The organism is Chryseobacterium balustinum (assembly GCF_900168205.1).
GTDB classification, from domain to species: Bacteria; Bacteroidota; Bacteroidia; order Flavobacteriales; family Weeksellaceae; genus Chryseobacterium; species Chryseobacterium balustinum.
The window spans coordinates 1-57,671 of sequence record NZ_FUZE01000013.1; the positions used below are offsets into that span (position 1 = coordinate 1).

Consider the following 57,671-nt stretch of genomic DNA (forward strand, 5'->3'; position numbering starts at 1 on the left):
CTTTTTCGGTGCTGCCATAATTAAAATTACTCTTTTTATGAAAACACTCCTTAACTTTTTAATATCTAATGTCTACTTTTTGCTGACGATTTACAAGAGTAAAAGATTACATCAATTCGCAATACCTAAAACCTGAAGATCTAAAGATCATTGAGCCAGCCGAAAGAAAATTTAATCTGTATCAGATTGATTTGAATAATGATGGTAAAAAAGAGGTTTTAGTCAATTTCTTCACCCCCTATTTCTGCGGTTCGGGTGGATGTACTTTGGCTCTTTTGGATAGCAATCTAAAATTGATCAACAGATTCACCGTCACACGAACTCCGATCACCATCGACTCCAAAACTGAAAATGGCTGGAAGGTTCTGTGGCTTCAGGACAGGAATACCTGGAAAAAATTAATCAATAAAAATGGAAAATATCCATCAAACCCTTCTGTAATTGAAAATACTAAAGAAGCTCCAGAGACCAATACCATAAAAATTTTTGATACAAATACCTCAAAATCATACTCTTTCTAAAATTATTCCATTGAAAAAATCATCATGCTTAACACACTTATTTCTGCTTATTTCTGCAATAACATTTTATAGTCAGAAGATTAACGACAGTACAAAAGTAGATGTCAGCGTTTTGGCATTGAATTTAAATCATCTGATCCCAGAGAATCATGCTACCATATTAATTGACAGCGTTGTTGAAAAGCTAGAAATTTCCGATATTATATCACAGTTTAAAGGCGGGGAAGATCAAGCTATCATCCTAGGATGTTATTGAAAATATTTTTTTACGGATATCTCAATAATACGTATGCCAGCAGAAAGCTGGCCAGGGCTGTAAAGGAAAATATTTATTTTATGTGGCTCTCAGCGAGACTTCATCCAGATTTTAGAACTCTCAATGATTTTAGAGAAAGTCTTGTGGAACAATATTTATTTCTTCATCATTGTTGCTTTCAAAAAATTCATAAAGCAATTCTATGATTTTAGATTCGAGTTTATTATTGTTTTTGAAAACTGATTTTTGAAGTGCTTATGTTCTGATCTCATCGGCAGAAAACCACATTCTTGTTTTCCTTTCCGTTGAAAACGGTCTTTCAATTAAAAACCGAAAAAAATAGGGGATTTCGGAAATGAGGTTATTCAAAAACTCAGTATTTTCCGTTTTGATCGGATTGATTTTAAGAATCCAAAATCGAATTTCGTTTTCATCGATTTGAATAAAATTCTCTTCGTTATTGGAACAAAGAATAAACTTGGCGAAAAAATCGATTTCTTCTCTGTCTTTTCCTTTGGCTTCCAACTTATCTTTATTAGTTGTCGAAAGATATTTGAGTCTTTCTGTAATTTCTTTTTTGTCGAAAAAAACTTCATCGATTGCCACCAACAACATTGCTGCCCAATCGATGTTGAATTGACTGCCGAATGAATCGCCTTTTATGTAAGTTATATTCAACCCGAAAATCTCTCTCAACCATTTGATAAATGTTGATTTTCCAGTAGACCGTTCTTTGGACACCAAACATAAAATAGGTAGAATTTGTGTTGGAAATTGCAGGAGAATTTTCAAATAATCCAAATCCATTTCAAATTGCTCTCCGAAAATATGTTTTACAAAATTCAAAGAAAATGGAATGTTATTTTTTAAATTTTCATTTTCTGATGAAGGATGAAATGGAATTTCGTTGTAAATATTATAGAAAACTTGAATGATTTGTTGATAATTTAGATGTTCCGGAATACAACAGAAACCATCAAATTTGGGCAGCGAACCAAAACTGAAGTTTTATCGCCAGAAATTAATGGCTTTTGTATTAATTTATAATAGGTGGTTCCAACTCGGATGTAGGGAGTCTTTTGGCTCATCTTTGTAGATTTTGATTAGAATCCACATTTGCCTTTTTTGAATTTTTTCTGAAACTGGCTTCCGCTTCAGATTGGATTTCCTGTAAGGTTTTCTTCCTTCCCTTAGAAATCCAATCCAATAATTCATCTTCAAAAAAGTAGAGTTTCTTGCCATTTTTATAACAAGGAATCAATCTTTTCCGCACAAGAGTATACACAGTAGGTTTAGCCTTACCGATAATTTGGCAAGCTTCTACAATATCAATCGGAATTCTTTTTACGGGAATTATCGGAGGTTCTTTCCTTTCTACCAGAAATTTAATTTCGGCTATTTCGCTAACCAGATGCGCTACTGCTCGTGGCAGATTTTCAAATGAAATGTCATTGCTATCCATAACTAGTGTTTTTGATTGTTATGGTGCAAAGAAAAAAAGTGATTCGTCTGTGATCGCTATAAACACGCAATCACAGAGGAATCACTAAACATACACTTGATTTTGTGATTTTTTATGTTTTTTGGTAGTCTGTCATGTTTTCTTGAATTTTAATATTACCTTTTTGAGGTTCATCTTTCAAATGTGACTTGATACTATCTAAATCAATATCATCAAGCGAAACAAATACAGTTTTTAATAATTTTGAAATTTCTTCCTGTTTTATTGGTCTAAAATAATTCCAAATATTCCATCCAAAATGATAAAGGTCTAGATTAGATAATTCTTTGGTATGGACAGAAATACCGTTAGGAATCTCTTCTTTTTTTGAGTAAAAACTTACGGCATTACAAAGTGCATCAAGATCTTCATCTGTTACATATAATGCAAATTGATTCCGAGTATAATCCAGAGCGATTTGTAGTTTTACACTTTCATTCTGTTGCTTTTGCTGGAGTTGAGTTTTTCTTATAGATTCCAGATTTACGGATTCTGTAGTTTGATTCACAATACTTTCCTCCGAATTTTCGACTAAATAGATTGGTGTATTTTCATCAATTATTTGTTTTTGCTTCTCCCCTACATTCTCAGGATTTTCAGATGGGATCAAATCTTCAGTAGAATTTTCGGAACTGCCTTTTTTAGGGAAAATCTTTCTGAATAAGACAATTATACCATCGAGAAATAAAATGATAAGTGCATAAAATAATATACTTAATGCTGTGATTGACCAAAATACAATATTTGCGGTATATTCGTCACCACCTTTTCCAAGAAAAGAAATTCTTGCTAATGCTCCCCCTATTACACATACTACTAAAACGGAAAGGTAGATGACAATATATTCGAAATATTTAAAGTGCATTTTATAAGTTTTTTAGATGAATAGCAGTTGACGCTTTATTTTTCTTTTCATCAACAACCTTTGCATAAACCTGTGTAGTTTTTACGTTCGTATGACCAAGCATTTTACTTACTGTGTAAATATCAGTTCCACTCGAAAGTTGAAGCGTTGCAAAAGTGTGTCTGAAATTATGAAAAGTTATTTTTTTAGTAATTCCAGCACTTTCAATCCATTTCTTGAGTGGTCGGGAAATCCAAGCCGGATTCGTCAGATTTTTAAAGATCAAATCATCTGGAAGACCTACTTGACCACAAAGTTGTAATGCTTGTTTAGACATCGGCATGTATTCTACACCTTTTGTCTTTTTTTGTGTAAAATTTATTTTTGCCTGATCGTTTTCAATACTTATTTCTTTCCACGTTAGTTTCTGAATATCGGAATGTCGTAGACCTGTTAAAGCTGAAAAAAGTGCTGCTCGTTTAAGAACTTCAAGTTCGCACGGCGTTTCAACTAAAGTATTAAGTTCATCAAGTGTTAAATATTCTCGTCTTGATTCTTCGTGCGGAATCGCTTTTATTTTAGCAGAAATATCAGTCGTAAAATATCCATCAATAAAAGCCTGTTTCAATGCAGCTTTGAAAACAGAAAAATAAGTTGAAGCCGTATTTTGAGAAATAGTTTCTTCTTTATTGCTACCACTTTTCGCAGTCAACAAATATGATTTAAAGTGTTCACAGAATTTTGTGTTGATCTGCGAAAACATAATTTTTTCGCCTCCAAAATCTTTTAGAAATTCTATTGAGCGATACCAATTTATTTGAATAGATTCGGAATTGTTTTTATGTCGTTTACTAACCAGCTGATCAAAATATCTCACAAAATTCTCCTGCGACTTTTCTTTTTCTTCTAATTGAATTTTGTCGAGTTCGCTGTAAAGTTCTATATTGTCATATTCTCTCTGACGTAATTTACGCATAGAATCTGCATAGAACATTGTTTCTCGATCATTTTCGCTTTTGCAAACGATAATACCATTGTCATCTCTTTTCGGTTTAAATGATACGGATTCTTGGGTTGTTCTTGCAGGTCTTTTCTTATCAAAATCTACGGTTGTGACACTTCGGTTCAAATATTCCCGGATTCTTTGAACTTTATCTTTGCCAGGAATCATCACAGGATAACTTTCCAAATAAATAAACCATTCTTTTCGGAATTCGGATTTTCGCAATCGTACGGTAACTTTGGTTTTTAATAACTCTTTCATTTTCCGTCAAAAATTTTATCAATTAAATTTTTAGGAACATACACAAAACTTCCAACTTTCTTTGTCGGAATTTTGTTTCTTTTAATTAGTTTTGTTACAGTTCCTGGATCAGCGTAGAATTTTGAACTAATTTCGGAAATTGTATAACAATTACCAACTTCAAAATCGGGTTTCTCAGGAATTTCCTTGGATTGATCTGGCATTTCAACTGCCGTAAACATTTTTTCTATATCGATTTTGCTTACACGAGTAAGTCGCTCTCCTAAATTGATGGCAGGTATTTTTTTACTTTTAATTAATCTATGAATTGTGTTTTTTGAAATTCCAAAAAGCATTTCCGCTTCACTCACAGATATATAAGGTCGTGTTTGCAAGTCAGCAATTTTAGAAACTGAGTTTTCTAACAGTGTTTTTTTTGCTTCGATTTCTTTTGCCAATTGTTTTTGCCTTTTTCCCAACTTTTCCGAGCAGTACTTACTGCAAAATCTGGTGGCAACTGTTTTTGCTTCAAATGGCTTCTGACAAAATTCACAAAGTTTCGGTATTTTAAGATTGCTGAAGCCCATAATTCAATTTTTTTAAATTTAAAAATATGCATTAGTACATTTAAGACATAATAAGAACCACATTGTCCGTTATTAAGATGCGGTACAAATAAGATACAAAATTACAACAAAAATCGATTAAAATCAACTATTAATAAAAAATACAAAAACAAAAAAAATCGCTGTAAACATTACATTTACAGCGATTTGCTAATTTATTTCGATCGATATTAATCGATGATAATTGCTAATTATTTGACTTCTTCGAAGTCTGCATCCTGAACATCTTCTGCTCCGTTTGCCTGACCTTGATTTTGTTGAGCTCCTGCATCAGCACCTTGACCTTGTGCATACATTTCTTCTGAAGCTGCCATCCAAGCTGCATCTAAAGCCTCAGTTTTAGCTTTTACATCATCAACATTTTGAGCTTCAAAAGCGGTTTTCAATTCTGCGTGTGCAGTTTCGATAGTTGCTTTTTTGTCAGCTGATAATTTCTCTCCGAATTCTTTCAATTGCTTTTCAGTTTGGAAAATCAATCCGTCAGCTTTGTTGAAAACTTCAACTTCTTCTTTTCTCTTGTTATCAGCTGCAGAGTTTTCTTGAGCTTCTTTTTTCATTCTTTCGATTTCTTCGTCAGAAAGACCTGAAGAAGCCTGAATTTTGATAGACTGCTCTTTACCAGTTCCTTTATCTTTTGCCGAAACACTCAAGATACCATTTGCATCGATATCGAAAGTTACTTCGATTTGAGGAACTCCTCTTTGTGCTGGTGGAATATCTGTAAGGTCGAATCTACCGATTTCTTTGTTATCGTTGAACATTGGTCTTTCACCCTGTCCTACTCTGATGCTTACAGCTGGCTGGTTGTCAGAAGCTGTAGAGAATACTTCAGATTTTTTAGTTGGGATAGTTGTGTTCGCTTCAATTAATTTAGTGAAAACAGAACCCATTGTTTCGATACCTAAAGAAAGTGGCGTAACGTCTAATAAAAGAACGTCAGTTACATCTCCAGTTAAAACTCCACCTTGGATTGCTGCACCAATTGCTACAACCTCATCCGGGTTAACACCTTTTGAAGGCTTTTTACCGAAGAATTTCTCAACTTCCTCCTGGATAATTGGGATTCTTGTAGAACCACCTACCAAGATTACTTCGTCGATATCGCTGATAGAAAGACCTGCATCAGAAAGCGCTTTTTTACAAGGCTCCATAGATCTTCTTACTAAGTCTGCAGCTAACTGCTCAAATTTAGCTTTAGTTAAAGTCTTCACTAAGTGTTTCGGACCTGTAGCTGTAGCTGTAATATATGGAAGGTTGATTTCTGTTTGAGCAGAAGAAGACAACTCGATTTTTGCTTTTTCAGCTGCTTCTTTCAATCTTTGTAAAGCGATTGGGTCAGCTTTCAAGTCTACACCTTCTTCAGCTTTGAATTCGTCTGCCATCCAGTTGATAATTACATCATCAAAGTCATCACCTCCTAAGTGCGTATCACCATTTGTAGACAATACTTCAAAAACACCATCTCCTAAATCTAGGATTGAAACGTCAAAAGTACCACCTCCTAAATCGTAAACTGCAATTTTTTGGTCTTTGTTAGTTTTGTCCATTCCATAAGCCAAAGCTGCTGCTGTAGGCTCATTGATGATTCTTTCTACTTTAAGACCTGCAATTTCTCCAGCTTCTTTCGTTGCTTGTCTTTGAGCATCGTTGAAGTAAGCAGGAACGGTGATTACCGCTCTTGTTACCTCTTGTCCAAGATAATCTTCAGCAGTTTTCTTCATTTTCTGAAGAGTCATTGCAGAAATTTCCTGTGGTGTATATTCTCTGTCGTCGATTTTTACCTTTACAGTATCGTTTGGTCCAGCAACTACTTGGTAAGGTACTCTAGAAATTTCTTTAGCATCTTCTTTAAAGTGTGTACCGATAAATCTTTTGATAGAATATACCGTTTTTGTTGGGTTAGTTACAGCCTGTCTTTTTGCAGGATCACCTACTTTTCTTTCACCATCTTCTGTAAACGCTACGATAGAAGGAGTTGTTCTTTTACCTTCTGCATTAGGGATAACTACAGCATCTTTACCTTCCATTACTGCAACGCAAGAGTTGGTTGTACCTAAGTCAATTCCGATAATTTTACTCATAATATTTATATTTTTTCTAATTTTTAAATTTGATTACACTCTCACTTTCTCAATATCTGTACCATTAGAATTTTTGTGACAAATTGACAGTTTTGAAAATAATTATTTTAAATCCTGGACAATATTTTTATTGAATTTTATTGTACGATGACACGTTTAGCAGAAACATTCTGTGGATTTAAACAGAAAAGTTAATTGTATTGAAAACAAAAAAAGATAAGAACACATTAAAAAACAAGACTTACAAAAAACTTATTTACTCTTTTTTAAGCATTTACAAGATTAAATGACTTATATATTTTCTTTTACTGACAATTATTATATTTAATTAGCACTTTTCTACCCTACTCATCTTTTACTTTCAACTAAAAATTTAATTAAGAATTAACTTTAGAATCTTCTGAAAGAACAGTTTTATTACTATTTTTGATAAATTTTACACAAAATATGTCTTTACATTTTAATCCCAGAGATGTTACCTGGTTAGCATTTAACGAAAGAGTTTTACAGGAAGCAATGGACGAAAACGTGCCGCTTCATCTCAGAATTCGTTTTCTTGGGATTTTTTCAAATAATCTGGATGAGTTTTTCAGAGTGCGTGTTGCCGGTCTGAAGCGTGCGATGGATTTTAAAGAAAAGGTAATTGCAGAATCATTTTATCAGCCGCCATCGAAAATTCTTCAGAGGATTAATGAAATTGTTATTACCCAACAGGCAGACTTCGATAAAACCTGGAAAAAAATTCAGCTTGAAATGGCAGAGCAGAAAGTTTTCATTAAAACTTCAAGAAACCTCACAGCCAAACAGAAAGAATTTGTACGACAATATTTTGATGAAGTGGTAGAAGCGAATGTCATCCCGATTCTCCTTCACGAAAACACGCCTATGCCTTACATGAGAGACAAAAGTTTGTATCTCGGTGTTGCCATGAGAAAAAAAGACTGGAATTATCACAGTAACTATGCAATTATTGAGATTCCTTCACGTTTTGTGGGAAGATTTGTACTCTTACCAACTGAAGATCCTGAGGAAAAAAATGTCATGTTGCTTGAAGATGTTATCACTTTCAACTTGCCACATATCTTTTCTTATTTCGGATATGATGAATTTTCTGCCCATTCTTTTAAAGTAACGAAAGATGCAGAAATGGATATTGATAATGACATCAAAACCAATTTTGCCGAAAAAATAGAAAAAGGACTTAAAAACCGTAGAAAAGGAAAACCTACCCGTTTTGTTTTTGATAAAGACATGGATAAGGCAATGCTAGAATTGCTTATCCGAAAATTAAATTTAAGTAAAAAAGACAGCATTATTCCTGGTGGAAAGATTCATAATTTCAAACATTTTATGGATTTCCCTGATGTTATTGAATACAGCAAGAAACCGGTGGAAAGAACGTCTTTTACGCATCAGGCTTTTGAGCATGGTGAAAGAGTGACAGACGTTATTCAGAAACAAGATGTTTTACTGAGTTTTCCGTATCACACTTACACACCGGTAATCGATTTGTTGCGTGAAGCAGCCATGGATCCGGATGTAAAATCTATTCAGATTACCGCTTACCGTTTGGCGAGTAATTCAAAAATAAGCAATGCGTTGATTTATGCTGCCAGAAACGGCAAAGAAGTAACGGTAATGCTCGAACTTCAGGCAAGATTTGATGAAGAATCGAATTTGATGTGGAAAGAAATGTTTGAACCTGAAGGAATCACTGTTTTAATAGGTATTCCTGACAAAAAAGTACACGCTAAGCTTTGTATCATCAAAAAAAGGGTACATAACAAAACTCTGCAATATGGTTTTGTAAGCACTGGAAATTTTAACGAAAAAACAGCCAAAATTTATGGTGATCATTTGATAATGACTTCTGACAGAGGCATTATGGCAGATATCAATAAAGTTTTTACGGTACTCAAAAAACCAAAGGAAGATTATTTATCGGTTCTAAAGACTTGTAAAAAGCTGATGGTTTGTCCGCAGTTTATGCGTGAAAAAATTGTGCATTATATCGATAAAGAAATTGAAGAAGCCAAAGCCGGAAGAAAAGCGGAAATGATCATCAAGGCAAATTCGGTAAGCGACCGTGCTCTAATCAGTAAAATGTATGAGGCTGCAGAAGCAGGTGTAGTTATCAGAGTGATTGTACGAGGAATCTATTGCGCGATCAACCAGAAAGAATTTAAACAGAAAATTAAAGCCATAAGCATTGTTGATGAATATCTGGAGCATGCAAGAGTGATGTATTTTTACAATAAAGGCTCTGAAGACATCTACATTTCTTCTGCCGATTGGATGAATCGAAATTTGGATTACAGAATAGAAGCTGCCGCAAAAATCTCCGATAAAAATCTTAAAAAAGAACTGAAAGACATTCTTGATATCCAGTTAAAAGACAACGTAAAGGCGAGAATTTTAGATAAAAAACTGAGCAACGAATACATCAGCAATGGGGAAAAAGAATGCCGATCACAGATTGAAACGTATAAATATCTGAAAGCAAAAACAGGAAAATAGATTTTTAAAACATTAAGAATATTAAATTTAAGAATCAATATCAAACACCCGTTGAAATTAACATTAAGAATTAAATTTCGTAAATTCGGCTTATAAAAACACAAGTTTTAAAATTTAAACAACTGTAAATCAATAAAATACAATCAAATGATCATTGCAGCGATAGACATAGGAAGTAATGCAGCCCGACTTTTAATCAATGAGGTAAAAATTCAAAACGGTAAACCCGAGTTTATTAAACTAAACCTTCTCCGAATACCTCTGCGACTGGGAATGGATGTGTTCACTCTTGGAAAAATCGGCGCCGAAAGAGAAAAAATGGTCTTAGATTCTATGAAAATTTTCAGTGATTTGATGAAAGTTTATAAAGTAGAACATTACAGAGCCTGCGCAACCAGCGCCATGCGTGATGCCGAAAATGGTAAAGAAATTATTGAAAAAGTAAAAGATCACTCAGATCTTATTATAGAAATTATTTCAGGAGACGAAGAAGCAACTTTAGTCTATGAAAATCACGTTGCAGAAGGTCTCGATAAAGATTTCGCCTATCTTTATGTAGACGTTGGCGGTGGTTCTACCGAACTTACTTTCTATGAAAATGATAAAATGGTCTACGAAAAATCTTTCAACATCGGAACAATTCGTCTTCTCAACAATCTCGTGACAGAAGACAACTGGAAAGAAATGAAAGAAGAAATTAAGGCAAATATCAACAGTAAAAAACAGATTGTAGCCATCGGCTCCGGCGGAAACATCAACAAAGTTTTCTCTATGAGCAAAACCAAAGACGGAAAACCAATGTCTATTGCTTATCTAAAAAAAGCTTATAAAGAATTCAATGATTTAACTGTTGACGAAAGAATGACAAAATACGGTTTCAGAGAAGACAGAGCCGATGTTTTGGTTCATGCTTTGAAAATCTACAATTTTGTGATGCATTGGGCAGATATTAATAAAATTTTTGTACCGAAAATATCAGTTGCGGATGGTTTGATTCATAATATTTATGAAAGGGTTTCAGGGGAGAAACAGAATAATCAACTTTAAGTTTTTTAATCTATTAATTTCAAAAACTAAGGCTTTTTGGATGATTTTATATAACGAATTATGTATTTCAAGAAAGTTTCAATAATTTATTTTATACTTATTAATATTTTTATTTATTCTCAATTTGAAAGAAAAAAAATAGAAACTGATAGCAGCTACATTGAAATAGTCAAGAATTCAAAATATAAAGTCTTCAATGAAATATATAAGTCTAAAGATTCCATTTGGAGCAGAGTTACATTCATAGATGATACACTAAAATTAAACAGTGAAGGCTGGACTACAAAACAGCATAAACGGTTAGGAATTTGGCAAGAATATAATGAAAATGGTGATTTGATGTATACAAGAGATTATGATAATAACACGTGTATTATTAATTCAAATCTTTACCCATATCATAATTTATTAGTTGAGACGAAAAAAAAAGCTGACAAATTGATTCTTGAAAATTATGGCGAAAAGTTTATGAATAATCATGTAATTTTCGAGTTTTATTGCTACGCATATCAAGATGGTAAATATGTTGGTTCTTGGGATGAGCCTCTCTCTGGCAAACCTAATTCATTTATTTTCGATTACAGTGTAAGATTAAAAAAAACTGATAAGCCAATCTATTTACGAATCGAAATTAATAAAAATGGAAGGCTTGTTCCGCAAGAACACTATTATAATTACGCTGGTTTTGAAAAAATTGAAGAAAAAAATAGAATATTCAGAATTTCAAAAGAAAATGCAATCGCAATTGCAAATACAAAGGGACTAAAAAATAACAACAATAGTAAAGTTCAAGAGTATTTAATTTGGGAAAATCAGAAAACTAATGGATATTTTAGATATTATATTACAAATCTAGTTGATAAAATCCACTATGAAAAATCTGAGGACAGAAAGGGTATAGTATATAAATTTGATGTTTATGTTTTCAATCCATGGACAGGAAAATTCATAGAAAAAAAGAAAATGAAATCTATTGAAGAGTCAGGGAAACGAAGTGACCATACAACAGGACTTCTACCTGACATAGAATAATTACGCAAAAAAAAATCCCAAAATAAAATCATATTACTTATTTTAATCAAACATAAATAATTAACAATTTATTTAAGAACACTCATAATAATAACAAATTATTAATCAAATCTTAAAATTCGCTTAAAAGCCTCACAACTTTCAATTCTCATTTTTGCACAAATCTATAATCGAGTAAAAATGAAAAACAAATACCTTTTGAGAGGCTTACTTCCTATTGCTGCTTTATTTCACGGCGCAGTTTCGGGACAAAGCACATTAGTTCACTATTGGAACTTTAATAACAATGCATCTGTTTCCGCTATTATAACACCTACTTCAACACTTTTGAACGGTTCTATCACTGCAGTTTCTACAGGAACAGGAAATACAGATACCTTCATTGATTTTGCTGGCGGAACATCACAAAACTTTAATGTAGATAATTTAAATGCAAGAAACGGAGATGCTTCCGGAACGCATTTGAGATACAATTATCCTATCAACGGAAATGTGCAATTTAATTTGCCAACCACAGGATATAACAATGTTGTTGTAAAGTTTTCTACAAGAAGATCAGGTTCGGGTGCAGGAAATCAAAGTTGGTCTTACTCTTTAGACGGAACTACTTTTGTACCGTATCAAACGGTTACTTCACAAGACGCCAATCCACAACTCATCACGTTTGATTTTTCGAATGTGATAGGAGTTTCAAACAACCCTAATTTTAAATTAAAAGTTGAATTTTCTCAAGGAGGTGGCGGAGCTGTTGGAAATAACAGATTCGATAATTTCACACTTGATGCAACTTCAGTTGGCGGAACCGATACTACTCCAGCAACGGTTGCTTATTTGCCTGCAAACAATGTCAATAATGCTTCTACAACAGTAAATCCTACGATTACATTTAACGAAAACGTAAGATTAATCGATAATTCTGTGATTACTTCTGCAAATGCACAAAGTTTAGTTGAATTACGCTTAGGAAACTCTACAGGAAATGCAGTTCCATTTACAACAACGTTCGCAAATAATGTAATTACGGTAATTCCTACAGGAGGTTTAGTTCCAAATCTGGCTTATTATTTAGCTTTAAAACCAAATATGGTAGAAGATACAAGCGATAATGCAGTGACCACAGTAACTTCTAGTATTTTCACAACGGCAGGAACAAGTATTTCTTTAGATAAAACTTTAATTAAGGTTAACGAGAACGCAGGAACTTTAGCATTTAAAATAAATGTCATCAATCCTTCCAATGCAACCGTAAATTTAGTTGCAAAACCGGCTTCTTTCAATACCGCAAATAGCAGTGATTTTACCTTTACAAGCCAAACAATCAGCATCACGCCTTCTACGACAAGTGTTACGGTAAATATCCCGATTCTTGATGATACTTTGGAAGAGCAACAGGCAGAATATTTTGTTTTAGGTTTAGAAAATCCTGTAGGAACAACAATTACCGGAGACACTACTTCTACCGTTTATATTATCGATAATGATAAAGCGGCTCCAGTTCCTTCCAACCAAATTTCATTAAATTATATCGGAAGTTTTGATCCTTCTGGAAATAATAACAGTTCAACAGAAATTGTAGTTCATGATCCTGCAACTCAAAAATTATTTACCATCAGTTCTTTAACAGATGTTTTTGATATTATTAATTTCTCTAATCCATTAGCTCCGTCGGTAATCAACACTGTAAACATGGCTCCTTATGGCGGAATTACAAGTATCGCCGTGAAAAACGGGCTTGTTGCTGTAGCCTCACCGAACGGAACAAACGCACAACAAAACGGATCGGTAGTTTTCTTTGACATCAACGGAAACTTCATGAAACAAGTCACCGTAGGAGTTTTACCGGATATGATTACATTTACTCCAGACGGAACAAAAGTAATGACCGCAAATGAAGGCGAGCCAAACGATGCTTATACGGTAGATCCTGAAGGTTCAATCAGTATTATCGATATTTCAGGTGGAATTAATAATTTAACTCAATCAAATGTCACCACACTTGGTTTTACAGGTTACAACAGCCAGGAAGCAGCATTTATCAGTTCAGGTGGAAGAAAAGTAAAATCGACAAGCACTTTGGCGCAGGATCTTGAACCTGAATACATAGCCATCAGTCCAGATAGCCAGAAAGCATGGGTTTCTTGTCAGGAAAACAACGGAATTATCGAAGTAAATCTTAGCAACAATACTTTAGGAAATATTTGGGGATTGGGTAAAAAAGATATGAGTCTTCCGGGAAATGGTTTTGACGCTTCAGACAACAACGGCGAAATTTTGATTGCCAACTGGCCTGTAAAAGCATATTACAATCCCGATGCTATGGCATCTTTCAAAGTTGGAAATACCAATTATTTAGTAACAGCCAACGAAGGGGACGAAAAAGACTTAGGTGGATTCAGCGAAAGAACAACCGTTGGAGCGAATGGATATACTTTAGACTCAACTATTTTCCCGAATGCTTCTGTTTTAAAAGCTTCCCATAATTTAGGAAGATTCAGAGTGACCAATGTAAACGGAAACACAGACGGAGACGCAGATTTTGAAGAAATTCATGCTTTGGGAGCAAGATCTTTCTCTATTTTCAATGCAGATACAAAACAAATTGTTTATGACAGTGGAGATCAGTTTGAAAGATATATTGCAGCCAATCATCCTTTGATCTTTAATGCCGATAACGAAGCCAACGGAGCAAAAACCCGAAGCCGCGCAAAAGGCCCTGAGCCTGAAGGGGTGACTTTAGGAACTATAGGAACTAAAACTTTTGCATTCATCACTCTAGAAAGAACAGGAGGTGTAATGGTCTACAATGTTACAGATCCGAATAACGTAACATTTGTAGATTACAAACATTCGAGATCGACCTCTGCATTTGGTGGAGATAACGGTCCGGAAGGGATTACCTACATTCCACCAGCAAATATGAATAACGGAAAAGGTTACGTAGTCGTTGCCAACGAAATTAGCGGAACTTTATCCATGTATGAAGTAATACCATCTTCAACATTATCGACAGGTGAAGTGAAAACAGAGAAAGCAAGCTTCAATATCTTCCCAAATCCTGTAAATAAAGGAAATACATTGTATTTCAACAGAGCTCAAGGATATGAATTGTATGATATGAGCGGAAAACTTCTTGGAAAAGAAAAATCAGCCCTTACCATCGACACTTCAAACCTAAACACCGGAGTTTATTTAATTAAAACTTCAGAAGGTGAAGTGAAGAGATTCATCGTGAAATAATTTTTTTTACTTAATAATTTACTTTTGTAGCCTCGGAATTTTTCTGGGGCTTTTTGCTGCAAAAAACCTTTGGCTTATTAAAAGCCTTTAAGTAAATTAATTAATTTTGAAAAACTATCATTAAAATCTTGATTGTAATCGATATTAAATATTTTCACTCCATTTTTTAATGATTTTTCTCGCTTGTGATTATCCAAAAATTGTGTTTTAGCCAAACCTTTATCCCCACCAAAAAAATCTATTGACTTAAAATGTTGAATCCCATTATATTCAATTGCTACATTTAATTCTTTAATAAAAATATCAAACCTTTGTCCTTCCAGCCATTTAGGAGAATATTGATTAATGATGGTATAATTTGGAAACTCTTTCCTGACTAGCTGAAGCAAATGCTTTTCCATAACATAACTCCCAACTTCTTTAAATCCTTTTTCCTGCCGAATATGATTTTCTAAACTCCTATAATTATTCTTCAGTCGAGAATAAAAAATCTTTTTAACCTCATCAGAACTATATATTTTCTTGTCCCAATCTATATATTGTCTCGTAAAGCCGGAATTAATGACTAACATATCGCCTAACAAAGTGTAAGAGATTTTATCAACATTAGCATGACTACGCAAATAATCCAAGCAAAAAAACTCTTCAATTTCCTCTAAATTTAATTGATTCAAAAATGTTAGAAATTCGTCATTACTAATCACTGCTTTCGTACCAAATGACAAACTTCGCAAAAGTGAATGAATAATCTTTTCGGTTTTTAAATTCTCTTTTTTAAAAAGAACATATGTCAAATATTTTCTTGGAGAAACAAGACCTTCAGCTAAAATATTATCAATCTTTTCTTTTTTACTCCAAAATTTCACATTTCGATAATGATTTAAAATGAAGTTATTTTTATTAAACCATTCATTTTCTGAAAATGAAAATTCAACTGCCTGCATAAATTTTTTAAATTCTTCCTCAGTTTTAAATTTTGTGATAATTTCGGAAAAGTAATGAAGAATAATTCCTGATTTTCTTATATCTGTTTCACCATAAATCTTTTGCTTATTTGGTAATGCAAAACAAATAACCCAATTCATTCCATTCCCAATTCTGATAATATCTGAACAAGGATACGCTGTTTTATCACCGACTAAATAATTTAACCCATTATAATTTATTAATTTAAATTCTTTACTAATTCCATCTTGAAAAATAATCCTATTATTATCATTTATCTCCTTTAGAAGTCTTTTTTCATTAGCATATTGAGGTTTCTTCGAACGATGAATTTTCTTTAAATCTATTCCAAAATCATTGTTGTATGACATCTCAATGAGATCATCAATATTGTTTGATGTTTTATCGGGAATTTCCATTTATTTTTTAAGATTTGAATAATAATAATTCTCTAATATTAAATCAATTTTCGTTTAACACAAAGAAAAAACCCACAAAAAAAGGCAGACCTTCAAGATCTGCCTTCAAAAAATATATTGTCGTATTTTTTACTCTACATTTACTACCTTTTCAATTTCAGGAGCATGTTGTTTGATGCTGTTTTCTACGCCTAATTTCAATGTTGAGAAATTAAGAGAGCAAGATGAACAGTTTCCTAAAAGCTTTACAAAAACAGTATTGTCTTTTACGTCCAAAAGCTCAATATCACCGCCGTCTTTATTCAAAAACGGACGAATGCTTTCCAGAGCTTCCATTACTCGGGTTACAGTGTCTTCGTGTGTTGTATTTATCTCCATATTCGGGTTTGGTTTCAAAAATGTATTTGAAATTATTTTAATTATTTTTTGGGTGAGCAACCTGCCATTGTAGAAATTTTTACTGCTTCAGTCGGAGGAAGAAACTTGTTTCTTTCTAATAAACTTTCTACCATTTTTTTGGCAGTCTCAGTATAAATTTCAGCAATTTTAGAACCTTCCTGTAAAGCAGCCGGTCTTCCTACATCACCTGCTTCTCTGATGCTCTGAATTAAAGGAATTTCTCCTAAAACAGGAATATTCAAATCTTCCGCTAAATATTGTGCTCCTTGGTTTCCAAAGATATAATATTTATTGTCAGGTAACTCTTCCGGAGTAAAATAGGCCATATTTTCTATCAACCCAAGAACAGGAATGTTAATACTTTCCATATTAAACATTGCAATTCCTTTTCTAACATCCGCTAAAGCAACATGTTGAGGTGTACTTACAATCACCGCTCCTGTTACCGGAACTTCCTGAATAATCGACAAGTGAATATCACCCGTCCCTGGAGGAAGGTCGATTAATAAGAAATCTAATTCTCCCCAAGCTGCATCTCTGATCATTTGGTTCAAAGCTTTTGAAGCCATTGGCCCTCTCCAAACTACCGCCTGATTTGCTCCTGAAAAATATCCGATGGAAAGCATTTTCACACCGTAATTTTCGATAGGTTTCATCATGCTTTTTCCGTTTACGTCAACAGAAATTGGTTTTTGACCCTCTGTATCAAACATCGTAGGAACAGATGGTCCGTAAATATCGGCATCTAATAAACCTACTTTAAAGCCCATTTTTGCTAACGTTACCGCAAGATTGGCAGCAACGGTAGACTTACCAACACCTCCTTTTCCGGATGCGATGGCAATAATATTTTGAATTCCAGGAATTTGTTTTCCTTTGATCTGGCTTAGCTGAACCTCACTTGGTTCAGGAGAAACTATTTTAAGTTTTAAATTAATTTCTTCACCAAATTCGCTTGCAAAAGCCTGCTTCATTGCTGCTTCAAGCTTTTTCTTTTCGTGCATTGCCGGTGAATGCGCTGTCATATCTATATAAACGTCATTCCCCATCACTTGAAAGTTAGACACTAAGTCATCAACTTCAATTTCTTTAAGGAAATCCTGAATCTTTTCTTTAGTCAACATAAAAATATAAATTGAGCACAAATTTACGGTTTTTTTTAATAATTAAGAATGAATAAAATCTATAACGTAAGGTGATAAATAAGATTACTAAGCAATTTTCTTATCTTTCTCCTTAAAAGCATGACGAAAATCATGTATGCTATTTTTACTTTATTTTCCAACCTGATTTCGACAGTGAGGAATTTGTAATTTACTCACTGTATGTTTTTGAATTGAGTTCAATAATTAATAAAACGTTTAAACCATTAAGAACATTGAAGAAGTTAAGTTTAATTAGGAAAAAGCAAATAGATTTTTAACGCTTAACGCAAAACTAAACTTACTATTTTTTGCTTCTTAATAAAGTTAATATGGCTTTTACAATAGATTTTTAATTGACTCTGCTCTTTTCATCAAATTTAACATTTCGGTCTGCACCTTTTATTTTTTTGTTTCCGAAGTTATAGGTCAGAGAAACAGTGAGGGTTCTTCCGTCATAATAATTATTAAAAGAATGTGTGGAATCCTGATAATAAATTTCGCCATGGCTTTTAGCCTGTCTGAAAATATCAGAAACATAGACATTCATCTGAAGATCTTTATTCATCATATTTAATTTGAATCCGGACGTAAAATTACCCACAAAATAAGAATAAGTATTCCCTAAACTTGAAGGCAGGCGAAACCAGTAGTTCATAAAAAACTGAATCGTTTTATCTTTACGTAAAGAAAAATTATTCTGAATATTAAAACTTGTACTGTTTCCTTTTCTTGAAGCAGCATCCGTAGCATACACCTGAGTTTTCATATAAGAAAAATCTGCAGAGTAATTGGCTTCCCAAAACGTAAAGAAGGTATCTGAGTAGCTCAAAGAAATTCCTGTACTGTTTTTATTAAAAAAATTATAGAAATTACTCGTCTTATTTTCTCCTTCCAAGGTAACGAGCTGACCAAAAGCATTCAATTCCCTTTGAAAATACGCAGAGGCCGAAAGTTTCCCTTGATACACATAAGACAATTCGAAATTATGATTAATAGAAGGATTCAAAGCCGGATTGCCTGAAAAGTATGAATTGATATTGGTATACCAACGGAATGGATTGATCGCACGGAACCCCGGTCTGTTAATCCTTTTCGAATAATTAAGATTAAACGTATTATTTTCATCGGATTTATAGGTCATGTACAGGGTCGGGAAAAAATTTCCATAAGAATTTTCTGTAGTCTGATCGGAAGAAACTGAATTTCCATTGATCATAGAATATTCATAACGGAGCCCTGCTTTTACAGACCATTTCTCATTGAGCTGCTTTTCGATGCTCACATAGGCTGCATAATTTTTCTCATTATATTTGAAAAGATTGCTTCTCAGAGGATCGGTAATATAGTTTCCATTGGTGAGATTTTGATATTTGATATCAGAATTATTATCAAAATTGGTGAATTTAACCCCTGCTTCTGTCTTAGCAAATGTAAAAGGAAGCGTAAGATCTGCCTGCGCAGAATAAATTTTGTAATTGAGTTCAGACGGAGTTTTTACGATAGACGCATTTCCTGAATCATCAGTTGTCGTAAAATCAATAATACTTTGTGGGGTGTTAGAAAAATAATTCCCGGTAATACTCAGTTTATTATTAAGCTTTCCAAATTTAATATTATAATAAGCACTTATTGTATTCTGTTTATTTTCGGTACGATGTTCCGCATAGGTAGATAAAGTATTGGTGTAATTTCCATGTTGGAAATAATCTGAGGTATTCGTAATATCCATCCCGGAATGTCCAAAACCATAATCAAATACAACTCCCACACTCGATTTTTTATTGAGTTCATAATCTAAACCGAAATTAGCACCTCCACCGTTCCAAAAATCTCTTCTGTCATCTGAACTGGCTAATCCGTCTGCGCCTGCAATCTTATAATTCTCATAAGAATGTTTCTGGCTGTCATACTGTCTCAGCTTTAATGAAGTCCTTAGTTTTTCATTTTGATAATTAACGGTAGCTGAATTAGAAAATCCTGCATAGGTGGTTTGTAAAAAACTGGTTGTCAAGCTTCCGTTCCAACCCAGATTTTGATTTTTCTTTAAAACAATATTAATCAGTCCACTATTTCCCTGCGCTTCATATTTGGCAGGAGGTGCTGTAATGACTTCTATTTTTTCAATATTTTCCGATCGTAAGCTTTTCAGGTAATTAATAAGTTCCGTTCCTGAAAGATTCAGCATTCTTTCATTAATCATCACTGCTATTCCGCTTTTTCCGACCATCGAAATCCCTGCATTTTCATCTACTTTGATCTGAGGGGTATTGCTAAGCGCTTCCAACCCGTCAATTCCCTGTGATGCTATAGAATTGGCAATATTAAACACCAATCGGTCCGCCTTTCTTTCAATTAATCTTTTCTTTGCAATGACAGTAACTCCTTCAATCTGTTTTTCCTGTTTTTTATCAAGGGAAAAATTTTGTTCCGCATCACCATTTACGGTTATATCAGTACTGGATATTTCTACTCCATCTTGTATCAGTTGTAGATTATAATTTCCATTTTCAAGAAGTTTCAGCACATAATTTCCTTTTTCATCTGAAATGGTAGTCTGTCTTATTTTATCTTTCACAGCAATAATCTCAACATATGAAAGAGGAGATCCATTCTGATTAATTTTTCCGGTAATATGTTGTGAAAAAGCAAAAATAGGGGTCAGTAAGATAATCGAAAGTAATATTTTCTTCATACTTAATATATGTTTATAATATGACAATCCTGATCTGCATTATATTACATGACATTCTATCGTTTTTTTAATATATTCGCTGACAAAAAATTACCCTATGAAAAGAAGCTTCCTCCTACTCTCATTATTCATTACGCATACCTTATTTTCACAAAATTATTCGCAATATGTAAATCCTTTTATCGGAACGGGCGGTCACGGCCATACTTTTCCAGGTGCAATTGTACCTTTCGGAATGGTTCAGCTTTCACCGGACACGAGAATTGACGGAAGTTGGGACGGCTGCAGCGGTTATCATTATTCTGATTCTGTGATTTACGGATTTTCTCATACGCATTTGAACGGAACTGGAGTTTCAGATTACGGAGACATTATGTTGATGCCAACCATGGGAAAACCTGGTTTGACTCCTAAAGAATATTCATCAAAATTTTCTCATAAAAACGAAAAAGCAACGGCGGGATTTTATTCTGTTAAATTAGATAAAAACAACATCGATGTTCGTTTGACAACTACCGCAAGAGTAGGCTATCACGAATATAAATTCAATAAAGCCGGAAACGCTAATATTATTTTAGACTTAAATCACAGAGATAAACTTCTGGAAGGTGAAGTAAGAATTATCGACAGCAAAACGATTGAGGTTTTCAGAAGAAGTGAAGCTTGGGCAACTAACCAATACATTTATGCCAGAATTGAGTTTTCAAAACCAATGAAGATTTCAAGTAAAAGCTTTAACGGTAAAAACGAAAACAATACTTTTTCAGGAACTAAATTGGCTTTAGCATTTACCTCAGCGGTAAAAAAAGGTGAAAAAATCAGTGTGAAAGTAGCGATTTCTCCGACTGGTTACGAAGGAGCAGCGAAAAATATGTTGGCTGAAGGAAAATCAAATAATTTCAGTGAAATTCAGAACCAGGCGGTTGCAGACTGGAATAAAGAACTTTCAAAAATTGAAGTTAAATCTGACGATAAAAACAAACTGGCAATTTTCTATACAGCAATGTATCATGTTTTCACGCAACCAAATATCAATATGGATGTTGACGGAAAATACCGCGGAAGAGACAATAAATTTTACACGGCAAATGATTTCGGATATTATTCTGTTTTCTCGCTTTGGGATACTTTCAGAGGTGCGCATCCTTTGATGACATTAATAGACAGAAAAAGGACAGCTGATTTTGTAAATACTTTTATCAAACAACGTGAACAGGGCGGAAGAATTCCGGTTTGGGAACTGGCTTCTAATGAAACTGAATGTATGATCGGTTATCACGGAGTTTCAGTAATTGCAGATGCCATGGCAAAAGGAATCACAGGTTTTGATTATGAAAAAGCTTATGAAGCTTCAAAAAATTCGGCAATGCAGGATATTTTTGGTTTAAATGCTTACAAACAGAAAAATTATATCAGCATTGATGATGAGCATGAAAGTGTTTCTAAAACGTTAGAATATGCCTATGACGACTGGTGTATTGCCCAAATGGCAAAAATTTTAAACAAAAAAGAAGATTACGAATACTTCATGAAACGTTCACAGAACTGGAAAAATCTTTACAATCCAGCGAACGGCTTTATGCAGGCAAGAAAAAACGGAAACTGGTATGAGCCTTTTGACCCAAGTGAAGTCAATAATAATTATACGGAAGGAAATTCTTGGCATTATTCATACTTCGTTCCGCAGGATATTCCGGGATTGATTCAGGCTCATGGCGGAAAAGAAAAATTTGAACAGTTTATTGATGCTATTTTCTCAGCTTCAGACAAAACAACAGGAAGAGAGCAGGTAGATATTACCGGATTGATCGGACAATACGCACAAGGAAACGAGCCTAGTCACCACATCGCTTATCTTTATAATTTCGTTGATAAGCCTCAGAAAACAGAAGAAAAAATCAAATTTATTCTTGATAATTTCTATAAAAATACTCCAGATGGTTTGATTGGAAATGAAGATTGCGGACAAATGAGTGCGTGGTTTATTTTAAGCTCAATGGGAATTTATTCCGTAACTCCGGTGAAACCTGAATGGGAAACGGTAACGCCATATTTTGATGAGGTTAAATTACATTTAGAAGACGGAACGACAAGAACCATCACTAAAAACACTTCGAAAAGTGAACTTAAAACTTTAGGTTTTGAAAACGTAAAACCGGTTAAAGACATGAAATATGCAGAGCAAACTGCTTCGCCTGTTATCAATGCAGACCGTCTTTTTGAGTTTACCACTCAGGTGAAAATCACACCGCTGAATGCAAAAGATAAAGTGTACTACATGACGATGGATGAAAATGATGCCAACGTGAGAAAAACTTTTAAAGTGTATAAAGAACCGTTTACCATCAACAAAACAACACAGGTTTCTTCGTATGCTGAAAGAAATGGAGAGAAAAGCGGAATTACAACAGCTAACTTCAACAGAAGACCTAATCATTGGGATGTAACGATCAACGCAACCGTAAATCCGCAATATACAGCTGGTGGAAAATTGGCAATCATCGACGGGATCAATGGTGATGTCAACTGGAGAAAAGGTGAATGGCAAGGGTATCAAGGTCAAACTGTAGAAGCAATAATTGATTTTAAATCTCCACAACAAATCAACGAAATTTCATCAACCTATTTACAGGACAGCAGAGCATGGATTTTAATGCCTAAAAAAGTGGAATATTACGCTTCAATGGACGGAAAAACATTTATTCTATTAAAAACTTTAGAGAATAATATCGATCCTAAAGATACCAATGTTCAGGTAAAAGATTTCAGAACAACGGTTCTTCCAACTGAAGCAAGATATGTAAAAGTAAAAGCGTACCACTTCGGAAAACTTCCAGAATGGCATCAAGGTGCAGGTGGAGAAGCTTACGTTTTTGTGGATGAGATTTCTGTGAAATAGTAAGTTTAAATTTAAAAATAATAAAACCTCTTCCGAATTGGGAGAGGTTTTTTGTTTTTGTATTTTGTGGTTTTGGAATCCTTCGACTCCGCTCAACATTACATTTTTAAGCATTATATTTATTTTTACTGCACCATGACAGTTAGTATTAACGATGTCATGCTGAGCCTGTCGAAGCATCTAATATTAATGAAGGAGATTCTTCACTACACTTTGTTTCGTTCTGAATGACAAATTGGGCGTCAATTTATCCTCTCCGACCAACATAATTGTTCCGACAATTCTTTATCTGAAAACTCGATGTGAATGACTCTTCTTTTCTTTCCGTTTATTGTTCGGTTGGAACCATGAAGAAGCAAAGGTTTCATGATCATCAATCCTCCTTTTTCTACGTTACAGATATTTTCTGTTTCTACATTCCAATCGATTGTTTCGGGTCTGTAAATTCCTTTTGCGTGAGACTTTGGAATAACTTTTAAAGCGCCGTTATTTTCATCGGTTTCATCCAAATGAATTCTGATGGTAAAGATATTTTCAAGAATATCTAAAGGCGGTTGCACGGCAAACTGATTCTGTTTGGTCGTCCAAGGTCCAAAGTTTTCTAAATCTATTTTTTTATCGACAGAGATGGTTAAATCCTGATGATACGCAACATACCAGTTTGATTTTTCAGGTTTATCAAAGTAGATACTTTTAACCACAAAATAATTATCACCAAAAATTTCTTTAATGATCGTTTTTAAATTTTTATTAAAAATCAAATCTTTAACATCAGGAACTTCCTTTAAAAATTGTCTGATTGCAAAAAGATCTTCCGATTTTCTGAATGTTTCTTTTGAAGTGTCAATATTTTGAATGACTTCGCTTATTCTTTCAATTTCTTTATCTGAAAAAATGTTATTGATTACTGTGAAGCCGTTTTCCTGAATTAAATTTTTATGATTTTGTAAATTCATAATTATAAGTTTTTACTTCCACACATTTGTCATTCTGAAAGAAGTGCAGCGGATTGAAGAATCTATTTTAAAAGCAAAGATCGCAAAGATTTTTTTTAAAATGTTTGAAATTATTTTTCGTTCGCAAAGGCGTTTGACTCAGCAAAGGAATACAATATTTATCATTCCGGAGAAATCTTAATGATAGTATTAGAAAAAATGAAAAGATTTATGTTTGGATTCTTTCAGAATGACAAACTTTGTGGTTATTTCTATACTGAAAATAACGACTGCAACCCTAGCATCGATTGAAATGACATCCTTTTTGGTTGCGGGTGGAGCGAAGCGGAACCCGTAACCAAAAAGATACAATGGAAAGCGGGATAAAGCTTCAAATAAAAAAATGGTCAATAATGAAGATTTAAAATTCACTATTGACCATTCATTAGTCTAAACTAAATAAATTTATAAAATATGAATTGTCAATGGTGAATTCGCTTGGCTTGTGAATTTTCATATTAATAATTCACATTTCACTAACGAAGTTAAATTGACATTTCACGATTAATTACATATCTCCCCCGTGATTTTCGAGCTGCCCTTCCCATTTTGAAACGGCAGAAGTTGCTAAAGCATTTCCTAAAACATTGGTCATACTTCTCGCCATATCGCAGAAGTGATCGATAGGAAGAATTAAAGCAATTCCTTCCGGTGGAATTCCAAACATCGAACAAGTGGCAACGATAATTACCAACGAAGCTCTCGGAACTCCGGCAATCCCTTTTGAAGTTAACATTAATACCAAAAGCATTGTAATCTGTTGTCCGATAGACATTTCAATTCCGTAAATCTGAGCGATAAAAATAGATGCAAACGTCATGTACATCATACTTCCATCCAAATTAAACGAATATCCTAAAGGCAAAATAAACGATACTACTCTATTATTACAACCAAATCTTTCTAATTCTTCAACCAGTTTAGGGAAAACAGCTTCCGAACTTGTCGTAGAAAAAGCAATCAGCAAAGGTGATTTAATTCTTTTTAATAAATCAAAAAGACGGTTTCCTAAGATCAAATATCCTACGATCAATAAAACAAGCCACAAAACTGCAATAGCAAAGAAGAAGTCCCTTAAATAAATGGCATATACTTTAAAGATTTCAAAACCATTCGTCGCGACAACGGCTGCAATTGCCCCTAAAACACCAAGTGGCGCAAACCACATGATATAACCTACCATTTTAAGAATCGCATGAGCAATCACATCAAATAATTTGATGACAGGCTGCGCATATTCGTCTCCTAAATTAGCTAAAGCTACCCCAAACATAATTGAGAAAACTACGATTTGAAGTACTTCATTCGTCGCAAAAGCTTCAAAAATACTTTTAGGAACAACGTGCTTTACGAAATCTTCCATAGAAAACCCTTTGCTCGATTTTAAAAGCTCTTCCGCAGAAGCAGCATCCTGTATCGGAAGTTTGGTTACATGTCCTGGCTCAAGCCAGTTTACCAAAATCAAACCGATGAAAAGAGAAACAAGAGATGCCGAAATAAACCAAAGCATCGCTTTAGATCCTACTCTACCAATCATTTTAATGTCACTCATTTTGGCAATTCCTACCACCAAGGTTGTGAAAACCAAAGGCGCAATGATCATCTGAACGAGTCTGATGAAAATGGTTCCGAGGAGTTTTATATTTTTTGAAAACGGTTCTGCACTTTCAGGATATTGTAAATGAACCAAGCCTCCAATTGCTACACCCAAAATAAGTGAAACAATGATGGCAATAAATAGTTTGTTTTGTCCTTTCATATCTATTATCAATTGCCACAAATATAATAGTTTTATAATTGTGGTTAAAAGTTTGTTTAGAAGCACTTCAAATTCATTATTCAGAAAAATTAAACCTCAGATTATGAAAAACTTAAAACAAGATATTTTGAAGAATTATTATTTTTTTACATAATTGGTATAGATTTTATTATTACATTTGAGTCTAACGAAAACATTAAATTATCTTAATTATGAAAAAAACAATCACAATGTCTGCCTTAGCTTTGGCAATATCATTTGGAGCTATTTCGTGTAAAAAGAAAGTTTCTGACGCTGATCTTCAGACGCAGGCAACAACTATTGTAGCAGCTAATCCTACTGCAACAATTGAAGTAAAAGAAGGCGTTGCCCATCTTGGCGGAACCTTTGCAACTCAGGCTGAAAAAGACGCTACTATAAAATCTCTGAAAGAAATAAAAGGTGTAAAAGATGTACATGATATGGCAACTGTAGAAGTTGCTCCACCTCCACCACCGCCTGTAGAAACTGCTTCAGCTGTAGACCCTATGATTCAGCAAAAAGTACAGGATGCTGTGAAAGATTTCCCTTCTGTAAAAGTAGAAGTCGTAAACAACGAATTAACCCTTACAGGAAATGTTTCTTCAGTTCAAGCTAGAAAAATTAAAGAATCTGTAGATGCTTTAAAAGTTGGAAAATATAACAATAACTTAGTGGTAAAATAATTAAAGATGAGCACATTACAAGATAAATATTCAAGCGTAGTTGCTGCTGCTCAGTCTGCAGGAGTTTCAAATCTACAAGTTCAGGAGCAAGACGGTATTCTTTATGTTTCTGGAAACGCATCAAATACAGCGACAAAAGACGCTGTTTGGAACGCTTTAGGAGCAATTGATTCTACCTATTCTGCAACTGATATTAATATTGATGTACAGGTTGCAGGTCTTGCAGCAGGTGCCAATCTTACGGTTGCTACTGAAGATTCTAATCTAAACATTAGACAAGAGCCTTCTACTGAAGCTGCTGTTGTAGGAAAAGCGGCTAAAGGAGCTTCTGTAACTTTAGTTGAGCAAACTTCAGACGATTGGTGGAAAGTAAAAACTGCCGATGGACAGGAAGGTTATGCATACTCAAGATATTTGAAAGCATAATTTCTAAATTAAGTTTAAAAAATACGAAACATCCCAATAAAGGGATGTTTTTTTTATTACTTTTGCGCCTTAAACATCTATAAATGGGGAAAAAGTTTTGGTTACTGTTCTTTGTAGTCAGCAATTTATTATTAAATGCACAAAAATTAAGCATAGACGGAAAAGTTTTAAACTTTGAAAAAAAACCAATTGAAAATGTCACCGTTTATTTATTGAAACAAAAAGATTCCTCCATTGTCAATTATACGCCAACCAACAGCGAAGGAAAATTCTCTCTAAAAACTGATGAGTTCTCAGAATCGACTATTCTAAAAATTGATGCTGAAAAATATATAACGTACTCAAAAAGTTTTGATGTTATTAAACAATCGGTTTCGCTTGGAGAAATTGAACTGGAAAAAAACTCTGTTCAAAATATTGAAGAAGTAACAATTACAGCTTCGCCTGTTAAAATTAAAAAAGATACGATCGAGTTTAATGCTTCTGCGATAAAAGTAAGACCAGACAGTAAAATTGAAGAACTTTTAAAACAAATTCCCGGAGTTGAAATTAGTAATGAAGGAAAAATTACGGTCAATGGGAAAGAAGTTGACCAAATCATGATCAACGGAAAACCATTTTTCGATAAAGATGGAAAAATTGCATTACAAAATCTTCCGGCAGATATTATTAAAAATATTCAGTTTACCACTACGAAAACTAAGGAAGAAGAATTGAGTGGCAAAGCTGCGAAATCGAATAAAACGACCATCAATTTTAATATTGATGAAAAGAAAAACAAAGGTCTTTTATCCCGACTGACCGCAGGATATGGTTCTGATGAACGCTATGAAGGCAGTTTGCTTTTAAGTTATTTTAAAAAAGATACCAAGATCAGTCTTTTGGCTTCGTCAAACAATATCAATTCTCAGGGGTTTTCTAATGATGAGGTTTTCGACAGCATGGGACACGGAAGAAATTCATGGCTTATGCAGGGCGGATCTGTAGTTTCAGAAGGCGGAAATACCTATTACACTTCAGGCGGAAACAATACAAAAGGAATTCAGAGAAGTACAACTATTGGTCTAAACTACAGCGATAAGTTTGATAAAAATTCAGATTTGGAAACTTTAAGTTTAATGCATCGGAATAATAATTTAGAAACAAGATCTAAAGTTTCAAGAACGACATTACTTCCTGATTTTACTTTAAAAACTAACTCCGAAAGCAATGGCGAAAACGAAACGAAGCAATATAATTTTGACACCTCTTTAAGAATTAAAATTGATAGCCTTACCAATTTTTATTTCTCACCGAATTTCTCAAGATCGGAAAGTTTTAGTTTCAATAATTCAAAATCATCTACTCTAAAAGACAATTTACTTCTTAACGAAAGTGACTCTTACACGAGTAATAAATCTGAAAGCAATTCATTTTCACCTAATCTTTATTTTTCAAGAAAGTTTAAGAAAAAAGGCCGTGTTTTTTCTTCTAATATAAATACTACTATTTCAGAATCTAAAAGAGAAAACACCAATAGATCTCAAACAATTTTCTACCAAACCACAGATCCGAACGATATAAGAAATCAAATTTCCAAGACAAAAAATCAAACCAACAGATATCGTTTTACAACCGCCTATTCTGAACCCTTATCCGATTCATCAAATGTAACTGTAAGCCTAGCTTACGAAAGTAAATTAACCAGAAATTTAAGGGACGTCAATGATCTTGATTTGAGTAGCGGACAGTATTCTGACTATAATGATGCTTTATCTAATACGATGAGCCAAAAAAACAATCAATTTAAACCTGAAATATCTTATGAACTCATTAAAAAGAGAATCAATTTCTGGGCATCGGCAGGTTTGGATATTACAGATATGAATGTTAACTCGTTTTTCAACAGTCAGCGATACGACTTCCAAAACAACTTTGCACTACCGAGCTATAGTATGAATCTTCAATATCAGTTTTCAGACAATAAAAGTCTGAGTATTTACAATAGCGCAGATTTTTCGATTCCTACTGCAGAACAGCTCACTCCGTTTACAGATAATATCAATCCTTTGGTTACTTATCAGGGAAATCCAGATTTGAAAAACAGGTGGCAAAACTCATCTTATATTTACTACAGCAATTATAATATCTTGAAAAACATGAATTATTATATGAATTTAAGTTTTAATTACTATAATAATGATGTGTCTAACTATTCTTATTATGACGATTCCGGGAAACAATTTGTGACTTACGCCAATGTAAGCGGAAACAAATATGTAAACGTTGGCGGTGGTTTTTCTAAAACATTCAAGTGGAAGCAGAATAAACTTACTTTAAGTCCGAGATTTAATATGAATTATGGCTACAACAGAGGTTTCATCAATGCAGATCAGTTTACCAGCAAAACTTACAGCATCAATCCGAGCTTTAATTTCACTTATGAATTAAAAGATAAAATCACCATCAAACCATCTTATTCTTTAGGATATAATTTCTCAGAATACAAAAATTACAGCGTTGGAAATGTGAAAACCAGCAACCAGATTTTAAAGATGGAGCTTACTAATTATGCTTTTAAAAGTAAACTTGTTTTCGGAAATGATTTTGAATACAATACCACTTCAAACATTGCACCCGGTTTCAAAAGAGATTTCTACTTCTGGAACACCAGTTTAGGATATTCATTCTTTAACAAACAGCTGACTGCAAAAGTAAAAGTATATGATGTATTGAATCAAAACCAAAGTGTAAGACGTACCATTACCAACACTTATTTTGAAGACAGAGAAGATTTAATTCTAAAACGTTATATCATGTTTTCTTTAACCATGAAACTCAATAAATTTGCAGGAAAGAAAGCTGAAGTAAAATAAAACACGATCATTATAAAAAAATAACCGGAGAATATTTTCCGGTTATTTTTGTTTTAAAATTGATATTGTACTCAATCCATTACTGTCCGTTTTGAAAAATTTTGATTGTAGATTCGTCAATTCGAGTGTCCCGATGAAATCGGGATGTATCGAGAATCAGTGAACAGAAGCACAAAACCTGTTTCCATCAAAAACTTCTCGATACGATTTTTTTCAAAAATCTACTCGAACTGACGAAAATAAACCAAATGTACAACGAGTTATTAATTATTCAGGTTCTTCATTATTTTTCTTTCTCGCAACAGCAGAATTTTTCGCGGCTTTTACCAACTCATTGATTTCCGCATAAGCATCTTTCCAATCGGGAACCTCTTTCATAGCGGTGAGTATGTTAAAATAAGATCTCAACGTTTTTTCTAAACTTCGGCGCACTGATGAGGCGCTTTGCATTTGCCGAAGACCTGCATTAGCTTCTGTCTGTTCTTCGAAAATATCTTCAAAATATTCATGCTTAGTCTTCATCTCAGCAAAAGCAACAGATAAAGACAAATTGGCGATTTTCTGAATATTTGCAGGAAGTTCCAGTTCTTCGATCAGTTTTTTCATCTGAGCCGTTTGCGAAGAATAGCTCATTCGGTCAAGGTCTAAACCAAATTGTACAAAAATCTGATACAAGTCCTCCGCATCCTGATAATTCGGCACCGAAACAACCTGCCGATAGCCGTTCAGAAAAGCTTTTATAACACTGAAGGCAACATCTCTGTCATGGTCTGCCGCTGCTACATCCTTCCCTTTTCCGCTAAAAGTTTTCTTGGTATACACCGCATCATAATCTGCATAATGCGTGGTGAGTTCGTTCATCAAAGGATGATTGGTCAAAACCGGGTATTTTCCGGAAGTCGAAACAGTGAGTGTTCTTTCTGTGAGCGTCGCCAAATCTTTGGTGCTTACTCTTTGTAGTGAAATTTTCATACGTCAAATGTGTTTTATGATTAATAATTAAAAAAATTACTTCTATCAAATATAAAATAAATTGCATGTAAATACAAACACTGTTGTTTGAACTCAATGTATGTTGATTGTAAGCACAAACATCCCTGTTTCAATTCAATGTCAATTGATTTTGAATACAAACAACCCTGTTTGGACTTAATGTAAACTGATTGTGAGGACAAACATGGGTGTTTGGAGTTAATGTATGATGAGTTTGAATAGGAATATTTAAATACATCTTATTTTTTGTAGGAATGAGGAAAACCGTAAAATTAAACAGATAGTAGTTGTATATTTGGTTGTTTACTATTTAATTTGTTATATAAAATTATCCAACTTCAAAATAAATTAAAACTTTAAAGAATGAAAAAAACTTTACTTTATATTTTTGCTATTCCTCTCGGTTTAATTGCGTCAATTATCTTACCAGCAATTTTCTCTAAAGTTTTAGTATTTTTTATTCCTTTTGAAAGCTTGAATAACTTTATAGATAAATATGTAATAACAATTCTATGCGGTTGGATTGCGATTGGAATAACTGCCTTAATTGCTCCTTCAAGAAAAATTCTTTTTGCAGGTTTAATGCTAATATTAAATATTATTGCTACAATTTGGATGTTTACTAATGGTGATAATTTTAATTACTTTTTTATTATTGGAGGTGTTCTTGCATTTGTGTTTGTGATAATAAATAAAAAAGAATTATCAGCAAAAGACAATTAATAATTTTATATAATATATAACAATACATTAGATGATTTTAAAAGGTCTCGTTTTATATCAAAAAGACGAAAAATATATTTATCTTAATGACTTGCATATCTATTATGATAATTTGAAAAATCTTTTTGAACATTTAGTTTTAAATGAAATTGAGTTTTTAAATTTTTCATATATAGCACTAAGCTCTAGCACGTTAGAAGCTTCATTAAATCAAGTTATATTTGATTACTATTTAAACAAATTTGGACCAATCGAATACAAGAAATATTTTGATGGAATAATTAACATAAGTTTCAAAAGTAAATTGTACATCTTGCCAACCATTATAAGTGATTCCAAGTTGAAATTTAATAATGAAACTTTTATAATAAAGAAATTAGAAGAACTAATATCAATTAGAAATAAACAATTGCATCGTAAACCTTACTTGGAACGTATTGAATATGATTTTGATTCTTTAAACGAAGGTGATCCTTTAAACGTAAAGGTCAGTGAGAACATTTTAAGTATTAAGAAAAAAGATTGTATACAAATTAATGAAGCATTATTAAAGTTTAAAGAGCTTTTTCTAGACCCTTATTTTGAAGGAAAAGTTGAAAAAAATGAACTTTTGATTGAAGTGCATTAGAAATCCCCAAGCTGCCGCGAGCATCTTGCTCGTGCTCATCATAAAAGCAGACACAAGCGTGACGCTTGCGCCAGCAAAACCAATCATTAAGATATACAAAAAAGACCGAAATTTCTTCTGGTCTTTTTCAGTATCATCATTTCATTTTTCAAACAATAACTACCAAAACTATTTAATCATTAAATTAGCATCAAAATTTTTATCAATGAAGAACTACTTTTCAATGTTGTTGATGTTTTTGTTTTTTGTAGGAACTGCGCAAAACACACCGCCAAAAGACACGTATGTAAAAGACAATTACACCAAACAGGAATTTTATATTCCGATGCGTGATGGTACAAAATTATTTACGGCGGTTTACATTCCGAAAGATATTTCCAATAAAAATAAATATCCTTTCTTGATGCAAAGAACCTGCTACAGTATTGCGCCATACGGTGAAAATGAATACAAACAGAGAATTGGCCCAAATCAGTTTTTAATGATAGACAAATACATTTTTGTGTATCAGGATGTTCGCGGAAGATATATGAGTGAAGGAATTTTCACCAATATGACACCACAGGTCGAAAGAAAAACCAAGAAAGATATTGATGAAAGTACAGATACCTACGACACGGTAGAATATTTAGTTAAAAACATCAAACACAACAACGGAAAAGTCGGTCAGTTTGGAACTTCATATCCAGGATTCTACACTGCGGTAGGAACTTTGGCACAACATCCGGCTTTGGTGGCATCTTCTCCACAGGCTCCAATTTCAGATTTCTGGAATGACGATTTTATGCACAATGGAAAATTTATGTTAGGCTATTTCAGAACTTTCCCGGTTTTCGGAATTCAGAAAACAAAAGCTGAAAACAAAGCGTGGTACATGGATACTTTCGTGAAACAAACTTCTGAAGACGGTTTAAAATTCTTCCGAGAGATGGGAACTTTGAAAGATGGTTATGACAAATATTATAAAGACAATTTCTTCATGACTGAAATTATGAATCATCCCAATTTTGATGAATTCTGGCAGAAAAGAAATCTTTTGCCCCATCTTAAAAACATCAATCATGCAGTGATGACCGTGGGTGGATGGTTTGATGCAGAAGATCTTTCAGGGCCTTTAAATATTTACAAAACCATTGAAAAAACAAGTCCGAAAGCTAAAAACACCATCGTGATGGGACCATTTTCTCACGGAGGTTGGGGACGCGAAGAAGGAAAACATTTTCATAATCAAATTTACTTCGGAGACAGCATCGCAACGTATTATCAGAAAAATGTTGAAACAAAATTCTTCAATCATTACCTAAAAGGAAATACAAAACAGGATGCCGGTTTGCCGGAAGCTTTGATGTATGACACAGGAGCAAAGCAATGGAGAGAATTTGCAACGTATCCACCAAAAGAAGCTAAAAAAGTTAGTTTTTATTTAGCTAACGGAACTTTAAAAAATTCTTCACAACAAGGATTTTCAGAATATTACAGTGATCCAAACAATCCTGTTTTAAGTTCTGATAACCTGAAAGATTTTAACGGATTTACGCCAAGAAATTACATGTCGGAAGATCAAAGGTTTGCTGTCGGAAGACCGGATGTCTTGACTTTTACCACAGACATTTTAACGGAAGATCTTACTTTCGCAGGAGAAATCATGGCTAAATTAAATATCGCTTCAACTTCCACCGATGCAGATTTCGCAGTGAAATTGATCGATGTTTATCCTGAAGATTTTAAACCCACTGAAAAGAAAGACGGCGTGATCTACGGAAATTACCATCAGATGGTAAGAAGTGAAATTATGCCTGCAAGATTCAGAAACTCCAGAGAAAAAGGGGAAGCTTTAGTTGCCAATCAGAAAACTGCCGTGAATTTCAGACTACAGGATGTGGTTCATACTTTCAAGAAAGGACATAAAATTCAGATTCAAATCAGCTCAACATGGTTTCCATTATTTGCCATTAATTCTCAGAAATTTTTAGACAACCCAAATTTTGCTACGAAAGAAGATTATACTAAAGCGTTTATTAAGGTTTTTGAAGATTCTTCGATTGAAGTTGAGGTTTTGAAATAACGATAAAAGCTGTTCGATGTGAACAGCTTTTTTGTTGTTTATTCTCTCGCAGATTTTGCAGATAACGTAGATCTTTTTAAACACAATCATCTGCGAAATTTGCTTAATCTGCGAGAGAAAATTCTGCTTCAAATTTGTCATTCCGTAGGAATCTAAGCTTTATTTTTAAAATTTAAATTCTAATAAATGAGTCCAGATTCCTACGGAATGACAAACTTAACTTTACAAACTTTACGTTAAAAAAAGTTCATTCCTCAATAGTTCTAAAAGTCAGATTCTTTTAGACAACCCAAATTTTGCTACGAAAGAAGATTATACGAAAGCGTTTATTAAGGTTTTTGAAGATTCTTCGATTGAAGTTGAGGTTTTGAAATAATGATAAAAGCTGTTCAAACCGAACAGCTTTTTTGTTTTTTATTATCTCGCAGATTTTGCAGATAACGCAGATCTTTTTAAACACAATCATCCGCGAAATTTGCTTAATCTGCGAGAGAAAATTCTGCATCAAATTTGTTATTCCGTAGGAATCTAAGCTTTATTTTTAAAATTTAAATTTTAATAAATGAGTCCAGATTCCTACGGAATGACAAACGTAATGTTAAAATTTCATGTTAAAAGAATTACTCTTCAATTGTCCTGAAAGTCAAATTTACTCTCGGAGTTTTTACTTTTGTCGTTGGCGGAAGTCGGTGCAGCCAGTTTTCCTGCGTTATTCCTTTCATCACCAATAAACTTCCGTTTTCCAATGAAATATCAATTCTTTCTTTGGAAATTTTATGCTTGAAAGCAAACTTTCTTTCCGCTCCGAAAGTTAAGGATGCAATTGCTCCGTGTTTTTTCAGGTCTTTTTCGCCGTCGCTGTGATAAGCCATTCCTTCGCTTCCGTCGTGATATAAATTCAGAAGACATGAATTGTAAGTTTCACCGGAAACTTCTTCACATTTTTGTTTTAATTGCAATAATTCTGGAGTCCAGAGTTTTGCATATTTTGTTCGGTTTGAATAGGTGTATTCAAACGTTTTTTCACCAAACCAAGCAACTTTTCTTTTGGTATAAATCAATTTTCCAAAAATGACGGCTTCATCATTTTCCCACTGGATTTGGTTGAATAAATACTGATAATATTTCTCACATTCAGCATCGGAAAAAATCTTTCCGTAATATTCTGTGACGCCGTCTTTAGGAAGAATATTGATGGGGAAATCTTGTATGTTATCAAATAAATTATTCATAATTACATTAAAATTAAATTGAACTAATTCCGCATACGCAGTTTGTCATTCCGAAAGAATCTAATATTATTTTTTCAACTGTTGAGATTCCTACGGAATGACAATGTTGAAGTAAATTTTATTATTGAAAATAGATTTTGGCTAAAGCCTATTCGATTATTCTATATTTTAAACGGGCTAAAGCCCGTTTCTATTGAAGAAAAATAATATAATAAATAAAATGAATGTGATTATTTGTGAAAACATTTGTGTTCATTGTGTTTAAAACAAATCATCAGAATAAACCTTCGAACTTTCCCAGCCAATAATCAGCTGTTTTCGGTCACTTCCCCACATATAACCACCAATTTTCCCTGAAGATTGTATAACCCGGTGACAAGGAATTAAAAACGCAACAGGATTGCTTCCGATGGCAGTTCCAACAGCTCTTGAGGCTTTTGGGTTTCCTATTTTATCAGCTAAACTACCATACGTTGATAATCTCCCCATTGGAATAGTCAATAAACTTTCCCAGACTTTGAGTTGAAAATCGGTTCCTTTTAAATGAAGCTTGATGGTATTGAGCTTTGACCAGTCTTTAGTGAAAATTGATAATGCATTTTGCTGAAGCTCATCATGTTTTTCAAAAAAAAATGCATTGGGAAATTTATTTTGTAAATCTCTCAATGCATTTTCTTTATCTTCTTCGAAAGCCATATAACAGATTCCTTTTTCAGTAGAAGCTGTGATTATTTTTCCAAACGGGCTTTCAGAAAAACTATAATTGATATTTAAATTTTTTCCGCCATTTTTATATTCTGCAGGCGACATCCCTTCAATTTTCACAAACAGATCGTGCAATCTGCTTGTACTTGAAAGTCCGGTCTCTAATGCAGCATCAAATAGCGTAGCTTTTTCTTCTTTCAGTAAACTTTTTGCATGCTCAAGACTGATGAACTGCAAAAATTTCTTCGGACTTGTTCCTGCCCAATCTGTAAATATTCTCTGAAAATGTGCCGGACTTAGATTTACTTTTTCAGCAACCTCATCCAAATTAGGCTGAAGCTTAAAATTGCTCTGAATAAATTCTATTGCTTTGGCAATTCTCTGATAATCTATTTCGTCTTGTGTGAACATTTCATTTTGTTTTGTATCACAAATTTCCAAAGAAAAACTGAAAGAAAAAATCCGTTTCCTGCGGAATTTTAGTCTTTGTTGATGTGATAATATGCCAACATTTTATAATACAGTTTCGCTGCTAAAAAGGCACTTGGTTTTGAATACGCAGAATCCATTAATTCAACAATATCAAAAGCAACAACGTTACATTTTTCGAAAACTTTTCTTAATAATTCTAATGTTGGATACCACTGTAAACCGCCTGGTTCTGGAGTTCCTGTTGAAGGTGCGATTGACGGGTCAAAAGCATCTAAATCGATTGTGATATAAACATTTCCTGAAACTTTTTCTAAAACATCGTTTACCCAGTTTTCATTATTGGCAATTTCATGAGCGAAAAACACTCTTCCTTCCGGTAAATATTCAACTTCTTCAGCATCCATAGAACGGATTCCCACCTGAACTAAATTATGTTTCTGATTCGCTTCAAAAACTGCACAAGCATGATTAGAAGTAGAGCCGTGGAATTCCGGACGCAAATCTGTGTGAGCATCTAACTGTAAAACCGTAAGATTTTCAAATTTTTCTCCAACTGCACGAATCGAACCGATAGAAACCGAATGTTCTCCACCAAAAAGTGTAAACAATTTATCTGTTGCCAAAAGCTCTTTTGTTTTCTGATAAACCGCTTCTGTCATCGCTTCAGGCGTAGAATTTTCAGAAATTTCTCCAGCTAAATAAACTCCTTCAAGATAAGGTTCTGTACCTGTTTCGATGTCGTACAATTCCATGTTTTCAGAAGCATCAAGGAATAATTCAGGGCCTTTATCTGCACCTTTTCCCCAAGTTGAAGTTCCATCGTAAGGAACTGTTACCAAAACTACTTTTGAATTTTCTAATGAAGCATTTTCTTCAGGAATTCCTGCGTATGTTTTCATAATTTATAATTAAAAAAATTAAATGATTTAAAGATTAAAATATTTGCGGCAAAGATAAGAAGAAGAAATTGTAAGTGTTTAAAATTATGAGCTATAAATTATGAGTTTTTAAATTTTTAAATCGTTTAATCTTTACATAATAAAACATTAATTTTGCACAAAATAAAAATTTATGTCCTTAAAAGCTGTGCTTTTCGATATGGATGGGGTAATTGTTGATACAGAACCTCTTCATAGAAAAGCTTATTTCAAAACATTCAACCAGCTAGAAATCGAGGTTTCTGAAGACCTTTATACTTCTTTTACAGGAGCTTCTACAAAAAGAGTTTGTGAAACTTTAATTTCTGAGTTTAATTTATCACACACTCACGAAGATATTACCAATATTAAAAGAACTCATTTCAAAGATTATTTTTACAACGATGAAGAATTTGATTTAATTCCAGGAGTAAGGAAATTAATCGAACATTATTACGAAAATAACGTTAAATTAATCGTTGCTTCTTCAGCAAGTATGACGACCATTAATATGGTTTTTGAAAAGTTTGGTTTAGAAAAATATTTTAGCGGAAAAATCAGCGGTGCAGATTTAAAAGAATCAAAGCCTCATCCTGAAATTTTCCAGCTTGCCGCAAAAATGGCCAATGAACCTATTGAAAACTGTATGGTCATTGAAGATTCTACCAACGGAATTTTAGCGGCACACAAAGCGAATATTTTCTGTACAGCTTATAATAGTTTCCATTCTCACAATCAGGATTATAGTTTAGCAAATATGGTTATTACAGACTATTCCGAAATCGAAGTTGATAAAATTTCTAAACATTTTTAAAATATGAAAGCTCTCCAATTTGGAGAGCTTTGTTTTTATCTAAACGTGCCGAAGCTCATTTCTATTGAAAGAAATGACTCTTCGCTATTAATATCCTAATAATTTCAAAATATCTTCAGGTTCCTGTCTTTCTCTAAAGATCTCATATTGGAATTCTCCATTTTCATCTTTTTGAATCAGGATATGTCTTGGTTGTGGCATCAAACAGTGATGAACTCCACCATAACCACCAATTGTTTCCTGATACGCACCAGTGTGGAAAAACCCAATATACAAAGGTTTCGTATCGCTGAAAACTGGCAAATAAATCGCGTTGGTATGCTGTTCAGAGTTGTAATAATCATCTGAATCACAAGTCAATCCACCTAAGAAAACTCTTTCATAAGAATCTTCCCAACGGTTTAACGGAAGCATAATAAAGTGTCTCGAAATCGCCCAAGTATCTGGAAGCGTGGTCATGAAAGAAGAATCAATCATATTCCATTTTTCTCTGTCGTTCTGACGTTTCTGAGAAATAATTTTATATAAATTTGCACCACTTTCTCCTACCGTAAAGCTTCCAAATTCTGTATAAATATTCGGTTCTTCTACTCCTTCTTCTTCACAGAATTTTTTAATTTGAGAAACGATTTCTTCCACCATATATTGGTAATCGTAATCGAAATTCAAAGAAGTTTTAATTGGGAAACCTCCACCGATATTCAGTGAATTTACTTCGGGAGCAATTTTCTTCAAACGTGCGTACACACGAAGACATTTGTATAATTCGTTCCAGTAATATGCGGTATCTTTGATTCCAGTATTGATGAAAAAGTGAAGCATTTTCAGTCTTGCATTCGGATGTTCAGCAATTTTCTGGCTGTAGTAAGGAATAATATCTTTATATCCGATCCCTAATCTTGAGGTATAAAATTCGAACTTAGGTTCTTCCTCAGAAGCAATTCTGATTCCGATATCGAAAGTAGTGTCGATACTTTCAGTTAACTTATCAAGCTCTCTGTAATTATCTAAAATAGGAGTGATATTTTCAAAACCGCTGTTGATCATATCTGAGATTTTCGCCAGATAATCATCCGTTTTGAAACCATTACAGATCACCTCAATATTTTTATCAACTTTACCTTCTGTGTAAAGCGACTTCACAATATCCATATCGTAAGCTGAAGATGTTTCGATAGAAATATCGTTCTTCAAAGCTTCTTCAATTACAAATTTGAAATGGCTGGATTTTGTACAGTAACAGTATCTGTAATTTTTTTTGTAATCGATTTTCTCAAAAGCTTCCTTAAACCAGCCTTTTGCTTTTTGAATATTTTGAGAAATCTTCGGGAGGTAACTTACCTTAAGAGGCGTTCCAAACTTCTCAACAACTTCCATCAAAGGAATATCGTGAAAAGACAAATTGTTCTCAGAAACATTGAATTCTTCCGTTGGAAAATACAATGTCTGATCAATAAGTTCCGAGTATTTTATTTTCATTTTTTAACAAGTGAATTAAGAATGCAAAATTGCTAAAAAAGTTTGATTTTTTAACGTTAAATTTATTATAAATTTCCACTGTTGTTCGACTAAAAAATTAGTCTATAATCAATACGTGAACTTAAGAATATATTCGTCTCTTTTATTTTCAGAAATTCCCAAATTTTGATGAATATAAATATCAATTGAACCGTATTTTTTATTAATTTCTAAAAAAGCAGCTTCTAAATAATCTTTTTCTACCCAACTTAATTTTTCGATAACATTTAAATCCATTTTCGGGTATATAAAATGTAGATTATGAGCGAGATGAAGTCTTTTTTGCACTAATTGTTTGCGGTAATTGTTTGAAAGAAGATAGTCGTTCTCAATCGTTGCTTTGTCAAATTTTAAAATAGTTAAAATTAATGCGGTTATTATTCCGGTTCTGTCTTTTCCTGCGGTACAATGATATAAAACAGGATTTTCTGAATCTAAAATCTCATGAATAATCTTTTTAATAATTTCCGGATTTTCTGTTGCGTAAGTTTTATAAAAGTCAAGCATTCTGTGGTCTGCATCTGAACCTTTTACTTTTCCTTTTAAAACAAGCTTTTTCGCCTGATTCAGCTGATCTCCTTCATCTTCAAAAGCAGAATAATTTTTATAATCAATATTTTGAGGAATTACATCGGGTTTCTGCGAAATTTCTTTAGAATTTCTCAAATCAATAATTTCTTTAATTCCTAACTTTTGAAACTCTTTTATAGACTTGTTCTTTAGTTGATGCAAATGCGCGCTTCTGTAAAACTTTCCTTCTTTTAAAATTCTGCCATCTATATTTTTGATATTTCCAATCGTTCTGAAATTGGTTACTTTTATTTTAAATTGGTTTTCAGTTTGTGAAATTCCGTATTCAGGTGTAGAAAAATCTTGTGTCTTACAGGATAAAACACAAAAAACAATGATAATGAGGAGTGATATTTTTATTAATTGTTTCAATATATTTCAGGATATTCTATTTCATTAATTCCAACAAAAAATAAAAGATCTCCAGATTCATATTCAATAGAAATTTCATCCTCTGCTGCAAAATTCCGCGTACCGATTCTTGAGATCATGCTTAAACTATCATTTATTAATGGCCAGTTCAATCCTTTTGTCGTAATATTTTCAGCTGAAGGAAATGGATACAGAGAAATCATTTTGTTTTTAACATTTTTCAGCGTGAAATTTTTCGGAATAAAATAATACTCAGAAAACTCGTCATAAAACTTTATGTTTAAATTATTCTTAAATGAATAAGCAACCGTAAGATTTCCTAAAAAATGATCCTGCTCACCTCCACTTCCACCTAAAACATCAACATTTTGAAAGCCTTTTTCTAAAATAATTTCTAAAGCTTTATGAAAATCTGTTTTCTCCTGATCCAGTGTAAGAATAAATTTCTCCTGATAAACATTTTCGTCTGACCCAATATGAGAATCAAAATCTCCGGAAATAAAATCTAATTTATCTAAAGGAAAACCGAGTTCTTTCAAATAATGAAAAGCACCATCAGTACAGGCAATCAAATCATATTTTTCTAAATTGGGAAAGGATTTTGGTGCATCACCATTGATGAAAAGAAGTACTTTATCTTTCATTCGGATTCCAGTATTCTTCCGGTTCGTTGTTGATTTTTGAGATATATCTTGCCAAAACAAATAGATAATCAGAAAGACGATTCAGATATTTAATCAATTCAGGACGTACTTCTTCAGACTCATTTAAGAATACTAATGAACGTTCCGCTCTTCTACAAATCGTTCTTGCAGCATGTAAAAAAGTCGCCGATTTTCCGCCTCCCGGAAGAATAAAGTATTGAAGAGGCTCTAGTTTATCTTCAAAACCATCCATCCAATTTTCTAGTTCTTCAATTTCTGTATCAGAAATAATCAAAGGTAGACGAGATTTTCCGTTAGCCAACATCAGTTTATCAACCGGAGTTGCCGCCTCAGAACCTACTGTAAACAAATCAAACTGAATTTTTTTCAATTGTTTCAAAACTTCTTCATCAGTGATATGACTTTTAGAAATTCCGATAAAAGAATTCAGTTCATCAATATTTCCGTAGCTATCAACTCTTGCGCTGGCTTTTGAAACTCTCGTACCGCCGTATAAAGCGGTCTGCCCTTTATCTCCTGTTTTAGTGTATATCTTCATAGGTGAATTTTCGTTATTCTTAAAACCATGCGTAATCATGGTGATTTCAGAAGACTAAATTACTTTTTTAAAACTATGCTGACAAATGTTTTGGGGTAAGTTTAAAGCGACGTTGTTTACAGGAAGCTTTTACTGATATAAACCCATTATTAAATCTTATGAATCCTTTTAAATTGTGATGATAAAATAAGATCAATTTCGATATTTTTTATTTAATTTTAAATCACCAAATCATAAATAATAATTATGCAAACCAATCAACAGTTAAGCGACTTAATGGCGCTGGATCTGGGAATCAACCTGATCAACAGAAGACCTTACGCAAAAGAAGTTTTTAAATGGCAGGATATCGAGCTTCTTCCCCATTCGTCAACCGATACTTTACTTTGTGAAATCTACGAGTGGAACGGACGAAACTGGCGCACAACCAATAACAACCTCATCGGTTATTTATTTTCAGGTGAACAATTAAATACGGTAAAAAATCAATTATTAAATACTCCAAAACATATGGCATTGATTCCTGACTTTGAATTTACCAAAGACAGTATGATCGAATACGGTTTGTCGTTACCGTCTTTATTTAACATTGGAATTAACGGCAACATCAACAGTGCAAAAAATTTCTCCATTCGTGTAAATGGAGTAACAAAATCCAGAATTACCAATATCGATTCGCCGGGGATTGAAATCTTGAAAAGTTTCTCGGAATTCACACAGTCAAAATCGAAAACGTATCGCAAGAATATTAAGTTTAATTACTTGAGTATCTCTCTATTTTATGCTGAAAGTGTAGAAATTTTTCTTGAAAAAGAATCAGGAGTGGCTTTGGATGTTAGTTTTCAGACAACCAATGTGGATGTAGAAGCAAAAGTGGATACCGATACCAAAAAACATTTTGTGTTAAAATATTCCGGAAACCAGGCTCCTTTTGCCGCAAAGTTTACGAAAGGAAAAAACTTTGATGTAGAATAAGCTTTTTTAGTTATGAGTTAAAAATTATGAATTATGAGTTGATTGAAACCGAAGATTTCATTGAAATCAACTCATAATTCATAACTCATCATTTTAAACTTTTTTACTTGTTTAAAATCATTGCAGCTTCTTTTGCTGCATAGGTGAAAATCATATCTGCTCCTGCTCTTTTAAAGCAAGTTAAGCTTTCAATAATTGCTTTATCATTATCGAGCCAGCCGTTTTGAGCAGCAGCTTTCAGCATTGCATATTCTCCGCTTACATTATAAACTGCAATCGGCAAATCAATTGCTTCACGCACTTTTGCGACAATATCCAAATAAGGAAGACCTGGTTTGATCATAATAATGTCTGCACCTTCTTCCACATCTTTGAAAACTTCATTTAATGCTTCACGGGAATTGTGAAAATCCATCTGATAGGTTTTTTTATCTTTCGGAATTTCCATATCGTCTTTTGGTGCGCTGTCTAAAGCACTTCTGAACGGTCCGTAAAAAGAACTTGCATATTTTGCCGCATAGCTTAGAATTCCCACATCATGAAAACCGCTTTCTTCCAAAGCCTCACGAATTGCCAAAACTCTGCCATCCATCATGTCGCTCGGTGCCACAATGTCAGCTCCGGCTTCAGCATGTGACACTGCCATTTTTGCCAACGCATCATTGGTAGCATCATTGATAATTTTTCCGTTTTCAATGATTCCGTCGTGACCGTAAATTGAGTAAGGATCTAAAGCAACATCAGGCATAATCACCATTTCAGGAATAGCGTTTTTAATTGCCTTAATCGTATTTTGCATTAAACCATCTTTATTCCACGCTTCTTTTCCGGTGTTATCCTTTAGATCATCAGAAACTTTCATATAAAGATTAACCGCCTTTACTCCTAAAGAAAATAATTCTTTACATTCTTTTACCGTAAGATCAATGCTTCGCCTGAAAATTCCGGGCATTGAAGCAATGGCTTCTTCTTTATTTTCGCCTTCCATTACGAAAATAGGCATTACAAAATCGTTCACTGAAAGACTGCATTCTCTTACCAAACCTCTCATCGATTCATTCACTCTTAGTCTTCTGTTTCTAGAATATATCATCTTTGGAATACTTTTTGAATAATTTATTGCAAATTTAATATAAGTTCTACAAAAAACTATTGCAGATGATTATAGAATTTATTATTTTTGTTAGTAATATTTAAGCAAATATATCGTTGATGAAAAAACTTTTACTTTTATTTATATTTATTGGCGCTACTATTGGGTTTTCTGATAATCTGAAAGCACAAATAAAAGAGCCAACTTCCACTAATCAAAAATCTGATGACGGTGTGCTTACTGCATATCCTAACCCAGCGAAAGATTTTTTGATGGTGAAAGCTAAAGATACTTCGTTAAAAATAAAGAATGTCACATTTTATTCTATATTAGGAACTCAGGTTGCTACTTATAATGTAAACAGTAACAGTTCGGAAATAAATATTCAGAGATTGAAACCCGGAAAATATTTAATTAGATATATTTTAAGCGACAATACACAGAAAGTTACTCAAATAGTAAAGCAATAATATTCAAAATCCTGATAATCATCAGGATTTTTTCTTTTAGCACATTTTTTTTCAATTATTCCGTAACTTTCGGGATATTTCATAACTAATTGTAAAAACAATTTTAATGCTAAAAGCTGAACAAATTACTAAAACCTACAATGCCGGAAAAAAAACCGCATTAGAAGATTTTAGCATACACGTTCCGAAAGGAAGTATTTATGGTCTTCTAGGGCCAAACGGAGCAGGAAAAACATCATTCATCCGAATTATCAATCAGATTACACAAGCCGATTCAGGAAACGTTTTCATCAACGGAGAAAAATTGAATCCTAATCATATTAAAGACATCGGTTATATGCCGGAAGAGCGTGGCCTTTATAAAAATATGAGTGTTGGTGATCAGATTCTTTATTTTGGAGAACTGAAAGGAATGAAGAAAAGTGATGCTCTGAACGAAGCAAAAAAATGGTTTGACAAACTGAATATCGACCAGTGGTGGAAAAAGAAGCTTTCTGAATTATCTAAAGGGATGGCTCAAAAAATCCAGTTCGTGGTAACCGTTCTTCACAGACCACATCTTTTGATTCTTGATGAACCATTTTCAGGTTTTGACCCAGTGAATGCCAATTTAATTAAAGATCAGATTATTGAACTTAAAAATAACGGAACGACAATTATTCTTTCTACCCACAGAATGGAAAGTGTGGAAGAAATGTGTGATTATGTGGCTTTGATTAATAATTCTAAAAAAATAATCGACGGAAGAGTTTTTGATGTTCGCGAAAAATTCAAAAAAAATATTTTCGGAATTACTTTGTCTGAAGTCAATGATGACCAGTTTGTTCAGTTTAAAGACAAATATGGAATTTTCAACATGACTAATGAAAACAATTTGGTTTCTTTTGATCTGAAAAATGAAGCAGACCAAAACAGTATTCTTTTAGACTTGGTTAATGTAGGAAAAGTAAGGTCTTTCGATGAAAGAATTCCAAGCATGAATGAAGTATTTATTAATGCGGTAAGCAATCACTCTTAATTTTATGAACAATATTTTTTTAATTACAAAAAGAGAGTTTCTTACGCAGGTTAAGAAGAAATCTTTCATTATACTTACTTTACTGGCTCCGTTGATGATTATTGCATTTGGAGCGGTTATAGGATTTATGTTTAAAGCCAATCAATCTCATAATGTGATTGAAGTTGTAGACAACAGCGGATTGTTTAAAGGACAGCTTAAGTCTGATGAAAAAATCAATTATGTTTTTATTCCTTCGGCTGAAGAACAGGCTAAAGTTAAAAACCTGAAAGGCAACGAAAGTCTTGACGGAATTTTAATTCTTCCCGCTTTATCAGGTAACAATCTTGATGACATTGAAAAAAACACAAGATTGGTTGTGAATACCAAAATTGGTCTTGATACGAAACAGCAAATTATTTCAGACATTACGAATGTTATTAAAAAAGAAAAAATAAAGCAACTTGGTATTCAGGAAGCACAACTTGAAAATTTAGATAAAAGTTTTACCTTAAAAACCATCAACGTTTCTGAAGACAATAAAGAAGATTCTGATTTGGCATTTGGTGTAAAAAGCGTTCTGAGTATGGTTTTGATGTATGTGACGTTCATGTTTATCTTAATCTATGGAGTTAGAGTAATGAGAAGTGTATTGGAGGAAAAAAACAACCGAGTTGTTGAAATCATCATTTCTTCTGTAAAGCCTTTTGAACTCATGATGGGAAAAATTTTGGGTGTAACTTTGGTTGCCTTAACTCAGTTTATTGTGTGGATTACAATGTCTGTGGTTGGTGCTTTGGTTTTAAACACAGGTTTTTCTTCACTTCAAAACAGTATTCCTGGTGGAAACGAAGAAATGATGAGTAAGCTTGATATTGCTCAGATTGCGACACAAGCTTCTCACAGTTTATTGGAAATGAATTTCCCGCTAATCATCTTCGTATTTATTGTATTTTTCCTTTTGGGATACATGTTTTACAGTTCTGTTTATGCGGCAATCGGTTCAGCAGTAGATAATGAAACCGAAACTCAGCAGTTTACATTATTTGCTATTCTTCCGCTTACTTTAGGGATGTATGGAAGTATTTCTGTGATTAATAATCCTGATGGGCCGGTTGGGTTCTGGATGTCGATGATTCCGTTTACATCTCCCGTTGCGATGGTTGCAAGAATTCCGTTTGGAGTTCCGGCATGGCAGATCGCTTTATCGATGGCCTTGCTTTTAGGAACAACTATTTTTATGATTTTCTTAGCCGGAAAAATTTACAGAGTAGGAATTCTGATGTATGGAAACAAAGCGACTTTGAAAGAAATATGGAAGTGGATTAGAGGGTAAAACGTCTATTTTATAAATAATAAACAAAACTCCCGAAACTATTAAGTTTCGGGAGTTTTTATGTTTTGAATGAAAAAATTCTATTCGAAAATATAACTAAGACTTAAGCTAAGAACCTGCTCAGATTTCTTTTTTACTGTATTAGGATCTTTAGTAAAATCTTCAACAAGCTTAGGATATGTATTAGAAAGCCCTAAATCATATTTTAAAGTTAGCTCTAACTGTCTTTTATAGCTATACCCTATTCCTGCCCCAATGGCAAAGTTAAAACTATTTGCTTTACCGCTAATCTGAGGATAGTTGGGAACGGTTACATCAGGATCATAATAAGGTCTTCCAAGAGGCACGTCTTTTACATTCTGACTAAGCAAGAAATTAAATCTAGGACCAATAAGTCCAAAAAATTCTGATTCTGCTTCAGAAAAATACCCCTTAAAATAGATAGGAACACTTAAATAGTTATTAGCATATACTGCGTTATAACCATCAGCTCCTTTCGCATTTTTATCTTTCCCTGACTCTCCGGCTCCGTAATACGTAACCTCGGGTTGCAAATAAAACTGATTTGCCCCACCCATTGGAATGAGCGCTAACACCCCACCCTGAAAAGCAAATTTTGCCCCAGAAGGATTGTGAGCGTTTTTAATTCTGGAATAGTTTGCACCTGCAGTAAGACCGAATCTTGTACTTCTTAAATCGATTTGTGCGAACGATAAAAAAGAAAAAGCCAGTGCAGATGTTAATAAAATTTTTTTCATATCATATTTGTTTTTGCTTATCCTAGGATTTTTGCTACAGTAGCACCAATATCAGCAGGAGAATCTACAACGTTGATTCCGTTTTCTCTCATGATTTCCATTTTTGCCTGAGCTGTATCTTCATCACCACCAACGATTGCACCAGCGTGCCCCATTGTTCTTCCTTTAGGAGCAGTTTGTCCTGCGATGAAACCTACTACTGGTTTTGTAGAACCACTCGCTTTGTACCATCTTGCAGCTTCAGCCTCAAGACCACCACCGATTTCTCCGATCATTACAACCGCTTCAGTTTCTGGATCATTGATGAATAATTCTAACGCTTCTTTAGTTGTAGTTCCGATAATTGGGTCACCACCAATTCCGATTGCAGTAGAAATACCGTAACCTGCTCTTACAACCTGATCAGCAGCTTCATAAGTAAGGGTTCCTGATTTTGAAACGATACCTACTTTTCCTTTTTTGAAAACAAAACCTGGCATAATACCAATTTTAGCTTCATCAGAAGTGATAATTCCCGGACAGTTTGGCCCGATCAATCTGCACTCTTTGTCTGCGATATAAGATTTTACTTTTACCATATCTGCAACAGGAATACCTTCTGTAATACAAACGATCACTTTGATACCCGCTTCAGCAGCTTCCATAATAGCATCTGCAGCAAATGCAGGTGGTACAAAAATAATACTTACGTTGGCTTCAGCTTTTGATACAGCATCAGCTACCGTGTTGAATACCGGCTTACCTAAGTGCTCGCTTCCTCCTTTTCCTGGAGTAACACCACCTACTACGTTTGTTCCGTATTCGATCATCTGACCAGCGTGGAAAGTACCTTCGTTACCTGTAAATCCTTGTACAATTACTTTAGAATCTTTGTTTACTAAAATTGACATTTTATAATTTATTTAATTTATTTATAATTTTATTAATGCTCACAAATTTACTTATTTTTCTTTGATTTTAGATAAAACCGAGCAATTTGTTTATTCAAGATTTCTCAATTTCACCTCTTTTTTCAGGTAGGTTTTATAATCTTCGGCAAACATTCCGATATAAGTTCCTTTTTTAAGGTCTCTATTGACACCGGTTTTACCTAAAAGTACAGATCCGCTTTCAATAGTATTCCCTGAAGCAATGCCGACTTGTCCCCATAAAGTTACCTCATCACCGATGATACAACATCCTGCAACACCAACCTGTGAAGCAATCAGGCATTTTTTGCCGATTATGGTATCGTGACCGATCTGAATTTGATTATCTAAAACAGAACCTTCACCAATAATGGTAGAATCTGTAACTCCCCTATCGATGGTACAGCCGTTCCCAATTTCTACATTATTTTCGATAATTACATTTCCTACTGAGATTAAACGGTCAAAATTTCCATTAAGTTTTCTGTAATAAAATGCATCACCTCCTAAAACGGTGTTGGATTGAATCACCACATTATCCCCAATTACAGTTCGGTCACCAATGACAACGTTTGGAAAAATTAAAGTATTTTTTCCGATAGTAATATTGTTTCCTAAAACTGCTGAAGGATGGATTTTTGTGCCTTCGCCAATTTCTACATCATGAAGTGTTTCGGTGAAATTGTAAATTCTTGTGAAATGAGTATTGATTTTATTAAAATCTCTAAAAGGATCGTCTGAAACCAAAAGTGCTTTTCCTTCTGGGCATTCTACTTCTTTATCGATTAAGATAATGGTTGCTGCAGAGTTTAAAGCTTTATCGTAGTATTTGGGATGATTTACGAAAACAATTTCGCCAGATTTTACTCTGTGAATTTCGTTGGTTCCCAATACTTCAAAATCTTCAGAGCCTATAAATTTTGCTCCGATAAGATCTGCAATTTTTTTAAGTTTTTGTGGCTGATGAAACGTCATATTTTTAAATGATGTTTTTTAGTTTAATCAATCTTGTTGCGGTTTTGAAAGCCTGACAAGATTTGTTTTTCAGTGTGAGATTGCAGCCCGACCTGAGTGGAGCTCTTTTTGCCGGAGCGAAGCGGAGGCAAAAAAGCGGGAACGGAGGGCGGAAATTGCTGCCATAAAAAAATGAAAGCTGAAAGGTATGATCTTCCAGCTTCATGATATTGTAAGATTCTTACTTTACTCTTTCCAAGTAAGAACCGTCTTCTGTGCTCACTTTGATTTTGTCACCCGGCTCGATGAACAAAGGAACCATTACTCTCGCACCTGTTTCAACGATTGCGTTTTTCAAGGCGTTTGTTGCAGTATTTCCTTTCACACCTGGGTCAGCTTCGATAACTTCTAAATAAACTGACTGTGGCAATTCAGCAGAAAGCGGAGTTTCGTCAGCTTCTTTTAAAATGATTGTCACTTCTTCACCTGCTTTCATCAGGTTTGAGTTTTCAATCATTTCCTTGTTTAAATATAACTGAGAGAAATCTTCGTTATTCATAAAGTGGAAACCATTCTCATCATCATAAAGATACTGGAATTTTCTCGTGATTACTTTTACTTCGTCGATTTTGTGACCTGCAGAAAAAGTGTTATCAAGAACTTTTCCGTTAGTTACTGATTTCATTTTTGTTCTTACGAAAGCAGGACCTTTCCCTGGTTTTACGTGAAGAAACTCAATAATTTTGAAAATATCATTGCTGAATTCGATGCAAAGACCTTTTCTGATATCGTTACTTGTTGCCATTAATTTTTATGTATTATTTTCTTTATTTTGATTTGTAGACCTGAAGACTCAAAACTTTTCTCCCAAGCATATCCATTGCATCAACTCTCGGTTTGTAAAATGTTCCTGCATCCGTAGGAGTTACAGAACGATTATTAATAACCGTATTGAAATTGATGGTATTGATTAAAAGCTGGTCTAGATTTTTATTAACTTCTGAAGAACTGCTTAAGTCTGAATTAAGATTTGAAAAAGATTTTTTAGAATAATCTAGGATTGAATTTACATTTTTAACTGCCAGAGAATCTTTAATATCTAAAGAAAAATTTCTTTTCTGCTGTGCAAAAAAACAAGAAGATAAAACGGTAAGAATCAATACTAAAATTTTCATCAATTTCAATTTTAATTATTCTTTTCCTGTACCGTATCCTTTTACGATACCTCTTGGTGAGTTTTGAATAAACTGAAGAATTTCATCTCTTTCAGCAGTAGGAAGCATTTCTTTTTCGATATGCGTCACTGCCTGAGAAACATTCATCTTCATTTGAAAAATCGCTCTGTAAATTTTCTGAATTTCAAAGATTTTCTCATTTGTAAAACCTCTTCTTCTTAAACCTACAGAATTGATTCCCGCGTAAGCCATGGGCTCTCTTGCCACTTTTACGTAAGGTGGAATATCTTTTCTCACCAAAGTACCCCCAGAAATCATTACATGTTTTCCGATTTTACCAAACTGATGCACGGCAGATAAACCTCCCATTACCGTATAATCACCAATTTCTACGTGACCTGCAATACCGCAACCGTTTACAATGATAACATGATCACCGATTACACAGTCGTGTGCAATATGCGTCGTTGCCATAATCAAACAATTTGCCCCGATTTTTGTATAACCTAAAGCCTTGGTACCTCTATTTACCGTTACACATTCTCTGATTGTAGTATCGTCACCGATAATCGTTTGTGTGTCTTCACCATCGAATTTTAAATCCTGAGGAATTGCAGAAATTACAGTTCCGGGAAAAATTCTACAGTTTTTACCGATTCTTGCGCCATCCATAATGGTTACATTTGAACCAATCCAAGATCCCTCTCCTATTTCTACATCTCCTGCAATGGTAGTGAATGGCTCTACTACAACGTTTTTGCTGATTTTTGCACGCTTATCAACGGCTGCTAATTGATGAATCATTTAATCAATTTTATTTTTTGCAACTTGAGCCATTAGTTCTGCTTCTACAGCAACTGTATCGCCAACATAACCATACCCTTGCATGTGAACAATTCCTCTTCTGATTGGCTCTATCAATTCAATTTTGAAAATCATTGTATCACCAGGAACAACTTTTCTCTTGAATTTCACCTTATCTATTTTAATGAAATAAGTAGAATAATTTTCCGGATCCGGAACGCTTGCCAAAACCAAAATTCCTCCTGTCTGTGCTAAAGCTTCTACCTGTAAAACTCCAGGCATAACCGGTTCTTTAGGAAAATGACCTACGAAGAAAGGCTCATTCATGGTTACATTCTTCAAACCAACAACGTGAGAATCTGAAAGCTCAAGAATTTTATCGATTAACAAAAATGGAGGTCTGTGAGGCATTAGCTTCATGATTCCATTGATGTCGAAAACGGGTTCTTTAGTTAGATCAAACTCAGGAACATTTTTCTTTTTCTGAAGTTTCCACTGACGGTTTAGTTTTTTTGCAAATTGGGTATTAACAAAATGCCCTGGTTTATTAGCAATAACTTTTCCTTTAATTTTCACTCCTGTTAAAGCTAAATCACCAATTACATCTAATAATTTGTGTCTTGCTGCTTCGTTTGGATAGTTTAGAGTTAGATTATCTAAAATTCCGTTGGGTCTTATAGAAACATGGTCTTTCCCGAAAGCTTTTTTCAGTTTTTCGGTCGTTTCAGGAGTGAGATCTTTGTCAACATACACAATGGCGTTAGAGATATCTCCTCCTTTGATTAAACCGTGATCAAGAAGCATTTCTAATTCATGCAAAAAGCTGAATGTTCTTGCAGAAGAAATTTCTTCTTTAAATTCTGAAATATTTTTAAGGGTAGCATTCTGAGTTCCTAAAACTTTAGTTCCAAAATCTACCATGGTTGTCACTTCGTAATGATCTGAAGGAATAATGGTGATTTCTGAGCCCGTAGCCGGATCGCTGTAGCTTAATACTTCTTTTACAACAAGATATTCTCTTGCAACAGCTTGCTCTACCACTCCTACACTTTCGATAGCTTCTACAAAGAATTTTGAAGAACCATCTAAAATTGGAGGTTCGGAAGCATCCATTTCCATCACAGCATTGTCGATATCACAACCAACCAAAGCAGCTAAAAGATGTTCACAAGTATTGATTTTAACGCCAAGCTTTTCCAAAGTAGTTCCTCTTTCTGTAGCCACCACGTAATTTACGTCTGCTTCTACATGAGGTCTTCCTTCAAGATCTGTTCGTACGAAAACAAAACCTGTATTTTCTTTTGCAGGTTTAATGGTCAATTTTACTTCTTTACCAGTATGAAGACCGATTCCAGAAAGAGTAACCTCTTCCTGAAGGGTTTTTTGCATATCACTCATTAGTATGATCTTTTGAGTTATTCTCAAGATTATTTATTCTTTTAGCCAATTCAGGAAGATTCCTGAAATGTACATAACTTCTAAGGTAGTCGTTATAGCTTATCGCTGGAGAACCGTAAATGGTTTCTTTATCATTAACGCTGGAATTCACTCCACTTTGCGCCTGAATTTTCACCTGATTTCCTATTTTTATATGACCTACGATTCCAACCTGACCGCCAATTTGGTTCCAATCTCCAATAGTGGTAGAACCAGCAATTCCAGCTTGCGCAGCAATTACATTGTTGGCGCCAATTTTTACGTTATGCGCAATTTGAATCAAGTTATCGATCTTCGTCCCTTTTCCGATGGTTGTAGAACCAATTGTAGCTCTGTCGATGCTACAATTAGAGCCGATTTCCACATTATCTTCGATAATAACATTTCCTAGTTGAGGAATTTTTTGGAAACCTTCCGGAGTAGGCTGAAAACCAAACCCGTCGCCACCGATAACAGTATTAGAATGTATCACACAATTGTCACCAATAATGCAATAGTCATAAATCCTTGCACCACTATCGATTTTACAGTTTTTACCGATCTTCACCCCTTTACCAATGTAGACTTGAGGAAAGATCTGTGAGCCTTCACCAATTTTAGCTTTTTCTGAAACATAAGTAAATGCGCCGATATAAACCTTATCTCCCAGCACAGCAGTATCATGAATGGAAGAACCATCTTCCACGCCTTCTTTTCTGCCTTGCATCTCTTGATACAAATTCATTAAAATCTGAAAAGAAAGATAAGCATCTTTTACAGCTATAATTGTAGGATTATATTGATTTTTATTGATAAGGGTCTCGGTAACAATAAGTACCGAACATTGCGAAGTCTCTAAGTGATGCGCAAAACGATCTTGCGCAACAAAAGAAAGATGGCCGGATTCTCCGCTCTCAATAGGGGAAACTCCAGTAATAAGTGCGTTTTCGTCACCTATAATTTTTCCGTCAATAAAACTTGCAATTTGCGAAGCTGTAAATTCCATATTCTGCAAAGATAAGAAATTCTCTTATTCGCAAACATTTTTTAGTTTATGGAATATCGATTTTAATATTATTTAAGAAAATTATGCATCACATTCTTGGAAATGCGAGGATATATCTTTTCGTCTTATGTACGATGAGACCTGACAAAAGTTGATCTTCCGACTCATCCAATTTCAAGACCTTTCCATTTTTTTGAAGAAGGTAAATCGGCTGTTTTTCTGTATCATAAGGAAGTAAACTTCTTGTAATTTGGTGAACTAATTCACCACCGTTATCAATTCCAAAAAAATCATTGGTGTTTTTTATTTTTTCGTCAATAAATTTTTCATCAAAAGGATGCGAAGAGATAATTGTCTTCGGAAAATTACGCTGAATCACACATTTGCACCAGTAAGAAAGTACAAAATCTTCTGAGTTCTGCCATAATTTCATCGCCTGAACAACATCATTATCGTCAAGCTGTGTAAAACGTTCAACATCTTCATCGGTAGCTGCGCTTTTGCCTCTATTTAAAAAATATTTTAAATTTTCAGTTGCCGGCAAATCTATCCCTTCAGAAACAAGATATTTTGCTCGCTCGAGGATTTTCACCAAAATAAACTCTGCCAAAGCTGAAGTTTTATGGTAATAAACCTGCCAATACATAAACATCCTTGCCGTCAAAAAGTTTTCAATAGAATACACACCTTTTGCATCGATGACCAACTCTTCTTCACAAACATTCATCATTGAGATTATTCTTTGGGTATTGATATTCCCTTCTGAAACTCCCGTGAAAAAGCTGTCTCTGTTCAAATAATCCAAACGATCAACATCTAATTGCGAACTAATAAGCTGATTAAAAAATTTCCGATGGTATTTTCCCTGAAACATTTCTATCGCTGTCGATAATTGTCCGCCAAATTCATCATTCAGTCTATTCATTAATAATAATGAAAGATTTTCGTGATGCCAATCATCCATCAACATACTTTCCAGAGCGTGAGAAAACGGACCGTGACCGATATCGTGCATCAGAATTGCCAACATCGCTCCTTTTTCCTCTTCAACAGAAATGGCAACTCCTTTTTGTTTTAAAGTTTCCAAAGCGGTAAACATCAAATGCATCGCACCAATCGCATGATGAAATCTTGTATGGGTTGCTCCCGGAAAAATTAAATTCAAAAGTCCGGTTTGTGAAATTCTTCTTAATCTTTGAAAATAAGGATGTTCGATAACATCAAATAAGATTTCGTGAGGTATTTTTATGAAACCGTGTACCGGATCGTTGATGATTTTAAGCTTGTTCTGCATGGAAATATTCTGAGACTATTGCAAAATTAGGTTTTTAAAGTCAATTCAAAGAAAACAGCCAATTATTATTTAGAATATAAACATTAAAATTTATTTACAAATCGCAGTATTTATCTTATCTTCATGCAATAATTTGAGATAAAAATCTTTAACTAAGATTTAACTTTTAGACCTTTTATTTTGTGAGGTTTTATAAAGTTTTGGTCGCAGTTTTGATACATATTCCGCATAAAAAATAAACTTGTATGTCAAACAAAATATTATGGATTGATGATGAAATAGATTTACTAAAACCCCATATCGTTTTTCTTGAAAAGAAAGGTTACGTTGTAACTCCGGTGAACAATGTAAATGAGGCTTTAGAACTTATTGATTCTGAGAAATTCGATTTAACCTTAATCGATGAAAATATGCCGGGAATTTCCGGATTGGAAGCCATCCCAATGATTAAAGAGAAAGACAATTCTTTAAAAATCGTAATGGTAACCAAAAGCGAAGAAGAGCACATCATGGAAGAAGCTATTGGGTCTCAAATCGCAGATTACATTTTAAAACCTGTCAACCCAAACCAGATTTTACTTTCGCTGAAAAAAAATCTTCAGGAAGATAATTTGGTAGAGCAGAAAACTATTTTGCAGTATCAACAGGAATTCAGAAACCTATCGATGGAGCTTTCTTACCTGAGAACATACCAGGAATGGGCAGAATATTATAAAAAAATTGTCAATTGGGAACTTAAATTTGATAAAGTAACCGATAATGAATTTGCAGACCTTCTTCAATCTCAAAAAGAGGAAGCCAATATTCAGTTTGCTAAATTTATCGAAAACAATTACGAAGACTGGTTGAATGGTTCTGAAAAACCAATGATGAGCCATACTCTATTTAAAGATAAAATAAAATCTGTCGTTGAAAAAGATAAAGTTCTTCTTTTGATGGTCGATAATCTAAGATATGACCAATGGAAAGTGATAGAGCCTCTTTTCACCAAATATTATAATAAAGTTTCTGAAGATTATTATTACAGCATCCTTCCTACGGCAACTCAATATGCAAGAAATTCTTTTTTTGCAGGGCTTTTACCTTCAGAAATTGAAAAACGCTTTCCGGAAAAATGGTTTAACGATAATGAAGAAGGAAATAAGAATGAATTTGAGCGTGATTTCTTAGAAGACCAAATGAAAAGAGTGGGTTTAAACTCAAAATCAATGAAGTACCTTAAAGTTTTGAATGCAGATTTTGAGAAAAAAATCTATGATGACTTTAATCAGCACAAAAACAATGATCTTCTGGTAATTGTTTATAACTTCATTGATATTCTCTCGCATGCAAAAACTGATAATCATATTGTTGATCAGTTAATCAGAGATGATAAAACGTTCAGATCATTAACATCGAACTGGTTTGAAAACTCTTCATTAATTAAGATCATTAAACTTGCTGCAGAAAACGGATTCAAATTGGTGATTACAACCGATCACGGAACTGTTTATGTGAAAAAACCCAGCCGCGTTGTTGGTGACAGGGAAACCTCAACTAACATCCGTTACAAAACAGGGAAAAGCTTAACGTATGATGATAAAGATGTTTGGGCAGTGAGCAATCCTGAAAAACTGTTTTTACCTAAAGGAAACCTGAGCTCGAAGTATATTTTTGCCAAAAACAATACATTTTTAGCCTATCCTAAAAACTATAATCACTTTGTAAATTATTATAAAGAAACTTATCAGCACGGCGGAATTTCTTTGGAAGAATGTATTATTCCTATAAGTATTCTAGAACCTAAATAAAGTTTTTAAGCATCATAAAAAATAATAAAAGCCTCTTCAAGATTTGAAGAGGCTAAATCATTAATATGGATTAGTAATAATGATTTATGAAAAAAAAACTACTTTTTAATTATTTTATAAACTCTGGCTTGTTGCTTTGAGATTACCTTCACCAAATAGACTCCTGCTTTCAACTGTGATATATTGAGTTCTGCATTCGCAGAATTTGGATGAAAATCTATTAATCTCTGACCCGCAAAATTTGTAATTTCTACTTTTTCGATTGCATTTTTGGCAGTGATATTAAGAATCCCGTTGGTAGGATTTGGTGATAAAGTCAATTCAGAAATTGCATCAACATCATGTACTCCCAAAGTTACCGACTGACAAGAAGACGTTTG

49 protein-coding genes and 1 pseudogene (1 of these 50 running past the window's edge) are annotated in these 57,671 nt (G+C 33.8%); 19 read left to right on the forward strand and 31 right to left on the reverse strand.

The annotated features are described in order from the left end of the window. The first annotated feature begins 191 nt into the window (after positions 1-191). Both B5X64_RS14140 and B5X64_RS23340 read left to right on the forward strand, forming a co-directional pair. A complete protein-coding gene (locus B5X64_RS14140) occupies positions 192-521 on the forward strand; it encodes a hypothetical protein (protein WP_079465875.1) in 330 nt (109 codons plus the stop codon). 246 nt (positions 522-767) lie between these two features. Next, the gene (locus B5X64_RS23340; RefSeq protein ID WP_079465876.1) at positions 768-983 is read left to right on the forward strand and encodes a transposase; all 216 of its coding nucleotides are present in this window, start codon (positions 768-770) and stop codon (positions 981-983) included. On the opposite strand, the pseudogene B5X64_RS14150 reads toward B5X64_RS23340, so the two are convergent. The 6 genes and pseudogenes from B5X64_RS14150 to dnaK form a co-directional block, all read right to left on the reverse strand. Further along, positions 910-1,865, reverse strand: a pseudogene (locus B5X64_RS14150) (primase-helicase family protein); the annotation flags it as partial. The gene B5X64_RS23340 and the pseudogene B5X64_RS14150 overlap by 74 nt on opposite strands. Continuing rightward, a complete protein-coding gene (locus B5X64_RS14155; protein WP_079465877.1) occupies positions 1,862-2,239 on the reverse strand; it encodes a helix-turn-helix domain-containing protein in 378 nt (125 codons plus the stop codon). The gene B5X64_RS14155 and the pseudogene B5X64_RS14150, both read right to left, overlap by 4 nt. 112 nt (positions 2,240-2,351) lie before the next feature. Continuing rightward, positions 2,352-3,143, reverse strand: a complete 792-nt coding sequence (locus B5X64_RS14160) for a DUF2214 family protein (RefSeq protein WP_079465878.1) — start codon at positions 3,141-3,143, stop codon at positions 2,352-2,354. Position 3,144: 1 nt separating this feature from the next. Then, the gene (locus B5X64_RS14165) at positions 3,145-4,386 is read right to left on the reverse strand and encodes a site-specific integrase (protein WP_079465879.1); all 1,242 of its coding nucleotides are present in this window, start codon (positions 4,384-4,386) and stop codon (positions 3,145-3,147) included. After that, complete coding sequence (locus B5X64_RS14170; protein ID WP_079465880.1) at positions 4,383-4,952, reverse strand: helix-turn-helix domain-containing protein; 570 nt, start codon at positions 4,950-4,952, stop codon at positions 4,383-4,385. Before B5X64_RS14170 ends, B5X64_RS14165 begins: the two co-directional genes overlap by 4 nt. A gap of 230 nt (positions 4,953-5,182) precedes the next feature. Beyond that, positions 5,183-7,072, reverse strand: coding sequence for a molecular chaperone DnaK (dnaK, locus tag B5X64_RS14175; RefSeq protein WP_079465881.1), 1,890 nt, complete (start codon positions 7,070-7,072; stop codon positions 5,183-5,185). Between the two features lie 447 nt (positions 7,073-7,519). Between dnaK and ppk1 the strand changes: the two genes are divergently transcribed. The 4 genes from ppk1 (at position 7,520) to B5X64_RS14195 (ending at position 14,905) form a co-directional block, all read left to right on the forward strand. Beyond that, positions 7,520-9,589, forward strand: coding sequence for a polyphosphate kinase 1 (gene ppk1, locus B5X64_RS14180; protein ID WP_079465882.1), 2,070 nt, complete (start codon positions 7,520-7,522; stop codon positions 9,587-9,589). 147 nt (positions 9,590-9,736) lie between these two features. Next, positions 9,737-10,636, forward strand: a complete 900-nt coding sequence (locus B5X64_RS14185) for a Ppx/GppA phosphatase family protein (protein ID WP_079465883.1) — start codon at positions 9,737-9,739, stop codon at positions 10,634-10,636. 60 nt (positions 10,637-10,696) lie between these two features. Beyond that, a complete protein-coding gene (locus B5X64_RS14190) occupies positions 10,697-11,668 on the forward strand; it encodes a hypothetical protein (RefSeq protein WP_079465884.1) in 972 nt (323 codons plus the stop codon). A gap of 180 nt (positions 11,669-11,848) precedes the next feature. Next, positions 11,849-14,905 (forward strand): choice-of-anchor I family protein, encoded by a 3,057-nt coding sequence (locus tag B5X64_RS14195; protein ID WP_079465885.1) that lies wholly within the window; start codon positions 11,849-11,851, stop codon positions 14,903-14,905. A 77-nt stretch (positions 14,906-14,982) separates the two neighbouring features. Here B5X64_RS14195 and B5X64_RS14200 read toward each other — a convergent pair whose 3' ends face one another. The 4 genes from B5X64_RS14200 to B5X64_RS14215 form a co-directional block, all read right to left on the reverse strand. Next, positions 14,983-16,269 carry a hypothetical protein gene (locus B5X64_RS14200; protein WP_079465886.1) on the reverse strand — a complete coding sequence of 429 codons (1,287 nt, stop codon included), beginning with the start codon at positions 16,267-16,269 and terminating at the stop codon, positions 14,983-14,985. Between the two features lie 129 nt (positions 16,270-16,398). Then, the gene (locus B5X64_RS14205; protein ID WP_066679253.1) at positions 16,399-16,647 is read right to left on the reverse strand and encodes a NifU family protein; all 249 of its coding nucleotides are present in this window, start codon (positions 16,645-16,647) and stop codon (positions 16,399-16,401) included. 41 nt (positions 16,648-16,688) lie between these two features. Then, positions 16,689-17,792 (reverse strand): Mrp/NBP35 family ATP-binding protein, encoded by a 1,104-nt coding sequence (locus B5X64_RS14210; protein ID WP_076560494.1) that lies wholly within the window; start codon positions 17,790-17,792, stop codon positions 16,689-16,691. A gap of 370 nt (positions 17,793-18,162) precedes the next feature. Further along, a complete protein-coding gene (locus tag B5X64_RS14215) occupies positions 18,163-20,505 on the reverse strand; it encodes a TonB-dependent receptor domain-containing protein (RefSeq protein ID WP_079465887.1) in 2,343 nt (780 codons plus the stop codon). A 97-nt stretch (positions 20,506-20,602) separates the two neighbouring features. Between B5X64_RS14215 and B5X64_RS14220 the strand changes: the two genes are divergently transcribed. Continuing rightward, the gene (locus B5X64_RS14220; protein ID WP_079465888.1) at positions 20,603-23,404 is read left to right on the forward strand and encodes a GH92 family glycosyl hydrolase; all 2,802 of its coding nucleotides are present in this window, start codon (positions 20,603-20,605) and stop codon (positions 23,402-23,404) included. A 242-nt stretch (positions 23,405-23,646) separates the two neighbouring features. On the opposite strand, the gene B5X64_RS14225 is transcribed toward B5X64_RS14220, so the two are convergent. Both B5X64_RS14225 and B5X64_RS14230 read right to left on the reverse strand, forming a co-directional pair. Next, positions 23,647-24,360, reverse strand: coding sequence for a phytanoyl-CoA dioxygenase family protein (locus B5X64_RS14225; protein ID WP_079465889.1), 714 nt, complete (start codon positions 24,358-24,360; stop codon positions 23,647-23,649). 547 nt (positions 24,361-24,907) lie between these two features. Then, on the reverse strand, positions 24,908-26,158 hold the full coding sequence (locus B5X64_RS14230) for a dicarboxylate/amino acid:cation symporter (RefSeq protein WP_079465890.1): 1,251 nt from the start codon (positions 26,156-26,158) through the stop codon (positions 24,908-24,910). A 212-nt stretch (positions 26,159-26,370) separates the two neighbouring features. Between B5X64_RS14230 and B5X64_RS14235 the strand changes: the two genes are divergently transcribed. The 3 genes from B5X64_RS14235 (at position 26,371) to B5X64_RS14245 (ending at position 30,143) form a co-directional block, all read left to right on the forward strand. Further along, positions 26,371-26,862 (forward strand): BON domain-containing protein, encoded by a 492-nt coding sequence (locus B5X64_RS14235; protein ID WP_079465891.1) that lies wholly within the window; start codon positions 26,371-26,373, stop codon positions 26,860-26,862. Between the two features lie 6 nt (positions 26,863-26,868). Continuing rightward, positions 26,869-27,288 (forward strand): SH3 domain-containing protein, encoded by a 420-nt coding sequence (locus B5X64_RS14240; RefSeq protein ID WP_079465892.1) that lies wholly within the window; start codon positions 26,869-26,871, stop codon positions 27,286-27,288. An 83-nt stretch (positions 27,289-27,371) separates the two neighbouring features. Continuing rightward, positions 27,372-30,143, forward strand: a complete 2,772-nt coding sequence (locus tag B5X64_RS14245) for a TonB-dependent receptor (protein WP_079465893.1) — start codon at positions 27,372-27,374, stop codon at positions 30,141-30,143. Positions 30,144-30,410: 267 nt separating this feature from the next. Here B5X64_RS14245 and B5X64_RS14250 read toward each other — a convergent pair whose 3' ends face one another. Further along, a complete protein-coding gene (locus B5X64_RS14250; RefSeq protein WP_079465894.1) occupies positions 30,411-31,115 on the reverse strand; it encodes a DUF6261 family protein in 705 nt (234 codons plus the stop codon). Positions 31,116-31,499: 384 nt separating this feature from the next. Here B5X64_RS14250 and B5X64_RS14255 point away from each other — a divergent pair, with 384 nt between their 5' ends. The 3 genes from B5X64_RS14255 (at position 31,500) to B5X64_RS14265 (ending at position 34,552) form a co-directional block, all read left to right on the forward strand. Then, entirely contained in the window at positions 31,500-31,859 is a 360-nt protein-coding gene (locus tag B5X64_RS14255; protein WP_079465895.1) for a hypothetical protein, read from the forward strand. Between the two features lie 31 nt (positions 31,860-31,890). Continuing rightward, complete coding sequence (locus tag B5X64_RS14260; RefSeq protein ID WP_079465896.1) at positions 31,891-32,487, forward strand: hypothetical protein; 597 nt, start codon at positions 31,891-31,893, stop codon at positions 32,485-32,487. A gap of 205 nt (positions 32,488-32,692) precedes the next feature. Next, entirely contained in the window at positions 32,693-34,552 is a 1,860-nt protein-coding gene (locus B5X64_RS14265; RefSeq protein ID WP_079465964.1) for a CocE/NonD family hydrolase, read from the forward strand. 620 nt (positions 34,553-35,172) lie between these two features. Here the strand turns inward: B5X64_RS14265 and B5X64_RS14270 are convergent. The 3 genes from B5X64_RS14270 to speB form a co-directional block, all read right to left on the reverse strand. Beyond that, positions 35,173-35,784: an alpha-ketoglutarate-dependent dioxygenase AlkB family protein gene (locus tag B5X64_RS14270; protein WP_079465897.1), complete on the reverse strand. Its 612-nt coding sequence runs from the start codon at positions 35,782-35,784 to the stop codon at positions 35,173-35,175. 261 nt (positions 35,785-36,045) lie between these two features. Further along, positions 36,046-36,900 (reverse strand): bifunctional helix-turn-helix domain-containing protein/methylated-DNA--[protein]-cysteine S-methyltransferase, encoded by an 855-nt coding sequence (locus tag B5X64_RS14275; RefSeq protein ID WP_079465898.1) that lies wholly within the window; start codon positions 36,898-36,900, stop codon positions 36,046-36,048. 68 nt (positions 36,901-36,968) lie between these two features. Continuing rightward, positions 36,969-37,820: an agmatinase gene (gene speB, locus B5X64_RS14280; protein ID WP_079465899.1), complete on the reverse strand. Its 852-nt coding sequence runs from the start codon at positions 37,818-37,820 to the stop codon at positions 36,969-36,971. A 172-nt stretch (positions 37,821-37,992) separates the two neighbouring features. Between speB and B5X64_RS14285 the strand changes: the two genes are divergently transcribed. Further along, a complete protein-coding gene (locus tag B5X64_RS14285; protein WP_079465900.1) occupies positions 37,993-38,652 on the forward strand; it encodes an HAD family hydrolase in 660 nt (219 codons plus the stop codon). A gap of 87 nt (positions 38,653-38,739) precedes the next feature. Here the strand turns inward: B5X64_RS14285 and B5X64_RS14290 are convergent, their stop codons facing one another. From B5X64_RS14290 to B5X64_RS14305, 4 genes are all read right to left on the reverse strand, one after another. Continuing rightward, positions 38,740-40,131, reverse strand: coding sequence for a type III PLP-dependent enzyme domain-containing protein (locus tag B5X64_RS14290; protein ID WP_076562053.1), 1,392 nt, complete (start codon positions 40,129-40,131; stop codon positions 38,740-38,742). Positions 40,132-40,239: 108 nt separating this feature from the next. Beyond that, the gene (locus B5X64_RS14295) at positions 40,240-41,112 is read right to left on the reverse strand and encodes a tyrosine-protein phosphatase (RefSeq protein WP_079465901.1); all 873 of its coding nucleotides are present in this window, start codon (positions 41,110-41,112) and stop codon (positions 40,240-40,242) included. Further along, positions 41,109-41,756 carry a thiamine diphosphokinase gene (locus B5X64_RS14300; protein WP_079465902.1) on the reverse strand — a complete coding sequence of 216 codons (648 nt, stop codon included), beginning with the start codon at positions 41,754-41,756 and terminating at the stop codon, positions 41,109-41,111. The genes B5X64_RS14295 and B5X64_RS14300 overlap by 4 nt, the downstream gene beginning before the upstream one ends. Continuing rightward, positions 41,746-42,315 (reverse strand): cob(I)yrinic acid a,c-diamide adenosyltransferase, encoded by a 570-nt coding sequence (locus B5X64_RS14305; RefSeq protein WP_066680818.1) that lies wholly within the window; start codon positions 42,313-42,315, stop codon positions 41,746-41,748. The genes B5X64_RS14300 and B5X64_RS14305 overlap by 11 nt, the downstream gene beginning before the upstream one ends. Positions 42,316-42,561: 246 nt before the next feature. On the opposite strand from B5X64_RS14305, the gene B5X64_RS14310 reads away from it, so the two are divergent. Then, positions 42,562-43,290 carry a hypothetical protein gene (locus B5X64_RS14310; RefSeq protein ID WP_079465903.1) on the forward strand — a complete coding sequence of 243 codons (729 nt, stop codon included), beginning with the start codon at positions 42,562-42,564 and terminating at the stop codon, positions 43,288-43,290. Between the two features lie 103 nt (positions 43,291-43,393). Here the strand turns inward: B5X64_RS14310 and hemB are convergent, their stop codons facing one another. Beyond that, positions 43,394-44,383 carry a porphobilinogen synthase gene (gene hemB / locus B5X64_RS14315; RefSeq protein ID WP_079465904.1) on the reverse strand — a complete coding sequence of 330 codons (990 nt, stop codon included), beginning with the start codon at positions 44,381-44,383 and terminating at the stop codon, positions 43,394-43,396. Positions 44,384-44,502: 119 nt separating this feature from the next. Between hemB and B5X64_RS14320 the strand changes: the two genes are divergently transcribed. The 3 genes from B5X64_RS14320 (at position 44,503) to B5X64_RS14330 (ending at position 47,186) form a co-directional block, all read left to right on the forward strand. Next, positions 44,503-44,853 (forward strand): T9SS type A sorting domain-containing protein, encoded by a 351-nt coding sequence (locus B5X64_RS14320; protein ID WP_066680807.1) that lies wholly within the window; start codon positions 44,503-44,505, stop codon positions 44,851-44,853. 106 nt (positions 44,854-44,959) lie between these two features. After that, positions 44,960-45,871: an ABC transporter ATP-binding protein gene (locus B5X64_RS14325; protein WP_079465905.1), complete on the forward strand. Its 912-nt coding sequence runs from the start codon at positions 44,960-44,962 to the stop codon at positions 45,869-45,871. Between the two features lie 4 nt (positions 45,872-45,875). After that, complete coding sequence (locus B5X64_RS14330) at positions 45,876-47,186, forward strand: ABC transporter permease (protein ID WP_079465906.1); 1,311 nt, start codon at positions 45,876-45,878, stop codon at positions 47,184-47,186. An 80-nt stretch (positions 47,187-47,266) separates the two neighbouring features. Here B5X64_RS14330 and B5X64_RS14335 read toward each other — a convergent pair whose 3' ends face one another. From B5X64_RS14335 to B5X64_RS14375, 9 genes are all read right to left on the reverse strand, one after another. Next, positions 47,267-47,944 (reverse strand): porin family protein, encoded by a 678-nt coding sequence (locus B5X64_RS14335; protein ID WP_079465907.1) that lies wholly within the window; start codon positions 47,942-47,944, stop codon positions 47,267-47,269. A 17-nt stretch (positions 47,945-47,961) separates the two neighbouring features. Beyond that, positions 47,962-48,834 (reverse strand): succinate--CoA ligase subunit alpha, encoded by an 873-nt coding sequence (gene sucD, locus B5X64_RS14340; protein WP_079465908.1) that lies wholly within the window; start codon positions 48,832-48,834, stop codon positions 47,962-47,964. A gap of 90 nt (positions 48,835-48,924) precedes the next feature. Next, positions 48,925-49,827 carry a UDP-3-O-(3-hydroxymyristoyl)glucosamine N-acyltransferase gene (locus tag B5X64_RS14345; RefSeq protein ID WP_079465909.1) on the reverse strand — a complete coding sequence of 301 codons (903 nt, stop codon included), beginning with the start codon at positions 49,825-49,827 and terminating at the stop codon, positions 48,925-48,927. Positions 49,828-50,047: 220 nt separating this feature from the next. Then, entirely contained in the window at positions 50,048-50,611 is a 564-nt protein-coding gene (efp, locus tag B5X64_RS14350) for an elongation factor P (protein WP_066678330.1), read from the reverse strand. A 22-nt stretch (positions 50,612-50,633) separates the two neighbouring features. Beyond that, positions 50,634-50,981 (reverse strand): hypothetical protein, encoded by a 348-nt coding sequence (locus tag B5X64_RS14355; protein WP_079465910.1) that lies wholly within the window; start codon positions 50,979-50,981, stop codon positions 50,634-50,636. 15 nt (positions 50,982-50,996) lie between these two features. Beyond that, a complete protein-coding gene (gene lpxA / locus B5X64_RS14360) occupies positions 50,997-51,785 on the reverse strand; it encodes an acyl-ACP--UDP-N-acetylglucosamine O-acyltransferase (protein ID WP_066678334.1) in 789 nt (262 codons plus the stop codon). Then, positions 51,786-53,183 carry a bifunctional UDP-3-O-[3-hydroxymyristoyl] N-acetylglucosamine deacetylase/3-hydroxyacyl-ACP dehydratase gene (locus B5X64_RS14365; RefSeq protein ID WP_079465911.1) on the reverse strand — a complete coding sequence of 466 codons (1,398 nt, stop codon included), beginning with the start codon at positions 53,181-53,183 and terminating at the stop codon, positions 51,786-51,788. Beyond that, the gene (lpxD, locus tag B5X64_RS14370; protein WP_079465912.1) at positions 53,176-54,207 is read right to left on the reverse strand and encodes a UDP-3-O-(3-hydroxymyristoyl)glucosamine N-acyltransferase; all 1,032 of its coding nucleotides are present in this window, start codon (positions 54,205-54,207) and stop codon (positions 53,176-53,178) included. Before lpxD ends, B5X64_RS14365 begins: the two co-directional genes overlap by 8 nt. Before the next feature lie 88 nt (positions 54,208-54,295). Continuing rightward, on the reverse strand, positions 54,296-55,501 hold the full coding sequence (locus tag B5X64_RS14375) for an HD domain-containing protein (protein WP_079465913.1): 1,206 nt from the start codon (positions 55,499-55,501) through the stop codon (positions 54,296-54,298). A gap of 245 nt (positions 55,502-55,746) precedes the next feature. Between B5X64_RS14375 and porX the strand changes: the two genes are divergently transcribed. Further along, positions 55,747-57,291 (forward strand): T9SS response regulator signal transducer PorX, encoded by a 1,545-nt coding sequence (porX, locus tag B5X64_RS14380; RefSeq protein WP_079465914.1) that lies wholly within the window; start codon positions 55,747-55,749, stop codon positions 57,289-57,291. Positions 57,292-57,389: 98 nt separating this feature from the next. Here the strand turns inward: porX and B5X64_RS14385 are convergent, their stop codons facing one another. Next, positions 57,390-57,671 carry the end of a LamG-like jellyroll fold domain-containing protein gene (locus B5X64_RS14385; protein ID WP_123920706.1) on the reverse strand. It continues 966 nt past the right edge of the window, so 282 of the gene's 1,248 nt are visible here — the last part of the coding sequence; its start codon lies off the right edge, out of view; it ends in the stop codon at positions 57,390-57,392.

Bases quoted from the DNA above. Each gene is read 5' to 3' on its own strand.
- B5X64_RS23340 (WP_079465876.1), top strand. From the start codon at position 768: ATGTTATTGAAAATATTTTTTTACGGATATCTCAATAATACGTATGCC.
- B5X64_RS14155 (WP_079465877.1), bottom strand. From the start codon at position 2,239: ATGGATAGCAATGACATTTCATTTGAAAATCTGCCACGAGCAGTAGCG.
- B5X64_RS14160 (WP_079465878.1), bottom strand. From the start codon at position 3,143: ATGCACTTTAAATATTTCGAATATATTGTCATCTACCTTTCCGTTTTA.
- B5X64_RS14165 (WP_079465879.1), bottom strand. From the start codon at position 4,386: ATGAAAGAGTTATTAAAAACCAAAGTTACCGTACGATTGCGAAAATCC.
- B5X64_RS14170 (WP_079465880.1), bottom strand. From the start codon at position 4,952: ATGGGCTTCAGCAATCTTAAAATACCGAAACTTTGTGAATTTTGTCAG.
- dnaK (WP_079465881.1), bottom strand. From the start codon at position 7,072: ATGAGTAAAATTATCGGAATTGACTTAGGTACAACCAACTCTTGCGTT.
- ppk1 (WP_079465882.1), top strand. From the start codon at position 7,520: ATGTCTTTACATTTTAATCCCAGAGATGTTACCTGGTTAGCATTTAAC.
- B5X64_RS14185 (WP_079465883.1), top strand. From the start codon at position 9,737: ATGATCATTGCAGCGATAGACATAGGAAGTAATGCAGCCCGACTTTTA.
- B5X64_RS14190 (WP_079465884.1), top strand. From the start codon at position 10,697: ATGTATTTCAAGAAAGTTTCAATAATTTATTTTATACTTATTAATATT.
- B5X64_RS14195 (WP_079465885.1), top strand. From the start codon at position 11,849: ATGAAAAACAAATACCTTTTGAGAGGCTTACTTCCTATTGCTGCTTTA.
- B5X64_RS14200 (WP_079465886.1), bottom strand. From the start codon at position 16,269: ATGGAAATTCCCGATAAAACATCAAACAATATTGATGATCTCATTGAG.
- B5X64_RS14205 (WP_066679253.1), bottom strand. From the start codon at position 16,647: ATGGAGATAAATACAACACACGAAGACACTGTAACCCGAGTAATGGAA.
- B5X64_RS14210 (WP_076560494.1), bottom strand. From the start codon at position 17,792: ATGTTGACTAAAGAAAAGATTCAGGATTTCCTTAAAGAAATTGAAGTT.
- B5X64_RS14215 (WP_079465887.1), bottom strand. From the start codon at position 20,505: ATGAAGAAAATATTACTTTCGATTATCTTACTGACCCCTATTTTTGCT.
- B5X64_RS14220 (WP_079465888.1), top strand. From the start codon at position 20,603: ATGAAAAGAAGCTTCCTCCTACTCTCATTATTCATTACGCATACCTTA.
- B5X64_RS14225 (WP_079465889.1), bottom strand. From the start codon at position 24,360: ATGAATTTACAAAATCATAAAAATTTAATTCAGGAAAACGGCTTCACA.
- B5X64_RS14230 (WP_079465890.1), bottom strand. From the start codon at position 26,158: ATGAAAGGACAAAACAAACTATTTATTGCCATCATTGTTTCACTTATT.
- B5X64_RS14235 (WP_079465891.1), top strand. From the start codon at position 26,371: ATGAAAAAAACAATCACAATGTCTGCCTTAGCTTTGGCAATATCATTT.
- B5X64_RS14240 (WP_079465892.1), top strand. From the start codon at position 26,869: ATGAGCACATTACAAGATAAATATTCAAGCGTAGTTGCTGCTGCTCAG.
- B5X64_RS14245 (WP_079465893.1), top strand. From the start codon at position 27,372: ATGGGGAAAAAGTTTTGGTTACTGTTCTTTGTAGTCAGCAATTTATTA.
- B5X64_RS14250 (WP_079465894.1), bottom strand. From the start codon at position 31,115: ATGAAAATTTCACTACAAAGAGTAAGCACCAAAGATTTGGCGACGCTC.
- B5X64_RS14255 (WP_079465895.1), top strand. From the start codon at position 31,500: ATGAAAAAAACTTTACTTTATATTTTTGCTATTCCTCTCGGTTTAATT.
- B5X64_RS14260 (WP_079465896.1), top strand. From the start codon at position 31,891: ATGATTTTAAAAGGTCTCGTTTTATATCAAAAAGACGAAAAATATATT.
- B5X64_RS14265 (WP_079465964.1), top strand. From the start codon at position 32,693: ATGAAGAACTACTTTTCAATGTTGTTGATGTTTTTGTTTTTTGTAGGA.
- B5X64_RS14270 (WP_079465897.1), bottom strand. From the start codon at position 35,784: ATGAATAATTTATTTGATAACATACAAGATTTCCCCATCAATATTCTT.
- B5X64_RS14275 (WP_079465898.1), bottom strand. From the start codon at position 36,900: ATGTTCACACAAGACGAAATAGATTATCAGAGAATTGCCAAAGCAATA.
- speB (WP_079465899.1), bottom strand. From the start codon at position 37,820: ATGAAAACATACGCAGGAATTCCTGAAGAAAATGCTTCATTAGAAAAT.
- B5X64_RS14285 (WP_079465900.1), top strand. From the start codon at position 37,993: ATGTCCTTAAAAGCTGTGCTTTTCGATATGGATGGGGTAATTGTTGAT.
- B5X64_RS14290 (WP_076562053.1), bottom strand. From the start codon at position 40,131: ATGAAAATAAAATACTCGGAACTTATTGATCAGACATTGTATTTTCCA.
- B5X64_RS14300 (WP_079465902.1), bottom strand. From the start codon at position 41,756: ATGAAAGATAAAGTACTTCTTTTCATCAATGGTGATGCACCAAAATCC.
- B5X64_RS14305 (WP_066680818.1), bottom strand. From the start codon at position 42,315: ATGAAGATATACACTAAAACAGGAGATAAAGGGCAGACCGCTTTATAC.
- B5X64_RS14310 (WP_079465903.1), top strand. From the start codon at position 42,562: ATGCAAACCAATCAACAGTTAAGCGACTTAATGGCGCTGGATCTGGGA.
- hemB (WP_079465904.1), bottom strand. From the start codon at position 44,383: ATGATATATTCTAGAAACAGAAGACTAAGAGTGAATGAATCGATGAGA.
- B5X64_RS14320 (WP_066680807.1), top strand. From the start codon at position 44,503: ATGAAAAAACTTTTACTTTTATTTATATTTATTGGCGCTACTATTGGG.
- B5X64_RS14325 (WP_079465905.1), top strand. From the start codon at position 44,960: ATGCTAAAAGCTGAACAAATTACTAAAACCTACAATGCCGGAAAAAAA.
- B5X64_RS14330 (WP_079465906.1), top strand. From the start codon at position 45,876: ATGAACAATATTTTTTTAATTACAAAAAGAGAGTTTCTTACGCAGGTT.
- B5X64_RS14335 (WP_079465907.1), bottom strand. From the start codon at position 47,944: ATGAAAAAAATTTTATTAACATCTGCACTGGCTTTTTCTTTTTTATCG.
- sucD (WP_079465908.1), bottom strand. From the start codon at position 48,834: ATGTCAATTTTAGTAAACAAAGATTCTAAAGTAATTGTACAAGGATTT.
- B5X64_RS14345 (WP_079465909.1), bottom strand. From the start codon at position 49,827: ATGACGTTTCATCAGCCACAAAAACTTAAAAAAATTGCAGATCTTATC.
- efp (WP_066678330.1), bottom strand. From the start codon at position 50,611: ATGGCAACAAGTAACGATATCAGAAAAGGTCTTTGCATCGAATTCAGC.
- B5X64_RS14355 (WP_079465910.1), bottom strand. From the start codon at position 50,981: ATGAAAATTTTAGTATTGATTCTTACCGTTTTATCTTCTTGTTTTTTT.
- lpxA (WP_066678334.1), bottom strand. From the start codon at position 51,785: ATGATTCATCAATTAGCAGCCGTTGATAAGCGTGCAAAAATCAGCAAA.
- B5X64_RS14365 (WP_079465911.1), bottom strand. From the start codon at position 53,183: ATGAGTGATATGCAAAAAACCCTTCAGGAAGAGGTTACTCTTTCTGGA.
- lpxD (WP_079465912.1), bottom strand. From the start codon at position 54,207: ATGGAATTTACAGCTTCGCAAATTGCAAGTTTTATTGACGGAAAAATT.
- B5X64_RS14375 (WP_079465913.1), bottom strand. From the start codon at position 55,501: ATGCAGAACAAGCTTAAAATCATCAACGATCCGGTACACGGTTTCATA.
- porX (WP_079465914.1), top strand. From the start codon at position 55,747: ATGTCAAACAAAATATTATGGATTGATGATGAAATAGATTTACTAAAA.